The sequence below is a fragment of the Aquabacterium sp. genome (genome assembly GCF_016195855.1).
Lineage (GTDB): Bacteria > Pseudomonadota > Gammaproteobacteria > Burkholderiales > Burkholderiaceae_C > Aquabacterium.
Genome location: NZ_JACPYU010000013.1, coordinates 57,672 through 113,776 on the forward strand (window position 1 = coordinate 57,672; position 56,105 = coordinate 113,776).

General features: G+C 64.1%; 49 protein-coding genes and 3 tRNA genes (2 of these 52 cut by a window edge). 28 read left to right on the forward strand and 24 right to left on the reverse strand.

The window, feature by feature from the left end; genetic code table 11:
* Nucleotides 1–410, forward strand: the final stretch of a protein-coding gene (locus HY019_RS11440; RefSeq protein ID WP_290692142.1) for a PAS domain-containing hybrid sensor histidine kinase/response regulator. It extends 1,555 nt beyond the left edge of the window; the window shows 410 of its 1,965 coding nt (coding positions 1,556–1,965); the start codon falls outside the window, past its left edge; the stop codon is at nt 408–410.
* Nucleotides 411–427: 17 nt separating this feature from the next.
* Here the strand turns inward: HY019_RS11440 and HY019_RS11445 are convergent, their stop codons facing one another.
* Complete coding sequence (locus HY019_RS11445) at nt 428–1,987, reverse strand: methyl-accepting chemotaxis protein (protein WP_290692144.1); 1,560 nt, start codon at nt 1,985–1,987, stop codon at nt 428–430.
* Nucleotides 1,988–2,188: 201 nt separating this feature from the next.
* Here HY019_RS11445 and HY019_RS11450 point away from each other — a divergent pair, with 201 nt between their 5' ends.
* The 4 genes from HY019_RS11450 (at nt 2,189) to HY019_RS11465 (ending at nt 8,497) form a co-directional block, all read left to right on the forward strand.
* On the forward strand, nt 2,189–4,864 hold the full coding sequence (locus HY019_RS11450; RefSeq protein WP_290692146.1) for a circularly permuted type 2 ATP-grasp protein: 2,676 nt from the start codon (nt 2,189–2,191) through the stop codon (nt 4,862–4,864).
* Nucleotides 4,861–5,832: a transglutaminase family protein gene (locus tag HY019_RS11455; RefSeq protein ID WP_290692148.1), complete on the forward strand. Its 972-nt coding sequence runs from the start codon at nt 4,861–4,863 to the stop codon at nt 5,830–5,832. The genes HY019_RS11450 and HY019_RS11455 overlap by 4 nt, the downstream gene beginning before the upstream one ends.
* Before the next feature lie 139 nt (nt 5,833–5,971).
* Nucleotides 5,972–7,405: a circularly permuted type 2 ATP-grasp protein gene (locus HY019_RS11460; RefSeq protein WP_290692150.1), complete on the forward strand. Its 1,434-nt coding sequence runs from the start codon at nt 5,972–5,974 to the stop codon at nt 7,403–7,405.
* Nucleotides 7,406–7,540: 135 nt separating this feature from the next.
* Complete coding sequence (locus tag HY019_RS11465) at nt 7,541–8,497, forward strand: alpha-E domain-containing protein (RefSeq protein ID WP_290692239.1); 957 nt, start codon at nt 7,541–7,543, stop codon at nt 8,495–8,497.
* An 85-nt stretch (nt 8,498–8,582) separates the two neighbouring features.
* Here the strand turns inward: HY019_RS11465 and HY019_RS11470 are convergent, their stop codons facing one another.
* A complete protein-coding gene (locus tag HY019_RS11470; RefSeq protein WP_290692152.1) occupies nt 8,583–9,239 on the reverse strand; it encodes a hypothetical protein in 657 nt (218 codons plus the stop codon).
* Between the two features lie 184 nt (nt 9,240–9,423).
* Nucleotides 9,424–10,599 carry an SGNH/GDSL hydrolase family protein gene (locus HY019_RS11475; RefSeq protein ID WP_290692154.1) on the reverse strand — a complete coding sequence of 392 codons (1,176 nt, stop codon included), beginning with the start codon at nt 10,597–10,599 and terminating at the stop codon, nt 9,424–9,426.
* 320 nt (nt 10,600–10,919) lie between these two features.
* On the opposite strand from HY019_RS11475, the gene HY019_RS11480 reads away from it, so the two are divergent.
* Complete coding sequence (locus HY019_RS11480; protein WP_290692156.1) at nt 10,920–11,564, forward strand: FxDxF family PEP-CTERM protein; 645 nt, start codon at nt 10,920–10,922, stop codon at nt 11,562–11,564.
* Between the two features lie 76 nt (nt 11,565–11,640).
* Here the strand turns inward: HY019_RS11480 and HY019_RS11485 are convergent, their stop codons facing one another.
* From HY019_RS11485 to HY019_RS11500, 4 genes are all read right to left on the reverse strand, one after another.
* Nucleotides 11,641–12,306 carry a PEP-CTERM sorting domain-containing protein gene (locus tag HY019_RS11485; protein ID WP_290692158.1) on the reverse strand — a complete coding sequence of 222 codons (666 nt, stop codon included), beginning with the start codon at nt 12,304–12,306 and terminating at the stop codon, nt 11,641–11,643.
* Nucleotides 12,307–12,340: 34 nt separating this feature from the next.
* Nucleotides 12,341–12,613: an oxidative damage protection protein gene (locus HY019_RS11490; protein ID WP_290692160.1), complete on the reverse strand. Its 273-nt coding sequence runs from the start codon at nt 12,611–12,613 to the stop codon at nt 12,341–12,343.
* Between the two features lie 27 nt (nt 12,614–12,640).
* Nucleotides 12,641–14,023, reverse strand: coding sequence for an amino-acid N-acetyltransferase (argA, locus tag HY019_RS11495; protein WP_290692162.1), 1,383 nt, complete (start codon nt 14,021–14,023; stop codon nt 12,641–12,643).
* A gap of 147 nt (nt 14,024–14,170) precedes the next feature.
* A complete protein-coding gene (locus HY019_RS11500) occupies nt 14,171–15,655 on the reverse strand; it encodes an amidase family protein (protein WP_290692164.1) in 1,485 nt (494 codons plus the stop codon).
* A 169-nt stretch (nt 15,656–15,824) separates the two neighbouring features.
* Here HY019_RS11500 and hrpA point away from each other — a divergent pair, with 169 nt between their 5' ends.
* The gene (gene hrpA, locus HY019_RS11505; protein ID WP_290692166.1) at nt 15,825–19,778 is read left to right on the forward strand and encodes an ATP-dependent RNA helicase HrpA; all 3,954 of its coding nucleotides are present in this window, start codon (nt 15,825–15,827) and stop codon (nt 19,776–19,778) included.
* 24 nt (nt 19,779–19,802) lie between these two features.
* Here the strand turns inward: hrpA and HY019_RS11510 are convergent, their stop codons facing one another.
* Nucleotides 19,803–20,843, reverse strand: coding sequence for an AraC family transcriptional regulator (locus HY019_RS11510; RefSeq protein WP_290692168.1), 1,041 nt, complete (start codon nt 20,841–20,843; stop codon nt 19,803–19,805).
* A gap of 115 nt (nt 20,844–20,958) precedes the next feature.
* Complete coding sequence (locus HY019_RS11515; protein WP_290692170.1) at nt 20,959–21,456, reverse strand: hypothetical protein; 498 nt, start codon at nt 21,454–21,456, stop codon at nt 20,959–20,961.
* Between the two features lie 45 nt (nt 21,457–21,501).
* Here HY019_RS11515 and HY019_RS11520 point away from each other — a divergent pair, with 45 nt between their 5' ends.
* The 5 genes from HY019_RS11520 to HY019_RS11540 all read left to right on the forward strand — a co-directional run bounded on the left by HY019_RS11520 (nt 21,502) and on the right by HY019_RS11540 (nt 25,025).
* Nucleotides 21,502–22,089, forward strand: coding sequence for an acyl-CoA dehydrogenase family protein (locus HY019_RS11520; RefSeq protein ID WP_290692172.1), 588 nt, complete (start codon nt 21,502–21,504; stop codon nt 22,087–22,089).
* A complete protein-coding gene (locus tag HY019_RS11525; RefSeq protein WP_290692174.1) occupies nt 22,086–23,471 on the forward strand; it encodes an acyl-CoA dehydrogenase family protein in 1,386 nt (461 codons plus the stop codon). Before HY019_RS11520 ends, HY019_RS11525 begins: the two co-directional genes overlap by 4 nt.
* Nucleotides 23,472–23,487: 16 nt before the next feature.
* Nucleotides 23,488–24,249: an acetoacetate decarboxylase family protein gene (locus HY019_RS11530; RefSeq protein ID WP_290692176.1), complete on the forward strand. Its 762-nt coding sequence runs from the start codon at nt 23,488–23,490 to the stop codon at nt 24,247–24,249.
* Between the two features lie 55 nt (nt 24,250–24,304).
* A tRNA-Pro gene (locus HY019_RS11535) sits at nt 24,305–24,381 on the forward strand.
* A 206-nt stretch (nt 24,382–24,587) separates the two neighbouring features.
* Nucleotides 24,588–25,025, forward strand: a complete 438-nt coding sequence (locus HY019_RS11540; RefSeq protein ID WP_290692178.1) for a hypothetical protein — start codon at nt 24,588–24,590, stop codon at nt 25,023–25,025.
* A 34-nt stretch (nt 25,026–25,059) separates the two neighbouring features.
* Here the strand turns inward: HY019_RS11540 and HY019_RS11545 are convergent, their stop codons facing one another.
* From HY019_RS11545 to HY019_RS11555, 3 genes are all read right to left on the reverse strand, one after another.
* On the reverse strand, nt 25,060–25,956 hold the full coding sequence (locus tag HY019_RS11545) for an alpha/beta hydrolase (protein WP_290692180.1): 897 nt from the start codon (nt 25,954–25,956) through the stop codon (nt 25,060–25,062).
* A gap of 87 nt (nt 25,957–26,043) precedes the next feature.
* Nucleotides 26,044–26,502 (reverse strand): Cu(I)-responsive transcriptional regulator, encoded by a 459-nt coding sequence (cueR, locus tag HY019_RS11550; RefSeq protein ID WP_290692182.1) that lies wholly within the window; start codon nt 26,500–26,502, stop codon nt 26,044–26,046.
* Nucleotides 26,486–26,695, reverse strand: coding sequence for a cation transporter (locus HY019_RS11555; RefSeq protein WP_290692184.1), 210 nt, complete (start codon nt 26,693–26,695; stop codon nt 26,486–26,488). Before HY019_RS11555 ends, cueR begins: the two co-directional genes overlap by 17 nt.
* 182 nt (nt 26,696–26,877) lie before the next feature.
* Here HY019_RS11555 and HY019_RS11560 point away from each other — a divergent pair, with 182 nt between their 5' ends.
* The 3 genes from HY019_RS11560 to HY019_RS11570 all read left to right on the forward strand — a co-directional run bounded on the left by HY019_RS11560 (nt 26,878) and on the right by HY019_RS11570 (nt 30,061).
* Nucleotides 26,878–29,202, forward strand: a complete 2,325-nt coding sequence (locus HY019_RS11560) for a heavy metal translocating P-type ATPase (protein ID WP_290692186.1) — start codon at nt 26,878–26,880, stop codon at nt 29,200–29,202.
* A 13-nt stretch (nt 29,203–29,215) separates the two neighbouring features.
* Nucleotides 29,216–29,292: transfer RNA gene (locus HY019_RS11565), tRNA-Arg, on the forward strand.
* A gap of 106 nt (nt 29,293–29,398) precedes the next feature.
* A complete protein-coding gene (locus HY019_RS11570) occupies nt 29,399–30,061 on the forward strand; it encodes a hypothetical protein (RefSeq protein WP_290692188.1) in 663 nt (220 codons plus the stop codon).
* A 6-nt stretch (nt 30,062–30,067) separates the two neighbouring features.
* Here the strand turns inward: HY019_RS11570 and HY019_RS11575 are convergent, their stop codons facing one another.
* A complete protein-coding gene (locus HY019_RS11575) occupies nt 30,068–30,835 on the reverse strand; it encodes an oxepin-CoA hydrolase, alternative type (RefSeq protein ID WP_290692190.1) in 768 nt (255 codons plus the stop codon).
* 141 nt (nt 30,836–30,976) lie between these two features.
* Between HY019_RS11575 and HY019_RS11580 the strand changes: the two genes are divergently transcribed.
* On the forward strand, nt 30,977–33,031 hold the full coding sequence (locus HY019_RS11580) for a hypothetical protein (protein ID WP_290692192.1): 2,055 nt from the start codon (nt 30,977–30,979) through the stop codon (nt 33,029–33,031).
* A gap of 37 nt (nt 33,032–33,068) precedes the next feature.
* On the opposite strand, the gene HY019_RS11585 is transcribed toward HY019_RS11580, so the two are convergent.
* The 4 genes from HY019_RS11585 to lptF are packed head-to-tail and all read right to left on the reverse strand — an operon-like array spanning nt 33,069 to nt 36,764.
* Nucleotides 33,069–34,040, reverse strand: a complete 972-nt coding sequence (locus tag HY019_RS11585; RefSeq protein ID WP_290692194.1) for a CysB family HTH-type transcriptional regulator — start codon at nt 34,038–34,040, stop codon at nt 33,069–33,071.
* Between the two features lie 13 nt (nt 34,041–34,053).
* Nucleotides 34,054–34,440: a CbiX/SirB N-terminal domain-containing protein gene (locus tag HY019_RS11590; protein ID WP_290692196.1), complete on the reverse strand. Its 387-nt coding sequence runs from the start codon at nt 34,438–34,440 to the stop codon at nt 34,054–34,056.
* Between the two features lie 33 nt (nt 34,441–34,473).
* The gene (gene lptG / locus HY019_RS11595) at nt 34,474–35,640 is read right to left on the reverse strand and encodes an LPS export ABC transporter permease LptG (protein ID WP_290692198.1); all 1,167 of its coding nucleotides are present in this window, start codon (nt 35,638–35,640) and stop codon (nt 34,474–34,476) included.
* Nucleotides 35,637–36,764 carry an LPS export ABC transporter permease LptF gene (gene lptF / locus HY019_RS11600; RefSeq protein WP_290692200.1) on the reverse strand — a complete coding sequence of 376 codons (1,128 nt, stop codon included), beginning with the start codon at nt 36,762–36,764 and terminating at the stop codon, nt 35,637–35,639. The genes lptG and lptF overlap by 4 nt, the downstream gene beginning before the upstream one ends.
* Before the next feature lie 42 nt (nt 36,765–36,806).
* Here lptF and HY019_RS11605 point away from each other — a divergent pair, with 42 nt between their 5' ends.
* The 5 genes from HY019_RS11605 (at nt 36,807) to HY019_RS11625 (ending at nt 40,884) form a co-directional block, all read left to right on the forward strand.
* The gene (locus tag HY019_RS11605; RefSeq protein WP_290692202.1) at nt 36,807–38,393 is read left to right on the forward strand and encodes a leucyl aminopeptidase; all 1,587 of its coding nucleotides are present in this window, start codon (nt 36,807–36,809) and stop codon (nt 38,391–38,393) included.
* 10 nt (nt 38,394–38,403) lie between these two features.
* Nucleotides 38,404–38,838 (forward strand): DNA polymerase III subunit chi, encoded by a 435-nt coding sequence (locus tag HY019_RS11610; RefSeq protein ID WP_290692204.1) that lies wholly within the window; start codon nt 38,404–38,406, stop codon nt 38,836–38,838.
* Nucleotides 38,835–39,536 carry a hypothetical protein gene (locus HY019_RS11615; protein ID WP_290692206.1) on the forward strand — a complete coding sequence of 234 codons (702 nt, stop codon included), beginning with the start codon at nt 38,835–38,837 and terminating at the stop codon, nt 39,534–39,536. The genes HY019_RS11610 and HY019_RS11615 overlap by 4 nt, the downstream gene beginning before the upstream one ends.
* Nucleotides 39,537–39,601: 65 nt before the next feature.
* The gene (locus HY019_RS11620) at nt 39,602–40,750 is read left to right on the forward strand and encodes a branched-chain amino acid ABC transporter substrate-binding protein (protein ID WP_290692208.1); all 1,149 of its coding nucleotides are present in this window, start codon (nt 39,602–39,604) and stop codon (nt 40,748–40,750) included.
* A 44-nt stretch (nt 40,751–40,794) separates the two neighbouring features.
* Nucleotides 40,795–40,884 (forward strand) — tRNA-Ser (locus HY019_RS11625).
* Nucleotides 40,885–40,991: 107 nt separating this feature from the next.
* On the opposite strand, the gene HY019_RS11630 is transcribed toward HY019_RS11625, so the two are convergent.
* Complete coding sequence (locus HY019_RS11630) at nt 40,992–41,741, reverse strand: hypothetical protein (protein ID WP_290692209.1); 750 nt, start codon at nt 41,739–41,741, stop codon at nt 40,992–40,994.
* 205 nt (nt 41,742–41,946) lie between these two features.
* Between HY019_RS11630 and HY019_RS11635 the strand changes: the two genes are divergently transcribed.
* Nucleotides 41,947–43,389: a HAMP domain-containing sensor histidine kinase gene (locus tag HY019_RS11635; RefSeq protein ID WP_290692211.1), complete on the forward strand. Its 1,443-nt coding sequence runs from the start codon at nt 41,947–41,949 to the stop codon at nt 43,387–43,389.
* Nucleotides 43,390–43,465: 76 nt separating this feature from the next.
* On the opposite strand, the gene HY019_RS11640 is transcribed toward HY019_RS11635, so the two are convergent.
* Together HY019_RS11640 and HY019_RS11645 are read right to left on the reverse strand one after the other, a co-directional pair.
* On the reverse strand, nt 43,466–45,520 hold the full coding sequence (locus HY019_RS11640; protein ID WP_290692213.1) for a CocE/NonD family hydrolase: 2,055 nt from the start codon (nt 45,518–45,520) through the stop codon (nt 43,466–43,468).
* A gap of 125 nt (nt 45,521–45,645) precedes the next feature.
* On the reverse strand, nt 45,646–46,683 hold the full coding sequence (locus tag HY019_RS11645; protein ID WP_290692215.1) for an AraC family transcriptional regulator: 1,038 nt from the start codon (nt 46,681–46,683) through the stop codon (nt 45,646–45,648).
* A 185-nt stretch (nt 46,684–46,868) separates the two neighbouring features.
* Here HY019_RS11645 and HY019_RS11650 point away from each other — a divergent pair, with 185 nt between their 5' ends.
* Both HY019_RS11650 and HY019_RS11655 read left to right on the forward strand, forming a co-directional pair.
* On the forward strand, nt 46,869–47,528 hold the full coding sequence (locus HY019_RS11650; protein WP_290692217.1) for a response regulator transcription factor: 660 nt from the start codon (nt 46,869–46,871) through the stop codon (nt 47,526–47,528).
* Nucleotides 47,525–48,865 (forward strand): ATP-binding protein, encoded by a 1,341-nt coding sequence (locus HY019_RS11655; RefSeq protein ID WP_290692219.1) that lies wholly within the window; start codon nt 47,525–47,527, stop codon nt 48,863–48,865. The genes HY019_RS11650 and HY019_RS11655 overlap by 4 nt, the downstream gene beginning before the upstream one ends.
* Nucleotides 48,866–48,906: 41 nt before the next feature.
* Here the strand turns inward: HY019_RS11655 and HY019_RS11660 are convergent, their stop codons facing one another.
* Nucleotides 48,907–49,038 (reverse strand): hypothetical protein, encoded by a 132-nt coding sequence (locus tag HY019_RS11660; RefSeq protein WP_290692221.1) that lies wholly within the window; start codon nt 49,036–49,038, stop codon nt 48,907–48,909.
* Here HY019_RS11660 and pal point away from each other — a divergent pair.
* Nucleotides 49,037–49,513 carry a peptidoglycan-associated lipoprotein Pal gene (gene pal / locus HY019_RS11665; protein WP_290692223.1) on the forward strand — a complete coding sequence of 159 codons (477 nt, stop codon included), beginning with the start codon at nt 49,037–49,039 and terminating at the stop codon, nt 49,511–49,513. The genes HY019_RS11660 and pal overlap by 2 nt on opposite strands.
* 110 nt (nt 49,514–49,623) lie before the next feature.
* Nucleotides 49,624–50,646 (forward strand): phosphate ABC transporter substrate-binding protein PstS, encoded by a 1,023-nt coding sequence (gene pstS, locus HY019_RS11670; protein WP_290692241.1) that lies wholly within the window; start codon nt 49,624–49,626, stop codon nt 50,644–50,646.
* A 47-nt stretch (nt 50,647–50,693) separates the two neighbouring features.
* Here pstS and HY019_RS11675 read toward each other — a convergent pair whose 3' ends face one another.
* The 3 genes from HY019_RS11675 to HY019_RS11685 all read right to left on the reverse strand — a co-directional run bounded on the left by HY019_RS11675 (nt 50,694) and on the right by HY019_RS11685 (nt 53,745).
* On the reverse strand, nt 50,694–51,164 hold the full coding sequence (locus HY019_RS11675) for a hypothetical protein (protein ID WP_290692225.1): 471 nt from the start codon (nt 51,162–51,164) through the stop codon (nt 50,694–50,696).
* 333 nt (nt 51,165–51,497) lie between these two features.
* Nucleotides 51,498–51,833: a DUF2834 domain-containing protein gene (locus tag HY019_RS11680; RefSeq protein WP_290692227.1), complete on the reverse strand. Its 336-nt coding sequence runs from the start codon at nt 51,831–51,833 to the stop codon at nt 51,498–51,500.
* A gap of 70 nt (nt 51,834–51,903) precedes the next feature.
* Nucleotides 51,904–53,745 carry a TolC family outer membrane protein gene (locus HY019_RS11685; protein WP_290692229.1) on the reverse strand — a complete coding sequence of 614 codons (1,842 nt, stop codon included), beginning with the start codon at nt 53,743–53,745 and terminating at the stop codon, nt 51,904–51,906.
* A gap of 316 nt (nt 53,746–54,061) precedes the next feature.
* Here HY019_RS11685 and HY019_RS11690 point away from each other — a divergent pair, with 316 nt between their 5' ends.
* Nucleotides 54,062–54,691: a transglutaminase-like cysteine peptidase gene (locus HY019_RS11690; protein ID WP_290692231.1), complete on the forward strand. Its 630-nt coding sequence runs from the start codon at nt 54,062–54,064 to the stop codon at nt 54,689–54,691.
* Between the two features lie 21 nt (nt 54,692–54,712).
* A protein-coding gene (locus HY019_RS11695) for an EAL domain-containing protein (RefSeq protein WP_290692233.1) crosses the window boundary here: on the forward strand, nt 54,713–56,105 show its 5' portion. 521 nt of this gene lie beyond the right edge of the window; 1,393 of the gene's 1,914 nt are visible here — the first part of the coding sequence; the start codon lies at nt 54,713–54,715; its stop codon lies beyond the right edge, outside the window.

Consider the following 56,105-nt stretch of genomic DNA (forward strand, 5'->3'; position numbering starts at 1 on the left):
ATCATGGCGTGCTGGACGAAGCGCTGCCCGAGTCTCGTCAGGCCACCATCCTGTACGCCGAAGACAACGAGATCAACGTGCTGCTGGTGCGCCAGATCCTGGAGTTGCGCCCTTCCTGGAAGCTGGAAGTGGCCCACAGCGGTGCCGAAGCACTCAAGCTGGTGAGCAAGATCCAGCCCGATCTGCTGCTGCTGGACATGCACCTGGGTGACATGACCGGGTTCGAGCTGGCAGACCTGCTTGATCAGAACCCGGCCCTGCAGGGCGTGACCAAGGTGGCCCTGTCGGCCGACGCCATGCCTGATCGGGTTCATGCTGCCCGCGCCAAGGGCTTCAGTGCCTACCTGACCAAGCCGCTGGACGTGGCCGCGCTGCTGCGTTGCCTGGACGAGCACCTGGCTGCCAGGTAGGTGCGGGCGCTTGTGGCTCAGACCTTGAAAACGTCCACCACCTCCGCCAGAGTTTGCGCCTGGTGCTTGAGGCTTTCAGATGCGGCCGCCGACTCTTCAACCAGGGCGGCATTTTGCTGCGTGACTTGATCGAGTTGCGACACGGCATCGCTGACCTGCGTGATGCCCGTGGTTTGCTCGTTGGTGGCGGCGGCGATCTCTGAAATCAGATCGGTGACACGGCGCACCTGGACCACGATGTCGTCCATCTGGCGGCCGGCCTCGTTGACCAGGCCCGAGCCGTTTTCAACCTTGGTGACACTCTCGTTGATCAGGCTTTTGATCTCCCGGGCGGCTTGCGCGCTCCGTTGGGCCAGGGTGCGCACCTCACCCGCCACCACGGCAAAACCCCGGCCTTGCTCGCCTGCACGCGCGGCTTCGACCGCCGCGTTCAAGGCCAGGATATTGGTCTGGAACGCGATGCCGTCAATGACACCGATGATGTCCGAGATCTTGCGGCTGGACGTCGAGATGTCACCCATGGTGCTGATCACCTGCTCCACAACCGAGCCGCCCGTCGTGGCGGCCGAGGAGGCGCCCTGGGCAATCTGGACCGCCTGCCTCGCCGTATCGGCGTTTTGCTTCACGGTGGCGCTCAACTGCTCCATGGATGCGGCGGTCTGCTGCAGATTGGACGCTTGCTCCTCGGTGCGTTGAGACAGGTCGGCGTTGCCGCTGGCGATCTCGGTTGAGCCGGTGGCAATCGAATCGCTGCTGTGGCGGACCCGGCCCACCAGGCTGGCCAGGCTGTCATTCATGCGCTTGAGGGCGCTCAGCAACTGGCCGGTTTCATCTTGCCCATGGGCGTCGATGTGTGAACGCAGGTCGCCGGATGCCACCAGTTCGGCCACCTTGACTGCCTGGCCCAGTGGCACGGTGATGGAGCGCGTGATGTACAGCGCGGTCACCACGCCGAGCAGCACCGCGATGAAGGCGATCGAGAGCAGGGCCGTGACAGACCGGTGGTAGGTGGCCTTGCTTTGATCGGCCTGCTTCTGCCCCAAGGTCTCGTTATAGCCCCACCAGGCGTTGATGGCGGTGGTCAAGGTCTTGTAAGCGGTCCAGGACTCGCCCATGGCGATCGCGCGTTGCGCGACGAGCTGAGCCTGATCCAGGTCGGTCTGGATGCTGGGGTCGGCTGTTTTCCTGACCTGAATCACGTAGGCGCTGAACGCGGACTTGACCTGGTCGAGGTGGTGTTGGTCCTGCGTGTCGTCAACCAGCTTTTCATAAGCCGCAAGGCCTTGTTGCACCGCTGTTTCGGCCTGGGCGATGTCCTTGAACGTGACCAGACGCTCATTGAGCGCAGCCTGTTGCAGTGCACGCAACTCAAAGCGTCGCAGGGCGTTGAGGCCGTCGTTCACCTGGTAAATGACCTTCAAGGACGGCAGCAGGCGCGTGTTGTAGGTGTCGGCGTTCGCGTACAGGTTGCCAGCTTGCACGGCCGCGAAGCCGACCATGCCCGCGAGCATGAGCAAGATGATGGCGAAGCCACTGGCCAGGCGTTGGCCAATTTTCAGTCTGCTCAATACATGCATGGCAAATCCCTCTCGTTCAATTCCGGTGGACGATCTGATCGGGGCTATTTCCTGGCAGCTCATAGGGTTATCGAACAACCGGGACCCAGCTTGAGGCCATCTCTTTTGCGCTAGATCAGGGAGAGTCTCTGGCCGGTCTCTTGCTTGCATGCCTGACAATCGGTCTGGCTGATACCAGCTGTCTTGCCCTCAAGCACCCCTATGTCCTCGACCCTTCAGCTTTTTGATGACCCTGCCGAGCCGCTCTCGGTTGCGGGTGACATGCAGCGGCAGGCGCGCGCGGTGGAGCCGGGGCATTACGACGAGCTGCGCGATGACGAGGGCCAGTTGCGCCCGGCCTGGCAGGCTTTTGCCGAGCACCTGGGCGCGCCGCTGCCGGACCTGACGCGCCGCCAGAGTCTGCTGGCGCACCAGATCCAGGAAGACGGCATCACCTACAACGTCTACAACGCACAAGGGGGCCCGAGCCGCCCCTGGTCGCTGGAGGCTTTGCCGTTGATCCTGTCGGCGGCCGACTGGCAGGCGCTGGAGCGCGGTGTGGCCCAGCGCGCCAACCTGCTCAACCGCGTGCTGGCAGACGTGTACGGCGAGCAGACCGTGCTCAAGGAGGCCTTGCTGCCTTCCGCGCTGGTATTGGGGCACCCCAGCTACCTGCGCGGCCTGCAGGGCGTCAAGCCAGTGGGTGGCGTCTACCTGCACGTGGTCGCTTTTGACCTGGTGCGCGCGCCCGACGGCGCCTGGTGGGTGGTGTCGCAGCGCACCCAGGCCCCATCTGGCCTGGGCTACGTCATGCAGAACCGCCTGATCGTGTCGCGCTTGTTCCCCGAGGCCTACCGGGCCATGAACGTGCAGCACCTGGCCAGTGGCTACCGGCGCCTGCTGGACACCATGACCGAGCTGGCCAGCCTCTGCGCCGAGGGCGAAACACCGCGCCTGGCCCTGCTCACCCCCGGGCCTTACAACGAGACCTACTTCGAGCACGCTTACCTGGCGCGCTACCTGGGCCTGCCCCTGGTGGAAGGCGGCGACCTCGTGGTGCGCGACGAAGGCCTGTTCCTCAAGACCGTGCAGGGCCTGGAGCCCATCCACGGCTTGCTGCGCCGCCTGGACGATGATTTTTGCGACCCGCTGGAGCTGCGGTCTGACTCGACGCTGGGCATACCCGGCTTGATGCAGGCCGTGCGTGCCGGCAAGGTGGTGCTGGCCAATGCCCTGGGTACAGGCTTTCTGGAGTCCCCCGCGGTGCATGGCTTCCTGCCGGCACTGTCGCGCAAGCTGCTCGGGCAAGAGCTGGCACTGCCCTCGCTGCCAACCTGGTGGTGCGGCGAGTCGGCCGCCTGGCGGGACGTGCGCGACGAGCTCACCGAGCGTGTGATCCGCCCCAGCTACCCCCATGCCGGCACACCGGGCTTTGGGGGCTCCAGCACCGTGCGCCAGAGCTTCGATGCCGTCATCGGGCGCGTGCTGACCCCGGCTGCGCTCAAGGCCTGGCGAGAACGCATCGACCACGACCCGGCCGCCTACACGGTGCAACGTTTCGAGCCCTATCCCCAGGCGCCGGTCTGGTCGGGCGGGGCGCTGAGCATGCGCGGTGCGTCCTTGCGGGTGTACGCCTTGTCCGACGGGCAGGGCGGCTGGCAGGTCCTGCCCGGGGGCATGACACGCATCGCCACGCGTGATGCCGGCCCGGTCTCCATGCAACTGGGCGGCAGCAGCCTGGACACCTGGGTGCTGACCGACGAGCCCGTTGACACCTTCTCGATGCTGCCGGCCTCCATCAAGCTCGACGAGCTGATGCAGCGCCAGCGCCCCGTGGCCAGCCGCACCGGCGAGAACCTGTTCTGGATGGGCCGCTATACCGAGCGCACCGAGCAGCAGTTGCGCTTGTTGCAGACCTCGGTCAGCCTGCAGTCCGGTGACGACGAGATGCAAGAGCGCGTCTCGCTGGCCTTGTCGGATCTGGCCGAGTCCAATGGCCTGGTGCCCCCCGGTACGCCCAGCCTGATCAAGTCCCCGCGGGTGTTCGAGCGTGCGGCGCTGGACGCGTTGGTCGACGTGTCGGCCAAACAGGGGGCTTACAGCCTGGGCTTCAACCTGGGCGCCCTGGCGCGCTCTGCGCAAAGCCTGCGCGAGCGCCTGTCCCCAGAGCACGCGCGCCTCTTGCGTGCCATGGGCAGCGACTTCCAGCACCGCCTCACACAAGCGGCCTTGCAAGCGGCCTTGCCACATGAGGAACACGAGCACGACGATGAGAGCGTTGAGCAAGCCACCCGCACGCCGCAAGCGGCCAGGCTGCGCAGCCTGACGCAGGCGCAGGATGCCTTCGAGCACCTGGGCATGCAATTGGCCGCTGTGACCGGCGCCCAGACCGACCGCATGACGCGCGACCCCGGTTGGCGCCTGCTGACCGTGGGCCGGCTCATCGAGCGTCTGACCGGCTACGCCAGCATGCTCAAGGCCTTCTGGGAGAGCGAGGCCCTCACGCACCCGCAGGGCTTTGACCTTGCGCTGGACCTGTTCGACAGCACCATCACCTTCCGTGCGCGCTTCCAGCGTCGCCTGGAGGTGCCTGCCTTGCTGGCCTTGCTGGTGATGGACGAGACCAACCCGCGTGCCCTGGCCTGCGTGCTGCGCCGTTTGCGCACCGAGCTGATCAAGCTGCCCGCACGCGGCGGCTCGCACGCCGACATGCTGGCCTTGCTGCCACATGAAGGCGTGGGTGCGTCACTGGCCGAGCTGTGCGATGCAGACAAAGGCCACGAGGCCGTGCTGGCGCTGCTCAACCGCCTGATCGACGCCGGCTGGCGCTTGTCCGACGAGGTAGGGCGCCGCTATTTCGCCCACGCCGAGCCGACCGACTCCATGGTGAGCGCATGAGCGAACTGTCGAGCGAGCCCCTGCCAGACAGCGCGCGCCTGTCCGTCGAGCATGAGACCCTGTACGAGTACAGCCGCCCGGTCGACCAGGCGCAGCACATCGCCTGCCTGAGGCCTTTGAGTGACGCAGGGCAACAGCTCGAAGTGTTCGACATGTCGGTCAGCCCGACACCCTCGCAACACAGCACGCGCCGCGACAGCCATGGCAACAGCCGCGCCTATTTCGCCTTGCACGCCGCACACAAGACCTTGCGCGTCACGGCGCGCAGCCAGGTGACGGTCACGGCGCGCTACGAGGGCCTGGAACCCGATCAGGGGCCCACTTGCGGCGAGGTGAGGGCGCTGCTGGCCTACCGTGCCAAAGCCCCGTTTCAGCCGGCCAGCGAGTTCGTGTACGCCTCACCTTACGTGCCTTGCCTGACCGCCCTGCGCGAATACGCCGAGATCTCGCTCAAGGACGATCGCCCGCTGGCCGAAGCCGCCATCGAGTTGATGAACCGCATCCACGAGGACTTCGACTACGCGCCCGCGTCCACCGACATCTCCACACCCATCCTGGACGTGTTTCTGCAACGCAAGGGCGTTTGCCAGGATTTCGCGCACCTGATGCTCGGTTGCCTGCGTGCCTGCGGCCTGGCGGCGCGTTACGTCAGTGGCTACCTGCTGACGCGCCCGCCACCGGGGCAGCAGCCTCTGGTCGGTGCAGACGCCTCGCACGCCTGGTGCAGCGTCTGGATCCCCGGTCTGGGGCTGGAGCGGGCCCAGGACTGGCTCGATCTGGACCCCACCAACGACTGTGTGCCCGGTATTCACCACGTCAGGGTGGCCCATGGGCGCGACTTTGGCGACGTCACCCCCTTGCGCGGTGTGATACGGGGCGGGGGGCGCCACACCTTGTTGGTGCGCGTCACCACCCGCTTGCTGGACGAGCCTGTCCGACAAAACCCTGCCCGCACCACTGCGGCCTAGCGGCGCCCCAGGATGGGGTGCATCATGAGGTGGGTGCCCGAAAGCTGTGCCAACTCAATGGCCCTCATGCCGACCCTGGCACACTCTGTGCATGACTGAGTTGACCGCAGCTTTATTCACCCCTACAAGGGGCCAGACGATGCGATTCTTCGACGAGATGCATGTGAGCAGCGCCCAGGTGCGCGACCACTACAGGACCTACGACCGCTGGTTGGGGCGACAGCCTCGCGAGCTGATGGCCTCGCGGCGCGAAGAAGCAGAAATGATCTTCCGCCGGGTGGGGATCACCTTTGCCGTTTATGGCGACAAGGACGAAGACGGCGCAGGCACCGAGCGCCTGATCCCCTTCGACCTGATCCCCCGCATCATCCCCGCCAGCGAATGGCGCGAGATGGAAAAGGGCCTCAAGCAACGCGTGACCGCGCTCAACCGCTTCATCGAGGACGTCTACCACGGGCAGGAAATCCTCAAGGCCGGCATCATCCCCGCCGAGCCCGTGCTCAACAACGCCCAGTTCCGCAAGGAGATGGTGGACCTCAAGGTGCCTGGCGGCATCTACTCCATCATTGCCGGCATCGACATCGTGCGGGCCTGCAACCCCGATGGCTCGGGCACCTATTACGTGCTCGAAGACAACCTGCGTGTGCCCAGCGGCGTGAGCTACATGCTGGAGAACCGCAAGATGATGATGCGGCTCTTCCCGGACCTGTTCGCCGAGCACCGTGTGGCACCGGTGGCGCACTACCCGGACTTGCTGCTGGACACCTTGCGCGCCATGGCGCCCGCATCGGTCAACGAGCCGACCGCCGTGGTGCTCACCCCCGGTGCGGCCAACTCGGCCTATTTCGAGCATGCCTTCCTGGCCCAGCAAATGGGGATCGAGCTGGTTGAAGGCCAGGACATGTTCGTCAAGGACGACTTCGTCTACATGCGCACCACCCGTGGCCCGCAGCGCGTGGACGTGATTTACCGCCGCCTGGACGACGACTTCATGGACCCGGAGGTCTTCCGCAAGGACTCGACCCTGGGGGTGCCCGGCCTGCTGCGTGCCTACCGCGCCGGCAACGTCACCCTGGCCAATGCCTTTGGCACCGGCATTGCCGATGACAAGTCCATCTACCCCTATGTGCCCAAGATGATCGAGTTCTACCTGGGCGAAAAGCCCATCCTGCAGAACGTGCCCACGCATGTCTGCCGAGAAAAGGACGACCTCAAGTACACGCTGGACAACCTGGCCGATCTGGTGGTCAAGGAAGTGCACGGGGCAGGGGGCTACGGCATGCTGGTGGGGCCTGCGTCCACCAAGGCCGAGATCGAGGATTTCCGCAAGGCGCTGCTGGCCAACCCCAGCAACTACATTGCCCAGCCCACGCTGTCGCTGTCGACCTGCCCGACCTTTGTGGAGTCCGGCATTGCGCCGCGCCACATCGACCTGCGGCCCTTTGTGCTGTCAGGCAAGACGGTGCAGATGGTGCCCGGCGGCCTGACCCGCGTGGCACTCAAGGAAGGCTCTCTGGTGGTCAACAGCTCACAAGGCGGTGGCACCAAGGACACCTGGGTGCTGGAGACCTGATCACCCCATACGGCGACGAAGGAGGACACCACCATGCTCAATGAACGCATCGAAAGCCATCTGCCCTCCCACGTGATCGAGACTGAAACAGGGGCCTTGCGTGTCAGCAACGCCTCGCATCTGGAGACCAAGCCCATGCTGTCGCGTACCGCTGACCACCTCTTCTGGATGGCACGCTACATGGAGCGCGCCGAAAACACCGCTCGCCTGCTCGATGTCAATTACCAGACCTCCTTGCTGCCGCAATCGAGCGAGTCAGCGCAGGCGGGCTGGCGCGGCTTGCTGGGCATCAGCGAGTTGATGCCGGAGTACACGGCCAAGTACGAAGACATCAACGCGCGCGATGTGATGGCCTTCATGGTGACCGACGCATCCAACCCGTCGAGCATCCTCAACTGCCTGCGGGCCGCGCGTGAAAACGCCCGGGCCGTGCGCGGGGCCCTGACCACCGAGGTGTGGGAGACCATGAACCAGACCTGGCTGGAGTACAACCGCCTGGTCAAGTCCGGCGCCCTGGCCAAGGACCCGGGTGAACTGTTCGAATGGGTGAAGTTTCGCTCGCACCTGTCGCGCGGCGTGACCCTGGGCACCATGCTGCAGGACGAGTCTTTCCACTTCCAGCGTATCGGCACCTTCCTGGAGCGTGCCGACAACACCGCCCGTTTGCTGGACGTGAAGTTCCACGCCCGCAACACCGAGTTCTTCGGCTCTGGCCTGGGCAACGAGGGCAAGGAGGTGGACTTCTACCATTGGTCAGCCGTGCTGCGCAGCGTGTCGGCGTTCGAGGTCTACCGCAAGGTCTACCGCAACGTGATCCGCCCGGAGAAGGTGGCCGAGCTGCTGATCCTGCGCGCCGAGATGCCGCGCTCGCTCGTGTTCTGCATGGACGAGGTGGTGAGCAACCTGCGCGCCGTGGCCAATGACCACAGCCACGAGACCTTGCGTCGCGCCGGCCGCCTGCGTGCAGATCTTCAATTCAGCCGCATCGACGAGATCGTGGCCACCGGCCTGCATGCCTACCTCACGCAGTTCCTGGACCGCGTGGGCGACCTGGGTTATGGCATCAGCCGTGACTTCCTGATGCCTGCTTGAGTTCACGCTGGCCTGACGACAGGCGTAAAAAAGCCGACCAGAAGGTCGGCTTTTGTTTTCAGCGCGGTGCGCGATCGGTGATCGATCAGGCAGCGCGGCGGCGGGCCATGATGGCGCCGAAGGACAGGCCCAGGGCCAGGTAGGCCAGGGTGCCAGCTTCAGGCACTGGCGCGGTGGTGCCGCCCACCACAAAGCGGGTCTGGCCGGCCGCGATGGCGGCGTTCAGGTTGGTCAGGAACGCGCCGTTGAGCGCGAAGGTCTGGTTCGTGTAGCCGGTCGAGACCAGGTCGCCACCGTACGTGGCACCCGTGCCCAGGTCGGCGTAGATGCCGGCGTCACTTTCGCTGTTGAGCAGCGTGTCGACGTTGCCCGTGTAGTCCACCAGGGTGTACTGCAGCGGTGCCGTGACGTCGAAGCTGTTGAGCGTCAAGGAGGCGCTGGTCACCGGGGTGGTCACACCGGAGATGTCGAAGACGAAGAAGTTGTTGTAGTAGTGGCCGCCGCAGTTATTGCAAAAGCCTGCGATGTAGTTCTGGTTGGACGGGATGTGCATGGCGTCGTCGCGGTACCAGCCGCTGTTGGTGGCCTGCACGATCTGGCTACCGTTCAGGGACAGCACGTTGCTGGACGACGTGTCGCTCGAACCGAAGATGTAGGCATCGCCTTCCATGGCGTGTGCAGATGCACCGAAGAGCAGGGCCGAAGCGAGCACCAGCGTGGAGGCGCGGAAATTCATGGTCATCAAAATTCTCCCTTGAGTGATTTGAACATCATGAAGACGTTGCCATTGAACGGCACGCTGCCAGCTCATGCTGCGTCTTCGCAAGCAGAAACGATTCTAGGACCTGCCCACTCGCAAAAGCCGGCACCACGATCGCCCGAATGGGGGGTTACCCTCAATCAAGGTGTGTGGTGCCGGGCGGCGCTCAACGCGAGGGCAAGGGGGCCCCTGTGACCACTGCCTTGGCGAAGTCGGTGCCGATGACGAGCGAGCCCGCTGCGGTCGGGTGGTTGCCATCCCAGAATAGGTGCTTGTCAGGGGTGTCGCAAACGGGGCCGGGGATGCCCATGAACTTGGGGTCGTAGCAGGCCTGCATCACATTGAAGCCTTCGGCGGCAGCCTGGGTCACGCGCGTCTGGGAGTAGGTGAAGGTCTCGAAGGTGCGCACGGTGGCCAGAGGGTAGCTCTTGGCAAAGCCTTTGAGCATGGTGGTCAGGGCCGCGGCCATTTCCGCGCTGCGCGCCTTGGCGTTTTCGTTGTAGTTGGTCAAGGCCGCGTTGTGGATGCGGGCCGAGGGCGTGATGCTCAGGTCAGGCATCTGCGGCACGAAGAAGTGGCGTGCACCCCGCTGGTACAGGCGCGTCATGCCCAGGCGGATGTCGTTGATGATGGTGGCCGTCGTGCCGGTGTTGAACACATTGCCGTCGGCATAGTAGTCATCCGGGCCGGTCCACAGCACATACAGGCCGTTGGCATCCAGCCGGGCGGTGGGGCTGGGTTGGTTGTCCAGCAAATCCTGAATCTGCTGGAGCATGCCCTTTTGCATGCCGTACACCGGCACCAGGTTGTTGTAGCCGGAGCGGGCGCCAGCAAAGGCGTAGTTGACCAGTGGCAGGTTCAGGGCATTGGCCATGGCCTCCAGCACCACCGGCCCGTTCGAAAAGCGGCCCTGGTAGTTCGGCGTCGTGGGCAGCGGGATCTTGGCACCGTTGGCGCGCATCGCGGCGTACATATTGCCCGTGTCGCTCATGCTGTCGCCGAACGAAAAAATCTGGGTGTAGCTGTTGCCATAGACCTGGGCCGGTGGCGTGGGCGCGCTGGGCACCGGGCGCAGGCGGGGCGTCTTCTTCAGGGCCAGTTGGCGCAGGTCTTCGGAGTAAGGTGCCATATAGGGCACCACCATGTTGACCAGGCCGTTCCACAGCGAGGGGGTGACGGCAATGGTGTACATGGTGACCGGCGACACCACCACACCGGACAGCTGGCCTGTCGTGGCCAGAAACAGCGTCGGCAATTCAAGTTGAGCTTGAGCCGATGTGGAGAGCAGCGCGGCTGCGATCGACAGGCCCAGGCGCCTGCGCATACGGGTGGTGTGCTTCATGTTTCGGGTGACCCTGTTTAGTACGAAAGATGTGCGCACAATGCCATCCGTTAAAGCGCCATGCTTGCCCAAAAGCGCCAGTTAAGGGTAGGTCCCACCACGCATTCATGCGTGACGCAACTTCACCCCACGTCAGGCGCCTACCCCGATCGGATCATGTCGGGCGCGTGGGTGTCAGCGGTGCTTCTTATTGGCCGCCTGTTCAGCGCACAAGGCTGGTACAGGCCGATGGCATGCCTGACACGAGCGCTTCCTATCCTGATGGCAGGTTGAAGGACCGGTTTTGAGGTCCGCCGAAGTTTTTCAGGGAGCTTCTCGTGATGCCCATTCGATTCGCCATGGTGGCCTTGACTGCGCTTGGCCTGCTGTCCACCACATCGGCCTGGGCCGATCCGGCCAACCACGTGGTGGCCAACTATGGGGATGTGACGCTGCCGTTCACACGCAGCATCGGCAACACCTTCTCGGGCTCACTGGCCACGGGCTTTGTGTCGCAGGACGGCCAGCCTGTGGTTTATGCGTCGTTGGGTGGCTTGTCGTACTTCTATGACGACTATGTGTTCAACCTGCCCGTGTCACCTCAGGCCAGCTTCAACGCCGCCGCCGTGTCGATCGACTTGGGCAGCTTCCTGAGCCTGCAGAACTTTTCGGCCCGGCTGTACAAGCTGGACGCGGGCCTGGCCTCTTTGACGACCGGCCTGCCCAGCAGCGGCAAGCCCATCCAGGCGTGGACGTCGACGGCACTGCTGGCGCCAGGCCTGACGGGCACCACCGTGCTGTTCCAGAACGTGGATCTGCAAGCGGGTGCCAGCTATGCGCTGGAGTTGCGCGGCACGATCAACGGCAGCTTTGGCGGCAGCTACGGTGGCAACTTGAACATCACGCCAGTGCCGGAGCCCAGTGGCATCGCCTTGCTGGCGGCCAGCCTGGGCGTGATGACGCTGGGTAAGCGCCGTCGAGCTTGAGCAAGGTGGCGTCCCCCTGGTGCGCATCACAGGGAGGACGGCCGCCACGTGCCGTGCTGCAGCCGTGCTGCCCGTATCAGGTGCGGCGGCGTTTTTGCAGCACAACGCCCATGCCGGTCAGGCCAATCAGGCTGAGCAGCAAGGACTGAGGCTCAGGTACGGCGGAGGTGGTGCCTCCCATGGCGAACTCGGTCTGACCGTTTCGAATGGCGGTATTGAGATCGACCAGGGCAGCACCGGTAAGCGTGAAAGACATCAACGAGTTGTCGTTGCTCGGGCCAATGACGCCCTGTCCATACACCGCGCCATCGCCCAGATCGTTGTAGATCGCGGCGGCGGTGGCACCCGTGTTATCCGACTTCAGGCTGGAGATGTCGCCAGCGTAGTCGTGCAGCGTGAAGGTCAGTGTCTCGTCGGCGATGTAGGTATAAACCGAGAACGAAGCGGACGTGACCGGCGCCGTCAGGGTGCTGATATCAAAAACAAAGTAATCATTGGTCGAGGAGCCCGCTGCCACGCAGTTGGCGCACACGCCCGCGATGTAGTTCTTGTTGCTGGCGGTGTGGGTGAAGTCATCACGGTACCAGCCACTGTCGATGTTGGTGAGGTTGATGGTGCCGTTGACGGTCAACACATTGCGCGTGTCGAAATTACTTGCACCCAACACGAAAGCGTTGGCACTGGTAACCGAGCCGAGCGATGACAGGGCGAAGAAACCAGCCAGCCATTTGCGATTGAACATTGCATCCTCCTTGATTGATATGTTTGGGCTTTGACTATGGTGCAGGCGGCACGTAGCCTTGCACCTGCTCGGCACCGGCGCCAAAGAAGAATTGCTCCATCTGGCGGGCCAGGTACTGGCGCGCACGGGCGTCGGCCAGGTTCAGGCGGTTTTCATTGACCAGCATGGTCTGATGCTTGAGCCACATCTGCCAGGCTTCCTTGCTGATCTCGTTGTAGATGCGCTTGCCCAACTCGCCCGGGTAGGGCGCAAAGTCCAGGCCTTCGCCTTCCTTGTTGAGGTGCTTGCATTGAATGGTGCGTGCCATGGTTGTCTGTCCGAGAGAAAAAATCGATTACTTGAGTTGCTTGACCAGCACCTGAGAGCGCCGGTCCCACTTGTAGCTGCGTTTGCGGGCTTCGGGCAGCCAGGCCGGGTCGACTGGCGCAAAGCCACGCTTGATGAACCAGTGCATGGTACGCGTGGTCAATACAAACAGTGTGGACAGGCCCATTGCCCGAGCACGCTGCTCGATTCGCTTGAGGATGCGTTCGCCGTCGCCCTGACCCTGCACGCTCGGTGAAATCGTGAGCGCGGCCATTTCACCGGTGCCGGCTTCAGGGAAAGGGTAGAGCGCGGCGCAACCGAAGATCACGCCGTCGTGCTCGATCACGGTGTACTGGGCCACATCGCGTTCGATCTCGGTGCGGCTGCGTTTGACCAGGGTGCCATCCTGCTCGAAAGGCTCGATCAGTTGCAGGATGCCGCCCACATCGTCTGGCGAGGCCTCGCGCAGGCTTTCGAGCTTTTCGTCCACGATCATGGTGCCCACGCCATCGTGCGTGAACACCTCCATCAGCAGGGCGCCGTCCACCAGGAAGGGGATGATGTGCACGCGCTCGACGCCCCCTTCGCTGGCCTTGACGGCGTGCTGAAGGTAGAAGGCCGTGTCGGTGGGTTGCAAGGGGTTGGGCAGGGAGGCCAGCAGGCGCTTGGCCTCGGCCAGGGCCAGTTCCTGGTCGATCTCGACTTCGGGGTCGTGTTGTTTGGCTTCCAGCTCCTTGGCTTTGGCTGGTTCCTGCACGATGTTTTGCAGGATGCCGCGCACCTCGGTCACGAAGATGAGTTTGTCAGCCTGCAGGGCGATGGCGGCGCTGGTGGCCACGTCTTCCATGCTCAGGTTGAAGGCTTCACCGGTATGTGAAAAACCGAAGGGTGAGAGCATCACGAGGGCGCCGGTGTCGATGGCGCGGCGCACGGCCATGGCGTCGATTTTGCGGACCAGGCCGGTGTGCATGAAGTCCACGCCGTCCACGATGCCCACGGGGCGGGCCGTCACAAAGTTGCCCGAGATCACGCTGACAGAGGCACCGGCCATGGGCGTGTTGGGCAGCCCCAGCGAGAAGGCCGCTTCAATTTCGTAGCGCAGTTGGCCGGCGGCCTCCTGGGCGCAGTCCAGCGCCACCGGGTCGGTGATGCGCATGCCGTGGCTGAATTTGGAATCCTGCCCCTTGGCGCGCAGTTGCTCTTCCAGTTGCGGGCGAAAACCGTGGGCCAGCACGATCTTGATGCCCATGGCCTGCATCAGGGCCAGGTCCTGCACGAAGCTTTCGAGCTTGCCGGCTGCAATCAACTCCCCGGACAGGCCCACGACAAAGGTCTTGCCGCGGTGCGCGTGGATGTGGGGTGCCACGGAGCGAAACCAGGGCACGAAGGTGTGGGGGAAGACCAGGTCCATTGAGCGGGTGCAGGAGGGGCGAGCGGGGCGCCAGCGAGGCGGCCGATCAGAAAGGTGTGGCGAAATGCGTCAAGCCGTAATGTTACGGGCAATGTGCGCTTTCCACACGTTGTTGAACGAGCCTCGCGTGCGCCAGTGCGCCGCCTCTCACAGTTTCGGGCGCTTGTCGAACCAGGGCCGGGCCTGTTCCAGCTGGGCGGCCAGTTGCAGCAGCAGCACCTCCGAGTTCACGCCCCCGACAAATTGCACACCCAGGGGCAGGCCTTCAGGTGTCCAGTACAGCGGCACGGACATCGCCGGGCGGCCGGTGAGGTTGGCCAGCGGGGTGTAGGGCGTCCAGGCCAGGTTCTTGAGGATGATGTCGCGGAAGAAGCGGGTCTTGCGGATCACCCCGAACAGCCCCAGGCCCGACATGACCTTGTTGACCAGGTGCAGGGCTGGTGGGGTGGTCAGCGCGCCGATGGGGATGGGCGGGGCACTCAGCGTGGGCGACAGCCAGAAATCAAACTGCGTGTGGAAACGGGCCAGGTCCATGGTGTGCAGGTGCCAGCGCTCCAGGCAGGCCAGCAGCTCCGGCGCCGACACGGTGCGCCCGACGGCGGCCAGCGCCTGGGTGTCAGGCTCGAAGTCAGTGGGCTTGAGGCCTTCGACCCGGCCAAGCTCGTCGATCAACATGGCCTGGGCGCAAGACCAGGTCATCAGGAAGTCGGCAGACAGCTGTTCGCCGTCAAAAGGCAGCTTGACCTCTTCGACATGGTGGCCCAGCGCGCTCAGCAATTTGACGGCGTCTTGCGTGGCGGCGACCGCCTGCGCGTCCACCGGGGTGCCTGTGGGCGAGATGGTGGAGTAGCCGATGCGCAGCGTCTTGGGTGGGCGGGTGATGGCCTGCAGATAAGGCTGCTCGGGCGGTGGCATCCAGTAGGGCGCGTGGGGTTCGGGGCCTTGAAGCAGGTCCATCATCGCGGCGGTATCGCGCACGCTGCGCGACAGCACGCCTTGCACGGCGGCGCCAAACAGGCCCTCGGCGGCCAGCGGGCCCATGGAGATGCGGCCCCGCCCGGCCTTCAAGCCGAACAGGCCGCTGCAGGCGGCAGGGATACGGATGGAGCCACCGCCATCGTTGGCGCCAGCCACCGGCACGATGCCGGCTGCCACGGCCGAGGCCGATCCGCCCGATGAGCCACCGGGCGTGCGGGAGGTGTCCCAGGGGTTGCGGGTCGGGCCGCAGGCCAGGGGTTCGGTCACGTTGCGGGCGCCGAACTCGGGCGAGTTGGTGGCGCCGAAGATCACCAGGCCGGCCTCGTTCCAGCGCCTGACAACGTCGCTGGTGAGCGGAGCCGGGTTGCGCGCATGCTGGCGATTGCCCCAGCCGCAGGGCACGCCTTCCCACTCCTGGAAGAGGTCCTTGATCAGGAAGGGCACGCCGGCAAAGGGCTGTTCAGCCTGGAAGCCGTGTTTGAGCCGTTGCTGCGCGCGCTCGTCGTAGCGACGGATGATGGCGTTGAGCTTGCCGTTGACCTCGTCTGCCCGGCTGCTGGCCGCTGCCAGCAATTCCGCGGGCGAGACCTCGCCGCGGCGAACAAGGTCAGCCAGGCCCAGGCCGTCGTACTGGATGTAGTCGTGAAATTGCATGGCGGGCATCATGGCCGACTTTGCCCGGGCCGTGCATCCGTTTTTGCCTTGAAATGTGTCGCGTTGTTTTTGACATCGCGCGCCAATTGATGACCTTGGAAGCCCGTGCCGGGTGCTGCTGGCGCACGCTGGATAATGTGCGCCTTGCCTGTGTGCCCCAAAGCCTTCTGTGTCTGCCCGTCCCACCCTCATCGAGTTTCCCGAATCCCTGCCCGTCAGCGGCAAGCGCCACGAGATCGAGGCTGCCCTGCGCGAGCACCAGGTCATCATCGTCTGCGGTGAAACGGGCTCGGGCAAGACCACGCAGCTGCCCAAGATCGCCCTGACCATGGGCCGGGGCGGCTGGGGGCAGGAGCGGGACCCGAATGCCCCGCGCCACCTGCGGCCCAAGCTGATCGGGCACACCCAGCCTCGGCGGATTGCCGCATCAAGTGTGGCCAAGCGCATTGCGGAAGAGCTCAACACGCCGCTGGGCGAGGTGGTGGGCTACAAGGTCCGTTTCCAGGACCGTCTGCAGCCGGGTGCCTCCGTCAAGCTGATGACCGACGGTATCCTGCTGGCCGAGACCCAGGGGGACCCAGACCTCAGGGCCTACGACACCATCATCATTGACGAGGCGCATGAACGCAGCCTCAACATCGACTTCCTGCTGGGCTACCTGCGCCAGTTACTGCCGCGCCGCCCGGACCTGAAGATCATCGTGACCTCGGCCACGATCGATGCCGAGCGCTTTGCCAAGCACTTTGAATCGGCCAAGGGGCCCGCGCCGGTCATCATGGTCTCTGGCCGGCTGTTTCCGGTGGAGCAGCGCTACCGCCCCTTTGAGGAAAGCCGCGAGTACGGCCTGAACGAGGCCATCACGGACGCCGCCGATGAACTCTGGCGCGAGGGCAGCGGCGACATCCTCGTCTTCCTGCCCGGCGAGCGCGAGATCCGCGAGGCGTCCGATCACCTGCGCAAGCACTTTGCCCACCACCGCGTCACGGCCACCATCCTGCCGCTGTTCGCGCGCCTGAGCCAGCAGGAGCAGGACGAAGTCTTCAAGACCGGCGGCGGGCGGCGCATCGTGCTGGCCACCAACGTGGCCGAAACCTCGCTGACGGTGCCGGGCATCCGCTATGTGATCGATTCGGGCATGGCGCGGGTCAAGCGTTACAGCTTCCGCAACAAGGTCGAGCAGTTGCAGATCGAGCCGATCAGCCAGGCCGCCGCCAATCAGCGCGCCGGGCGATGCGGCCGGGTGGCCAATGGCATCTGCATCCGCCTGTACGACGAGAAGGACTTCACCGCCCGCCCGCGCTTCACCGACCCCGAAATCCTGCGCTCTTCGCTGGCCGGGGTGATCCTGCGGATGAAGTCCCTGCACCTGGGGCTGGTGGACGATTTCCCCTTCATTGAGCCCCCGCTGCGCAAGGCCATTGCCGACGGCTACCAGTTGCTCAACGAGCTGGGCGCGGTCGATGACAACAACGAGATCACGAAGCTGGGCATGGACCTGGCCCGCCTGCCGCTGGACCCGCGCGTGGGCCGCATGATCCTGGAGGCCAAGGACCGGCAAGCCCTGGCCGAGGTGCTGGTGATCGCTGCGAGCCTGAGCGTGCAGGACGTGCGCGACCGGCCCATCGATCAGCAACAGCAGGCCGATACCAAGCACAAGCAGTTCGACGACGAGAAGTCGGAGTTCATGGGCACGCTCAAGCTGTGGAAGTGGCTGGATGACTCGCGTGGCGGGCACGCACACCACGAGCCCGGTCAGCCAGAGAAACACAAGCTGAGCCACCGCAAGTACGAGCAGCTGCTGCGTGACAACTACATCAACCCGCGCCGCGTGCGCGAATGGCGGGATGTCTACACGCAACTGCACACCGTGGTGGCCGAGCACAGCTGGCGCCTCAACGGCAGCCCGGCCACGTATGAGCAGGTGCACCTGTCGCTGCTGGCTGGTCTGCTGGGCAACATTGGCTGCAAGAGCGACGACGAAGACTGGTACCTGGGTGCACGCGGCATCAAGTTCTACAAGCACCCTGGTGCCAACCTGAGCAAGAAGCCGGGGCGCTGGATCCTGGCGGCCGAACTGGTCGAGACCACGCGCTTGTTTGGCCGCGGCATCGCCAACATCGACCAGCAGTGGCTGGTGTTCATGGGCGGGCACCTGCTCAAGAAACAGTTGCTTGAACCCCATTGGGAAAAGAAGGCGGCCGAGGTGGTGGCGATCGAGCGGGCCACGCTGTATGGCCTGGTCGTCTACAACAACAAGCGTGTCAACTTTGGCCTGATCGATGCGCCCAAGGCCCGCGAGATCTTCATCCGCGAAGGCCTGGTCAACGACGAGTGGGAAACGCGCCTGCCATTCCTGGCGGCCAACCGCAAGCTGATCAACCAGGTCGAGCAACTGGAGCACAAATCCCGCCGGCAGGATGTGCTGGTGGACGACGAGCTGATCTTTGCGTTCTACGACGCGCAGATCCCGCCCGAGGTGATGAGCGGCCACAGCTTCGAGCGCTGGTACAAGCTGGCCAGCCGCGAGAACCCCAAGCTGCTGTACCTCAGCCGCGACGAGTTGATGCGCCACGAGGCCGCCGGCATCACCAGCAGCGCCTTCCCCAAGGTGCTGCGCATGGGCGGCGTGGACTGCAGCACCAGCTACCTGCACGAACCCGGCGACGCCCGCGATGGCGTGACCGTGACGGTGCCCATCTTTGCGCTCAACCAGGTCAGCGAAGAAGCTGGCGAATGGCTGGTGCCGGGCATGCTCAAAGACAAGGTGCTGGCCCTGATCAAGAGCCTGCACCAGAAGCCGCGGGCGCGCCTGGTGCCGCTGCCGGACTACGCTGAGTCCTTCGTCGAGTCTGTGGACTTTGGCAAGGGCGGCTTGATGGATGTGCTGTTCAAGGCTGTGCGCGACAAGACCCAGCTGGATGTCAAGCGTGCGGACTTCAAGCTCGACATGCTCTCACCCCATCTGTTCATGAACTACCGCGTGGTGGATGAACACGGCCGCCAGTTGGGCATGGGGCGCAACCTGCCTGCCATCAAGGCCGAGCTGGGTGCGTTGGCTCGCGGGGCCTTCCAGGCGCTGGCGGCGCTCAAGGCGCACGCCGTGGTGCAGGGTGGTGAGGCGGCGGGCGCGCACTCGCCCGAGCCCGCGCAGCAGGCGGGTGGTGCGCAAGCGCCAGGCCACAAGCCAGGTGTGCAGCGTGTGCAGGCTGCGGGCCAAAGAGATGGCAAAGGGGGCGCCAACGTGCCGGCATCCAGCAGCAAGCCCGCACCAGCCGCACAAGCCCTGACCGACTGGACGTTTGGCGAGCTGCCTGAGTTGATGGAAATCCAGCGTGGTGGCCACACCCTGATCGGCTTCCCGGCCTTGATCGACAAGGGGCAGCACGTCGAGATCGAGGTGTTTGACGAGCCCGATGTGGCCGCAGCCAGGCACCGCGCCGGCCTGCGCCGCCTGATCGCCTTGCAGATCAAGGAGCCGCTCAAGTACCTTGAAAAGAACATCCCCGATCTGCAGAAAATGGCCATGACCTACATGAGCCTGGGCACGGCCGACGAGCTGCGCGACCAGATCATCGAGGTGGCGCTGGACCGCGCTTACCTCAACGACCCCTTGCCGACCGACGCTGCCAGCTTCAAGGCCCGAGTGGAAGAGGGGCGCACGCGCCTGAACCTGATCGCGCAGGAAGTGGCACGGCTGGCGGGCAGTGTGCTGACCGAGTACGCCGCCGCCACGCGCAAGCTCAAGGACGCGCGCCCACCCAAGGACGTGGCCGATGACATCACGGCGCAGTTGCAGCGCCTCATGCCCAAGCGCTTTGTGGCGCTGACACCGTATGCGCAGATGCAGCACTTCCCGCGCTACCTCAAGGGCATCACCCTGCGACTGGACAAGCTCAAAGGCGACCCGGCGCGCGATGCGCAACGCCTTACCGAGTTGCGCCCGCTGGACCAGCGCTTGACGCGCCGCCTGAGCGAGCTCAAAGGCACGCATGACGCACGCCTGGACGAGTTCCGCTGGTTGCTGGAAGAGCTGCGCATCAGCCTGTTTGCGCAGGAGTTGCGCACGCCACAGCCTGTGAGTGTCAAGCGCCTGGAGAAGGTCTGGTCGCAGATGACGTCCTGACGACGCCATCTTCTGCGAAGTGGATCAGGCCTGATCGACTTGCAGGTCTTCAGGCTGGCGGCTTTGCAAGCGGAACGCCGAGGGTGTCTGCCCCGTCCAGCGCTTGAAGGCATGGGCAAAGGCGGCGGTCTCGCTGTAGCCCAGTTTCTCGGCGATCAGCTCGATGGGTAACTGGGTGTGGCGCAGATGGTGGATGGCGCGCTGCTGCTGGACCTGCGTGACCAGATCCTGAAACGTGCAGGACTCGCCTTGCAGACGTCGCCGTAGCGTGCGCTCAGCGCAATGCAGGCGGTCGGCCACGGTGCCCAGATCCGGCATGGGGTGCGTGCTCAGCAACAGGTTCTCGACCTGCCTGGACCAGGGGTTCTGCTGGCGCTTGAGCAACTGGGCCTCGCACTGCTCCTGCATGATCTTGAGCGTGATCGGGTTGGCCAGCCGCAGTGGCTTCAGCAGTGATCGCCTGGGGGCAATCACGCGCGTTTCGGTTGCGCCAAAGTGCAAAGGCCAGCCAAAGAAGGCTTTCACGGCTTCCAGCTCGGCGGGCGCCGCCATGGCGATTTCCATGTCGTCCACCAGCTCGGCCCAATCCTCGGCACCGGCTTCCTTGCTCAGGTTGCGGATGAAGGCCAGATCCCGCATGAGATAGAAATCCCGGCAGTCTCCCAGGTCCATGCAGTCCACATAACGGGCGCAGACCTGTTTGCCATCTTCTTCCATCAGGACGCGAAACGGTGTGAAGGTCAGATCCACGTAGCGGGCCAGGAAGCGGCAGGCCTCCAGCATGGTTGGGTGGCTCACCAGTGCCGCCCCCAGCGTGCCAAAGCTGTTGTAGTGATAGAAGGTGCTGGCCCGCAGGCCCGGCACGCTCTCTCGGGTCAGGCGCAGGTAGTTGCGAACCACGATCAGCTCAAGGCTGAAAGGGACGTCCCGGTTGGCATCGCGCAGCAGGGCTTCGGTCAGCCCCGTGCCTGCCAGCAGCTGTTCGGCAGGCAGCCCCTCATCCTGCGCACATTGGAGCAGGGGGTACACCGACATGGTGGAAACGCGAAGCGAGCGAAGGTCCATGACATCCAGATTTGCGCAGAACTACCCCATACAGCGAATTGGCCAGATCGATCAGTAGCTTGACCGATCACAGCATCCACACCCGATCACCCGCCACCTAGCATCACCTCGTTCATCACAACAAGGAGATGTCGTGCAATTGAGCGATGAAGACATCGTCATGATCGACGACAGTTTGCAGCACATATGCAGGGATCTGGCAGAGGATGTGTTCGCACGGCCGGAGCAGACATGTGAGCCATCCCGGTTCCTGGCGGCGCTGGATCTGTTCGTGGATCAGGGGTTTGTCAATACAACAGACGATGACGGATGCGGGCTGTGGGAAGGATGCGAACAAGCACCGCAACTGGCCTTGACCTTGCGCAACCTCACCACAATTGCCAAGGTGAGCGCATCGCTGGCGCTGAGCTTGCACCGATCGGCCCTGGCGCTTCATCTGCTGAGACAGCTGGGTGAAAGCAACATCGGCGAGCCTCATCCCTGTATCAGCCTGCATGGCCGCCATGGCATTGGCCGTGGCGAGCTGGCCAACTGGTGGTGCGGGCAGCCAGTGGATGAACCCTTGCTGCAAGATGTATTTGATCCAGATCGGGTTTGTAGCGGCGTGATGCATGGGCAGGTGCGTGTGCTGCTGGCCCCCGTGTTCACTGCAGGGGCGATGGCGTGGCAGCTCATCCGGGGCGAGGTGCGTGGCAGCACCTCCGGGCATGGCCTGGACGAGTTGCACGACGGGGCTTTTGAGTCGGGCCAGGCGCGCACCGTCCAGGTGCCCGCGCACCGGGCCAAGGCGCTGGCCCGCGACATCTGGCACCGCGAGTGGTTGGGCCTGTTGGCCATCCAGCGAGGCTGCGTCCAGCAGATGATGGAGATGGCGCAGCAGTTCAGCGCCCTGCGTTTTCAGGGCGGGCGCGTCATTGCCGGGCACCCGGCTGTGCAGATCATGCTGGCTGACATGCAAGCGGCCCTGACCGATGTGCGCATCGTGCTGGCAGGCCAGGCCTTGAACGAATCAGGTTTTGTCGATCTGCTTCGTGCGCGCAACCGATTGCATGAAGGCCTGGCCTTGGCCGCCAATGTGGCCATGCAGACCTTTGGTGGCCTGGGCTATATGCGCGACAACGGCATCGAAAAGCGCTGGCGTGATGTCAATCACCTGCGCCAGCAAAGCGGCGGCGCGTTGGACATGCAGCTGATGTCGGCCAATTGGGCCTTCACCAGGACCACGGCAACCGGAGCACACGCATGACCACACTCGATCACATCGAAGGGCATGTACCACTGCTTCACGGGCTGAACCCCTTGCAGCGGATCAAGGAGCTCAACGCCCTGGGCCGGGCCCTCACACACTATGGCCCTGCCGACCTGTGGGAGATGGACACGGCCAGCCTGCCCACCGCGCTGGGGCATTTGCGCCGGCGCGTGAGGCAGTTCGCGCAGGCCCACATGGCGCCCAACGTGCGTCTGCTGGATGAGGCCGAACATGCCCGGCCTGGCACCTTGCATCCCGTGGCGCGGCAACTCTTGATCAAGGCGGGGCGTGCCGGCTTCATGTCCAATGCCGTGCCTGCACCGCTTGGTGCTGCCTCACTGTGGGACATGCGTTTTTCACCCGCGTACCGCATGGCCATCCAGGTGGAGGAAATGTCTGCCGTGTGTGCCGGCCAGATGCTGCTGCTGAGCGCCCATCATCTGGGCCTGGCGCCCGTGCTGCTCAGTGGCGACCTGAATGCAATGTGGCGCTTCATCCGCCCCATGCATCACGACTTCATGCAAGGGCGGCCCCATCTGTTTGCCTACGCCATCACCGAGCCGACGGCGGGCAGCGATGCAGAGGATGGCCATGGCGCGCACACCAACCGCCCTCGCGTGGTGGCCAAGGCCGTGCCCGGCGGCTACCGCATCAACGGCCAGAAGTGCTACATCAGCGGCGGTGATGTCGCCCGCAAGGTGGCGGTGTTCGCGGCGCTGGAAGGCGAGGGCTTCGAGTCCTGGACCTGCTTCATGCTGGATGCCGGCAACCCCGGCATGAGCGCCCGCCGTACCGAGTTGAAGATGGGCATGCGCGCCAGCAGTGCGGCAGAGCTGACCTTCGAGGATGCCTTTGTGCCCGAGGCCGATGTGATTGGCGGCCTGCGCAAGGGGTGGGCCCTCAACCGCGCCACGCTGAATGCCTCGCGCTACCCGGTGGCGGCCATGGCTGTCGGTATCGCCCGTCGTGCCTGTGAACTGGCCTTGAACCATGCGCTGGACACCCGCCTGGGCGGCCGCCCCTTGATCTCGTATCAGGAGGTTCAGCTGCAACTGGCCCAGATGGTGGCCGAGACCCGCACGATCCGTTCGCTGCTGTGGCAACAAGCCCGTGGCAGTCAGCAGGCCAGGCAATCGGGTGCCTGCATCAGCAAGTTCATGGCAACCGATCGGGCCCAGGCGATCTGCGAGATGGGCATGGCCTTGATGGCCGAGCACGGCACCCGTACCGCCACCGGCCTGGAAAAGCTGCTGCGCGACATCCGCCTGACCCGCATCTTCGAAGGCACCAACCAGATCAACCGACTGGGCCTGATCGAAGACATGCAAACCCAGCTGCTGGCCCGCATGGCTGGCGAGCCGATCCACATCAGTGTGTAAGTAAGGACAAGACATCATGCGAAGCTATTTCGACGTGGACAGGCAGACCTACCCGACCCGAGTGGGGCCGGTGGCGTTGCCCATCCTGTACTACAACGCTGCTGCGGTGTTTGCCTCTTTCCTGGTTGACATCGACAAGGCCCAGGCCGTGTTGCCGCCGGAGCTGAAGGCGGTGCCCCTGCGCCCTGGCAAAGGGCTGGTGACCGTGGCCTTCTTCGAATATGTGGACACCTCGGTGGGGCCCTATAACGAAATGGGCGTGGCCGTGGCAGCGCACCCCGTCAAGACAAAGTTCAGGGATACAGCGGCCTGGCATTGGGGCCAGTCGGCCTTGCCTGGCATGTACGTGGCGGACTTGCCTGTGACCACCGCGGCAGCCCATGCGGCTGGCCATGACTGCTGGGGCTACCCGAAGATCATCGTGCCCATCGACTTTCAGTTGCGCGACAGGGATCTGGAATGCACCGTGCGCAGTGAAGATGGCAAAGACCTGCTGTGCCGTTTGTCCGGGCGCGTGGGGTGGGGCGTGAAGATGTCCGCGCCCAATCTGATGACCTACACGCTGTTCAAGGGGCAACTGCTGCGCACTGTGATCAATACCAGAGGGCGCATGCGGCATGGCCTGGGCGGTGATGTGAGCTTGCACTGCGACGGCGGCGGTAACCATCCCCTGAGCGCGCGCTTGCGCGATTTGGGCCTGCATGGCGCCACACCCTTGATGGTTCAGACCATCCAGGGCATGCACGCCATCCTGCCCTCAGGCATGCCGGTGAGATGATTTTCAAACAACAGCTGTACCCGGGCCAATTTTCAGCATAGAATGCCAGCTTCGTCGGGGCGTAGCGCAGCCTGGTAGCGCATCTGCTTTGGGAGCAGAGGGTCGTGAGTTCGAATCCCACCGCCCCGACCATTGAATCCAACGGGTCAGCATCATCAGGTGCTGGCCCGTTTTGCTTTGCGGGCCCGCTCATCCAGAGGCTGTTCACCCCCGAAAGCGCCTTCTAGAATCTCCCTGGTGCGGCATATTGCGCACTCGTTTCACGATGCGACAGGCTGCCAGGGAGGCCTGCTTTGAAGATCACCAACACCATTCATTCAGAACGCAAGCAGCGGGGCATGTCCTTGCTGGAGATGGTGTGCACCATCTCCATCATGGGCGGCTTGTCGGCCACGGCCTTGCCGCATTTTGCGGACCTGCCGGGTGACGCACGCAAGTCGGTCGTCATGGGTATGCAAGGTGCCATGACGTCTGCCAGCACGCTGATGCACATGAAGTGCGCGACCCAGTCAGGTTGCAAGCTTCATGAAGGCGGCTCGTCGGTGGCCATCAGCGACACGACGGTGGCCATGTCGCGTGGCTACCCGCAAGGCGGCGACCCGGCAGGCATCCAGAACGCCTTGCAGTTCTCCGGCTTCAACCCCGTTCATGTCGGCGACAAAACGGTCTTCCAGAAAGAGGGCGCACCGGATGCCGCCGCCTGCTCGGTGACCTATGCATCGCCACAAGTCGATGGCGGCCTGCCGCTCATCACGGCTGAGCTATCTGGCTGTTGACCGGGCGCCTGTTGCGCGCCAGCCCCAGGCTTGATCAGGCCGCGCCTGATCTGACCCCTGCCGTGCCGCCCGATAACTGCTGACGCAAGAAGGGCACCACGGCCTGCGCCACGCCCTGCGGGTCATCGGCGAACGGGAAGTGGCCACTTTGCGGCAAGAGCACCACCTGTGCTTTGGCGAAGGTCTCTTTTTGCTGCTCTGCGTAACGCGCAGGCAGATACGGGTCGGCCGCACCCCACACCACGAGCGTGGGCGGGTTGAGTGGCGCGAGCATCTTGCCCAGGGCCTGGCTGCGGTTGTCCAGGTCGCCGGTGGCGCGGTAGAGCTTGAGGATGGCGCGCTTGGTGCCCCAGTTCAGGTCGTCGTACATGCGGTTGACGAATTCGAGTGGCAGGCCCTTGGGGCAACCCACTGAAATCGCCCATTTGAAGCCGCTGCGGGTGGTGATCAATTGTTGCAACTCGCCCAGCAGGGGGGTGCGCCAAATGCGTGCCATGTAGTGCCAGCGGTAGCCCTTGAGGATGCCTGTGTTGATCAGGGTGAGGCTGGCCAGCCCCAGGGGGTTCATGGCCGCCCACATCAGGCCCCAGGGGCCACCAAAGTCATGCAGCACCAGGTGCGCACGCAGCACGCCCAGTTGCTTGAGCGCTTCGGTCAAAAAGGCCGTGCCGCCTTCAACGGAGTAGGGGTAGTCGGCAGGCTTGTCGGCCTGGCCAAAGCCGGGCATGTCGAGGGCGATGACGCGGCCGTGCGGCGCCACTGCCTGCATCAACGCGCGCCAGTCTTCACTGGAGCCGGGGTTGCCATGCACGAAGACCACGGCCTCCGTGGCTTTGAGATCCTGCCCGCCTTGCAGCACCCGGGTGCGGATGCCGCAGGCACTCAGGCTGGACGACTGAAGTGGCCACTGATCATGGGGTGCGCTGGACATGGGCGGGCTCCTCGTGTTGTGGATGGGGCAAGCCCCAAATCATGCACGCAAAGCCCCCCGTTCGTCATGTGCCATGTGACCAACGCCTCAGTGTTGTGACGAATGGCAGCTGGATGCCGCTGGCGGTAATTGCGCGCCGGCCAGGTCGTCCAGGATCGGGCAGCAGGCGCGCTCGTCGCCATGGCATTGCTCGGCCAGGTCGTTCAAGGTGCGCTTCATGGCTTCCAGGGCCTCGATGCGTGCCTCCAGCGCGGCCACGTGTTGCACCGCCAGTTTCTTGACGGCGGCGCTGGAGCGGCGGCGGTTGCGCCACAAATCCAGCAGTTGCCCGATGTCGGCCATGCTGAAGCCCAGATCCCGCGCGCGCCGGATGAAGTGCAGGGTGTTGACGGCGTCATCGTCGTAGCGCCGGTAGCCCGACTCGGTACGCGGTGGCGCCGGCAGCAGGCCCAGCCCTTCATAGTGCCGGATCATCTTGGCCGACACACCCGTCAGCCTGGAGGCCTCGCCGATGTTGACGGGCGTGGCGTCAGGCCTGGACTTCATAGCCTTCCTCGGTGATGGCCTGGGCCGTGGCGTCGCGGTCGAGCGTGGTCTGCACGGTGACCATGCCTTGTGGCAGGTCCACCGACACAGTGGCGGCAGCATCCAGCGCCTGGATGGCCTTGGTCACCGCTTTCACACAGTGCTGGCAGCTCATGCCCTTGACCTGAAGCTGGTGGCTGTGGGTGTCGCTCATGGGGATCCTTTCTAGGTGATGGCATTGTCAACGCAACTCAGTCTGAACCTTGCCATGATGGCAAGGTCAAGCGAGCTGGCATGACCGTGGTCAAAACAGGGTGAGATGTTCAATAGGCTTGACCTTGACATGATGTCAGGGTTGAAAGTGCCATCATCATGGACCTATCCAAAGGCCGCGTCATGTCCTCAGTCTCTCCTTCCTTGTCCCTGGTTGAGCCCGTGCAACTGGCCGTGCGGGGCATGACCTGCGCCGCCTGTGTCGGCCGTGTCGAGCGGGCCTTGCGCAAGGTGCCCGGCGTGCAGGAGGCGCAGGTCAACTTCGCCACGGAGATCGCCAGCGTGACCTGGCGCCCTGAGGCCAGTGCCCCGAACCCGGCCGGGCTGGTGAGCGCAGTGGAGGACGCGGGCTACCACGCCCTGATCCAGCAGCCCGATGCGCCCGTGGTGGAGGAAGTCGTGCCCTGGTGGGATGTCTGGGGGGCCGTGATCCTGGGCGGCGTGGCCAGCTTGCCGCTGGTGCTGCCCATGCTGTGGGGCGCCCACCATTTCTGGCCCGCCTGGGTGCAGTTCGCGCTGGCCACGCCGGTGCAGTTTGGCCTGGGCGCGCGCTTTTACAAGGCAGGCTGGGCCGCGCTCAAGGATGGCAGCGGCAACATGGATCAGCTTGTGGCCCTGGGCACCAGCGCGGCCTGGGGCCTGTCTTGCTGGCTCTGGTGGACGCACGCCCAGTCCGCACATGCAGCACATGGCGGGCCCGATCTGTATTTCGAATCCTCGGCCGTGGTGATCACCCTGGTCCTGCTGGGCAAGGCGCTGGAAGCACGCGCCAAGCGCCAGACCACGGCCGCCATCCGGGCCTTGCAGGCGCTCAGGCCTGACACGGTTTCCCGCCTGGGGCCGCAAGGCGAGGTCACGGTGCCGCTGTCTCAGGTGCTGGTCGGGGACACGCTCATCGTGCGCCCGGGCGAGCGCATTCCCACCGATGGCACGGTCACAGAAGGTGCCAGCCATGTCGACGAGGCCATGCTCACGGGCGAGCCCTTGCCGGTGGCCAAGAACCAGGGCGATCGCCTGACGGGTGGGGCCATCAACGCGGAGGGGCGGCTGGTCATGCTGGTCACGGCCGTGGGTGGGCAGACCATGCTGGCGCACATCATCCGCCGCGTGGTGGACGCCCAGGCCACCAAGGCCCCCATCCAGCGCGTGGTGGACCGGGTCTCGGCGGTGTTTGTGCCCACGGTGTTGGTCGTGGCGCTGCTGACGGGGCTGGGGTGGTGGTGGCATGGCGCCGGTGGCGAGTTGGCCTTGATCCGGGCCGTGGCCGTGCTGGTCATCGCCTGCCCATGCGCCTTGGGGCTGGCCACACCGGCGGCCATCATGGCCGGCACCGGGGCGGCGGCGCGCCAGGGTATCTTGATCAAGGACCCGCAGGCCCTGGAGGTGGCCCACCGCGTGCAGGTCGTGGCCTTTGACAAGACCGGTACCTTGACCCAGGGTCACCCCAGGCTGATCGACTGGCAGGTGGCGCAGATGACCTCCATGCCCTCGATACCCGACTGGGACAAGCCGCAGGCCTTGCGTGTGGCCGCGGCCTTGCAAGCCGGTAGCGAACACCCGCTGGCCCGTGCGGTGCTGGAGGCGGCCAAGGGGCAGGCACCGCTTGCGGCGCAGGCCGTCCAGGCCATGCCTGGCAGAGGGGTGGTGGGGCGCTTGAGCGAGGCGGGTGGCGACGCAGCTGGCCTCCTTGCGCTGTCGGGGAACTGGGGGCTGGGCAGCGCCCGCTGGGTCGACGAGCAGGCCAGCCCTGTCACCCCAGCTTTGAAGGCGCAGGCCGATGCCTGGGCCGCCTGTGGTTCAACCGTGTCCTGGTTGATGCGCCAGACGCAGGTCGCTGATGGTGAGCCCGCCTGGCAGGTCATGGCCGCCATGGCCTTTGGCGACGAACTCAAGCCCGGTGCCGCCCAGACGGTGGCCCGCCTGCATGCCTTGAAGGTGCGCACCGTGATGATCTCGGGTGACAACCGGGGGGCGGCGCAGGCCATGGCCAGCCGCTTGGGCATCCAGCAGGTGGTGGCCGAGGTCTTGCCGGGTGACAAGGCCGACCACATCCAGCGCCTGCAGCAAGGCGAGGGCGGCCAGCGCCTGACCGTGGCCATGGTCGGTGACGGCCTCAACGATGCGCCCGCGCTGGCAGCGGCCGATGTCGGCATGGCCATGGCCAACCCCGAAGGCGGCACCGATGTGGCCCTGCAGGCGGCAGGCATCACCCTCATGCGCGGCGACCCCATGCTGGTGCCCGCCGCCCTGGAGATATCCCGGCGCACCTCCGCCAAGATCTGGCAGAACCTGGCGTGGGCTTTTGGCTACAACGTGGTCGGCATCCCGCTGGCCGCGTTTGGCGGGCTCAACCCCATGCTGGCCGGCGCCGCCATGGCGCTCAGCAGCGTGAGCGTGGTCACCAATGCCCTGTGGCTGTCTCGCTGGAAGCCTGCGCGCATCGCTTAAACTGCCAGCTTGGCTGCCCGTAGCTCAACTGGATAGAGCAACTGCCTTCTAAGCAGTAGGTCGGGGGTTCGAGTCCCTCCGGGCAGGCCAGATTGATTCAGGGATTTCGCCATGTGTATTTCAGCAACCTGAACAGAGGCGCTCAGGTAGACTGGCTCATGGATAGACCCTCTGTTCCCTCGGGAACCACCCTCGCATGTTTGCCTCCATCAAGCGACTGATAGGTTCAGCTGGCGCCGCGCGCGACGAGGGGCAAGCCTTGGGTGCCTGGGCCAAATCGCAAGGTTTTGCGTTCAAGCGCGTCAAGGACAAGACAGGCGGCGGCTATGTGGTCGAGACCGACAAGGGCTGGCGCGTGGAGTGGGGCTCGTCGCAGCGCCCCTACATCACCGGGCACGAGTTGCGGTTCCGTTGTGACACCGGCTTGCCTGGCGATGTGCAGATGATCTTGCTCAGCAAGGTGGTGGCCCAGACACTCGAGTCCGATGTGTTCAGCCGCTACACCAACGCGATGCAGACGCAGATCGACAACACCTTGCCCGATGAAATGCGCTGGCTGGCCATGCACCCGCGTGTGAGCCTCAACACTTCGGCCGTGCTGGCCAAACGCTTTGCCTTGTTCTGCAACGCCGAGGCCGTCATGCAGTCCTGGCTGGACGCCCCGACGATTCAGGAGCTGGAAAGCGCCGCAGCCAACTGGTGGACCGATGGCCTGTTGCTGGTCATGACAGTCAACCGGGGCATGCTCACCTTGCGCATGCCCGGCCAGAACGTGGAGCCCGGCCAGTTGCAGATGGTGGGCAAGCTGTTTGCCCAGATGGCCGCACGCATGCGCCAGGTGGCCTTCGAGCTGACCTGATCTGGCTCAGCGGCCTTTACCCTGCAGGAAGCGCTCGATGGCCTGGCCGGCTTCGGGTCGGCTCAGGTTCACCAGGAATTGTTGTTTTTCAGCGTCCAGTTGTGCGCGCAAAGGGCGGTCCGCGTCGTTGACCAGCTCTTTCACGCTCGTCAATACCTGAGGGGCGACCTGTGCCAACTGCTCGGCCAGCTGGAGCGCGTGGTCCAGTGCCATGCCAGCAGGTGCCAGGCGGCTCACCAGGCCCAGGGCCTGCCATTGCTGCGCGGATTGCTGCTCACCCAGCCACAAACACTCCAGCGCCTTACCGCGGCCCAAGGCCCTGCTCAGGTGCCAGCTGGCGCCGCCGTCGGGTGACAGCGCGACCTTGTTGTAGGCCATCACGAAGCGGGCGCCCTCGGACGCCACGATCAGGTCACAGGCCAGGGCCAGCGATACACCACCGCCGGCGGCCACGCCCTCCACAGCGGCGATCACCGGTTTGGGGAAGCTGCGCAGCGCCTCGATCCATTGGTGGAACGCATCCAGATTGGCGCCTTGCACCTGCATGTCGTGCTGGCGGTTGTGGGCCAGCCTTTGCAGGTCGCCACCTGCGCAAAAGTGGTCGCCAGCGCCCGTGAGCACCACGGCGCGCACGTCCGGGCTGGACTCGGCCATGTTCAGGGTTTCGATGCCCGCGGCGTAGACCTGCGGCGACAGGGCGTTGCGGGTGGCTGGGCCCGACAGCGTCATCACCAGTGTCTGGCCCTGTCGTTCAGTCTGCAGTTCGGTTGTCATGCTTTATTTCGATGAAATCGGACGTGTTGTTGTCAGCAAGTCTCAAAGTGAGGAGTTGGCCTCGTTCTCACGGGCTTCCCACCAGATGGGAGCGAAAGCCTTCATGCTAGAGTCAAAACCTGGGCCTCATGATGCACCGACATGAATAACTTTAAGCGGGTATCGGCCGCGGTTCTAGCTGGTATGACGCTGCTGTGTGCGGCCGGGGCTTCCTACGGCTTGGGCTTCGGTCACGCTAGCAGCCGTGCCGTTTTGGGCGACACCCTGAAGGTGAGCGTTCCTCTTCGCCTTGAACCCGGCGAAGAAATTCCCAATGAATGCGTTGCCGCCGATGTGTATTTCGGTGATGACAAAGTCTCGCCCAAGGTCATCTTCACGGAGGTGCTTGCAGGTGAGGGGCGTGACCGCGTGCTGTATGTCGGCAGCACCATCGCCATCAGCGAGCCCGTGGTCACCATCTACCTGGCGGCCGGATGCAAGTCCCGCATCACGCGCAAGATCGTGACCTTCCCTGATCCGCCTGGCGCCTCGGTTCCGTTGGTCACAGAGGCCTCGCCGGTCAACGTGGCCGAAACCATCCAGGCTGCTACCTTGCCCGCAACCGGCACTGTCAGCCCGCCTGGCGCCTTGCCAGGGCGCAAGTCCCCCTCGCGCATGGCGTCACCCCAGGCGTCGACACTGGGCGACTCGCCTGTGCAGGCAAACAAAGCGGCCAGGTCGGCCAAGGCTGTCAAAGCCAGAAGCGCCGTGATGCCCAGCATGACGGTGGCTGATGTGGCCGCGCCAGCGAGCGACAAGCCTGTGTCGGCCGGCGCTGCGCCATCGCGCAAGGCGGGTACCAAAGGCCGCGCTTCGCCAGCCAGTGAAGATGGCGGCCGCCTGCTGCTGGATCCGGCCGATACGGATGCCATGGTCATCCCCAATCTGCGCATGACGCCTTCGCTGGGCTCGCCCACCTCAGCCGAGGACGCGTCCCCCGAAGTGGCGGCTCGTCGGCAAACTGCCGCGGCCATCTGGCTCGCGCTCAATGCCTCGCCCGAGCAAATGGCCCGCGACCGTGATCGCCTGCAGCAGCTTGAGCAGCGCCTGGCGCAACTCAAGCAGGAGGGTGATCAGGCCCAGCAGAACATGGCCGCACTGAAGACACGCCTGCAAAAGGCCGAGTCCGGAACGGGCAGGTCCTCCTATGTTCTGTGGCTGTTGCTGCTGGCGGCGCTGGGCCTGTCGGCCTATCTCTATCAACGTTTGCGCCAGGAGCGCAAGCGCAGCGAGTCTTGGTGGCACTCGCAGGCCCAGTCCAACCTGAGTGAGCAGGATCTGGACCGCGAGCCGGAGCTTTCGCGCACGTCTGCCGAGTTCGTCCATGTGCCCTCCGGGTCATCGTCCACGGAAGGCCAGACCGAGGCGGGTGTGTTCACCCCCATGGCAACCGAGCCCAGCAGGCCGCTGACCTCGGCGACGATCCACAAGTTTGTGCCGGATGCCGTGCCGCCGGCCATCCAGATGCCGCCGGTCGGTGCTGCTCACAGCGAGCCGCTCAGAGAGGTGTCGGTCGAAGAGTTGATCGACCTGGAGCAGCAAGCCGAGTTCTTCGTGGTGCTGGGGCAGGACGATGCCGCCATTGACCTGCTGGAAGGCCATGTGCACCACACGACCGGTGCCAGCCCCTTGCCCTTCCTGAAGCTGCTGGAAATCTACCGCCGCGTCGGCAAGCGCACCGACTACGAGCGCGTGCAGGCCGAATTCAACCAGCGCTTCAATGCTTACGCACCCGCGTGGGATGCTGATCTGCAGCAAGGGCACATGCTCGAGGATTACCCCGGTGTGATCGAGCGCCTGCAGGCCTTGTGGGCCGAGCCCGTCCGTGCCATGGCGGTGCTGGAGAAATCCCTGACCCGGCCTGAGAGCGGCGATGACACCTTCGAGTTGCCGGCCTACCGTGAACTGTTGTTCCTCTACGCCGTGGCCCGTGACCTGTCCGAGCGCGACATTGTGGATCGCCACAGCGTGGACCTGCTGTTGCCCGTGGTGGACCTGTCGGCCAACGAGCCCGCCGCCTCGGTCCACGCGGCGCCGGTGATCGAGCCTCTGATGGCCACGCGGCCCATCAAGGCCCAACCAGAAGCCAGCCCCAGCATGAACCTGGATCTGCACCTGGACGATCTGCACGTGACACCGCCCGATCAGCGGTCGTGATCAGGGGCAGCCGTCAAAGGCCGCATCACAGACCACTTCACAAACCGTAGTCGACCTCGCTCTGGCCATGGGCCGGCGATTGCATGGCCTGCATGATCAGCGCCTTGGTCAGGCGATCCGAGATCAACTCGGCAAAGGCCAGCACAAACTGGCGCAGGTAAGCGCCACGCTTGAAAGCCAGCCTCGCCATATTGGGCCCGAACAGGTGACCAACGGGGCGCCAGACCAGTTCACTGCCGGGCGTGCTCATCGTCGGGTCGTCCTTGACGGCCATCTCGGCCACCAGGCCAATCCCCAGGCCCAGCCGTGTATAGGTCTTGATCACATCGGCATCAATGGCTTCGAGCACCACATTCGGTGTCAGGCCACGTTGTGCGAAAGCCTGGTCGATGCGCTTGCGGCCGGTGAAAGACGGGTGATACGAGATCAGTGGCTCGGCGGCCAACTGCTCCAGTGTCAGGCGCGGCACCTGCGTCAGCGGGTGCGTGGCCGGCATCACCACCACGTGCTGCCATTCGTAGCAAGGCAGGGTGACCAGCTCTGGGAAGTCGCTCAGCGACTCGGTGGCCAGGCCGATGTCGGCGGTTTCGTCCAGCACCATCTGGGCAACCTGCTCGGGCGTGCCCTGGTGCAGGCTGACCGACACCTTCGGGTACTTCTTGCGCAGCGCCGCCACCGGCTCGGGCAAGACATAGCGGGCCTGCGTGTGCGTGGTCGCGATCGACAGGGTGCCCGCATCCTGCATGGCGTACTCGTCGCCAATGCGGCGCAGGTTGCCCAGCTCGCGCAGGATGATGTCGATGGATTGCAGCACCTGCTGGCCAGGCTCGGTCACGCGCTTGAGGCGCTTGCCGTGCCGCACGAAGATGTCCACGCCCAGTTCTTCCTCCAGCTCCATGATGGCTTTGGAGATGCCAGGCTGCGAGGTGTGCAGCGCTTTGGCGGTCTCAGTCAGGTTGAGGTTGCGTCGGGCAGCCTCGTAGACAAAGCGGAACTGGTGCAGGTTCATGGCCGCGCTTCCCTCAGTCTTCGGGCTGGGCCAGCTGCCAGGCCGCGTCCACCAGCCCCTGGATCAGCACGTCCGTCTCACCGACCGCCTGGCTCAGCGTCCAGCGGATATCGGGGTGCTGGCGGGCCATGTCATCCAGCAGTTGCGGCAGGTCCTTGCGCACATGGCCGCCAGCCCCCAGGAACAAGGGCACCACGGTGATGCGCGTGCAGCCCTTGCGAACCAGGTCGGCGGCGGCTTTGGCAATGCTGGGCGACATGAACTCCAGGTAGGCGAGCTCGACCTCGTCGCCACTGGCCGCGGCGCGGGCGCGCAGCCGGTCGGCCACGATTTCAAACGGGCGGGCCCAGGCGGGGTCGCGCGCGCCATGGGCAAAAAGCAGGATGCCGGATCGGTCCATGAGTCAACCTCAAAACGTGAGCGTACGGGTGTTTCAGCGGTAGCGCACCAGCCAGACAAAGGCGCTCAGTGACAGCAACAGGTAGGCGATGCTGGGTGCGGCCGCTGCCAGCCAGGGTTGCCATTGGTGCAGCAGGCCCAGGTGGCTGGAAATATGGTTGATCAGCACGAAGCTGATGCCCAGCATGATGCCGCCAAAAATCTTCAGGCTCATGCCGCCGCTGCGTGCGTGAAGATAGGCGAAGGGCAGGGCCAGCGCCACCATCACCATGCAGACCAGCGGGTAGAAGGTCTTCTTCCAGAACTCGATTTCATAGCGCTGGGCAGCCTGGGCGTTGGTGGCCAGATGCTGGGTGTAGCGCCACAGCGCCAATGTGGACATCGTTTCCGGCGGCAGCACCGAAGCCGACACCACCAGCGGCGTCAGGCTGCTCTGCCAGTCCATCTGAGCCGGATGCGTCTCGGCAATGATCTTGCTGCCGTCCAGCACGGCTTGCTCGCCCACCATTTCATGCGACAGCCAGCGGGTGTCGGTCACCTGCTTGAGGTGCCAGACCGAGCCCGTGGCCGTGGTGGCATCGCCCAGCGCTTCAACCTCGGCACGCTCTGCTGCCACGCGGCGGATCAGGCGCCCTTGGGTGTCGAACTCGAAAATGCGCACCAGCCCGAACTCACCCTGGCTGTTGGCCGAGCCGACGTTCACGGTGATGTTGTGAAAGCCTTTGCCCGTCACCTCCCGGCGTTCGCGCAGCCAGGTGCCACCGTGGCCCAGGTTGAGGCCTTGTCGGCTGCTGAACTTGGCGCGGTGCAAAGCCAGTTGCTGCTCGGACCAGGGCACATACCAGTTGCCCACCACCACCATCAGCAAGGCGGCCAGGATGCCCAGCACGCCCAGCAGGCTGAGCGCCCGGCCGGGGCCCAGGCCACCCGTGCGCAAGATGGTGAACTCCGAGGTCTGTGCCATGCGGGCCAGCGCCAGGATGCCGCCGATCAGCAAAGCGATCGGGAACAGGTCATAGAAGTGGGCGCCTTGCAGGAAGATGCAGGTCCAGATGGCGTTCATGACCGAGTAGCCACGGTGCCCCAGGTCCTGCAGCTCTTCCACAAAGTCGATGAAGAAGAACAGGGCAGAGAAGGCCAGCGTCACGAAACCCACATGGGTGACCATCGTCGTGAAAATCAAGCGACGAACGGTGTTCATGCCGCACCTCCCGCGCGTTTGAGTCGACCAGAAGGGCCCGCACGGCGCGCCACCGTCTGCCCCGGCATCAAGGCGCCATCACGCCACCAGAGCACGGCCAGCGCGCCCAGTGTCAGCCCGCCATGGACCAGCAGCAGGCCGGGGATCCAGCCCAGCTTGCCCTGGCTCACCCAGTTCTGGCTCAGGCTCAGCAGGTTGAAATACACCACGAACACCAGCAAGGCGTAAACCAGATTCCAGTTGCTGTTGCGGCGCGCGTTGCCGGCGGCCAGGCTCAGGCCTGCCAGCACCATGTTCAATGTGGCCCAGACCAGGCCGAAGCGCCAGTTCAGCTCACCATGGGCTTCCTTGCTGTGGACGCCCAGCAGCGTGTGTGTGGGCAAGGACCGTACTTCAGGCGCCAGCTTTTGCGGGTCCACCACTTCGCCCACGAGGATACGGGCCGTCTCAAAGCGTGAGAGGGTCTTTTCAGAGGTGGCCAGATCCGTCTGGGTGCGCTCGCCCTGGCTCAGCACCAGGTAACGCAGGTCCTGGTCGATGCGCAACTGGCCCTCGCGCGCGGTGATGACCGACTCCTGCCCCTTGTCGGTCAGCACCATGAAGACGTTCTTGCCGGTTTGCTGGCCATCGCTGTGGCTGTCGATGAAGAACACGCGCTTGCCGTCCGCAGAGGTCTGAAACTGGCCGGGCGACACGCGGGCCATGTCCGAGCGTTTCTCGAACCGGTACTTGAGCACCTGGGTCTGGCTCTGGGCCCAGGGCCGCGCCACCAGTGTCGAGAAGGCCACCACGGCCAGCACGGGCCAGGCCATGCGCAGCAGCGGGGGCACGAAATTGAACTGCCGGGCGCCGCTGGCCTGCCAGACCACCATCTCGCTGTCGCGCCAGAGCCGGCTGAGCACGGTGACCACCGCCACGAACAAAGCCAGGGCAATGAGGATGGGCAACTGGCCGATGACGGTGTAGCTCAGCACCAGGCTGACGTCAGCCGGCGCGAAGCTGCCCTTGGTCGCCTGGCCGAGGATGCGGATGAGCACCATGGTCAGGACCACGGTCAGCAACACCACCAGGGTGCCGATAAAGCTGCGCCAGAGTTCGCGGCGCACGGAGGAATCGAATAACATTGGTCAGATCAAATCAATCCGTCCATTATGGACTTGCACTGCATGGACTACCGCTCCACCGTGGCCGAAGGGCCCGCCCTGTCTCAGGTCAACGCTGACGCGCTGCTGCTGGTTCTGACCAGCGATCAAGCCAATACGGGCGACGCGGTGCTTGACAAACTCGTCAAGGAGGCCGTGGCGGCTGAAGATTTCGCCTTCAAGGCCGGGCGCGTGCTGTATGTGCACCGCCCCGCTGGCGTGAAGTCGGCCCGCCTGCTGCTGTTGGGCGCGGCTGACAACAAGCCCAAGTCCTACAAGGCGGCTGTGGCGAAAGGCCTGGCCCAGGTGAAGGATCTGGGCGCTGCGCATGTGGCGGTGGCCGCCGCCAAAGGCTTCAAGCTGACCGCTGAGCATGCCAAGGCCCTGGTGCTGGGCACGGCTGACGCCACGTATGTGTACCGCCACACCAAGCCCAGCGCGCCCAAGGCCGGCGCCCTCAAGAAGGTGACTGTGGTGTCTTCGCAGGCCGAGGCCGCCGCCGTCAAGGCCGGCCTGGCTCAAGGCCAGGCTGTGGCCGAGGGCGTGGCACTGGGCCGTGAGCTGGGCAACCTGCCGGCCAACTACTGCACGCCCACCCACCTGGCCAACGAGGCCAAGCGCTTGGCACGCACCTTCAAGCACATCAAGGCCGAGGTGCTGGAGCGCCGAGCCCTGGAAAAGCTGGGCATGGGCTCCTTCCTGTCCGTGACCAACGGCTCGGCGCAGCCGCCCAAGTTCATCATCCTGCGTTATGAAGGCGCCCCCGCCTCGCAAGCACCGGTGGTGCTGGTGGGCAAGGGCATCACCTTCGATACGGGCGGCATCTCGCTCAAGCCCGGTGCCGGCATGGATGAAATGAAGTTCGACATGGGGGGCGCCGCCAGCGTGCTGGGCACCTTCCGCGCCGTGGCCGACCTGCAGCCCAAGCTCAACCTGATCGGCCTGATCCCCACTTGCGAGAACATGCCCAGCGGAACGGCCACCAAGCCGGGCGACGTGGTCACCAGCATGTCGGGCCAGACCATCGAGGTGCTCAACACCGACGCCGAAGGGCGCCTGATCCTGTGTGATGCCTTGACCTATGCCGAGCGCTTCAAGCCCGCAGCCGTGGTGGACATCGCCACCTTGACGGGCGCCTGCGTGGTGGCCCTGGGCAACGTCCACAGCGGCCTGTTCTCGGCCGATGACCAGCTGGCCAATGCCCTGCTGGCCGCCGGCCAGACCGCCCAGGACACGGCCTGGCGCATGCCGATGGACGAAGAGTATGGCGAGTCGCTCAAGAGCAACTTTGCCGATCTGGGCAATGTGGGTGGCCGCGAAGGCGGCGCCATCACGGCGGCCGTGTTCCTGAGCAAGTTCACCAAGGCCTACCGCTGGGCTCACCTGGACATCGCCGGTTCTGCCTGGAAGTCGGGTGGCGCCAAGGGTGGCACCGGTCGCCCTGTGGGCCTGTTGACCCAGTTCATCCTGGATCAGGCCGCCGCAGGCAAGGACGCCATTGCGCCCTTGCCCAAGAAGGCCGAGGGCAAGGCGGTCGCGGGCAAGGCTGTGCGCCGCCGCGCTGCGGCCCCGCGCAAGACTGCTGCCAAAACGGCGGCAGCCAAGGCATGACAAGGTAGCCATGGGCAAGGTGGAGTTTCATCACGGCGTGGGCGACAAGCTGTCGTATGCCTGCCGCCTGTTGCGCAAGGCTTACAAGGCCGGCGCGAAGGTCGTCGTGACCGGCGACGCGGCCACGCTGCGCACGCTGGACAAGCAGTTGTGGGTGTTTGACGACCAGGAGTTCCTGCCGCATGTCATGGCCTCGCAGGGGCAACCTGTGTCACCGCGCCAGCATGACACCCCGATCTGGTTGTCAGAGGACCCTGACACGGCGCCGGGCGACCGCGGCATCCTGATCAACCTGGGGCAGGAGATGCCTGCCGGCATGGCCCGCTTCGAGCGCCTGTTTGACATCGTCAGCAGCGCGCCGGACGACCGCCAGTTGGGTCGCCAGCGCTGGAAGGCCTATGCCGCCATGGGCTGGCAGGTGCAGCCACACGAGGTCAAAGAATGAGCCAAGGCGCCCAACCCAATCCGGCCCAGGTGCCCACCTTGACCGAGGTGATCGAGCTGCTGTCGCCCACCCCCGTGAGAGACGATGGCTTGAACACCGCGGCCCGGCCGGCCGCGCCCGCGCAAGGCACCCCTGCGGCCACACCCATCGTCACCCGTGGCTTGCCCGCCAGTCAGCAAGGGCGCAGCACCTGGGCGCCGATGACGACGGTGGTCGTCTCCTCGCTGGAGCCCGTGTCCAGCCAGGCGGTGGTGGCCCTGGCCGACTTGCCGGTGCTGGAGGCGGTCGTGCCTGAGCCTGCGGTCGAGCCCGTGGCCGCAGCGGCCAGGCCGCCTGTGCTGCCCGCTGCAGTGCCGCTTGTACGGCAGCCCACCCAGCAGCCTGTTCAATCGGGGCTGATCCCGACGGTGACGGACGAGGTCAAGCCCGTGGAGCCCATCGTGGCCGCGCCCCTGGTGCCCGCTTTGCCTGTCTTGCCCGAGATTTCCGAGGCGCAACTGGCCCATCGGGTGATGGGCGATGTCCAGCGCCAGATCGACGGCATGCTGGACTTCCGCCTGCGCGAGGCGATGGGCCCAATCCTGGCCCGGCATACCGAGGCCTTGGTCAAAGACCTGCGCGAAGAGCTCAACCGCACCATGCGCGATGTGGTCACCCGTTCGGTGGCCCAGGAAATGGCCAAGCTGCGTCAGCGCTGAGGTCTTGTTCGCTTTCCCCGTTTTTACCCATCATTTACCAATCATTCAGTTTTGAGGTGGACCCGATGTCTGGATCTGTTCTGTCTGTTCAAGTGCGCCTGACCCTGGCTGCTGCGGCTGCCGTTGCGTTGCTGGCGCCTGCCGCCCAGGCTCAAACCGTCGTGAAGATTGGCCACGTCGGCCCGGTGTCTGGCCCGCAAGCCCATTACGGCCGAGACAACGAAAACGGCGCCCGCATGGCCGTGGATGAACTCAACGCCCAGGGCGTGCAGATCGGCGGCAAGAAGATCAAGTTCGAGCTGGTGGCCGAAGACGATGCGGCCGATCCCAAGCAAGGCACCGCCGCGGCCCAGAAGCTGTGCGATGCCAAGGTCAATGGCGTGGTGGGGCACCTGAACTCGGGCACCACGATCCCGGCGTCCAAGGTCTACAACCAGTGCGGCCTGCCCATGATCTCGCCCTCGGCCACCAACCCCGAGCTGACCACGCTGGGCTACAAGAACGTGTTCCGCCTGCTGGCCAATGACAACCACCTGGGCGCAGGCCTGGCCAACTACGCGGTCGACACGCTCAAGCTCAAGAAGGTCGCCATCATCGACGACCGCACGGCTTACGGCAAAGGCGTGGCCGAGGTGTTTGCCAGGGTCGCCAAGGAGCGGGGCCTGGAGGTGGTGAGCCAGCAGTACACCAACGACAAGGCGGTGGATTTCAGCGCCATCCTCACGTCCATCAAGTCCAAGAAACCGGACGGCATCTTCTTTGGCGGCATGGACCCCCAGGCCGGCCCCATGCTGCGCCAGATGCAGCAGCTGGGCCTGAACAAGGCCTACCTGTTCGGTGGCGATGGCATCTGCACCGACAAGCTCATGGACTTGTCCAGTGGCGCCAAGACCCTGGCCAATGTGGTGTGTGCCGTGGGTGGTGCATCGCTGGACAAGCTGCCCTCCGGCAAAGCCTGGCGCGCACGTTATGACGCCAAGTTCCCCAGCCAGTTCCAGGTCTATTCGCCCTACACCTACGACGCGACCATGGTGCTGGTGGATGCCATGAAGCGCGCCAACTCCGTTGACCCCAAGGTCTACGGCCCCAAGATCGTGGAAGCGGCTTATCAAGGCGTGACGGCCAAGGTGGCTTTTGAGCCCAATGGCGAACTCAAGAACCCCGCCATGACGCTCTACAGCTACAAGGACGGCAAGAAAGTGCCGCTGAACTGATTTCTTCAGAACGCACCGAAATCCTTGCTACAATAGCGGGCTTCGGAGAGGTGGATGAGCGGTTTAAGTCGCACGCCTGGAAAGCGTGTGTAGGTTAATCCCTACCGCGGGTTCGAATCCCGCCCTCTCCGCCAGGAACTTGAGAGCCCCAAAATCCCTGTCATGTCAATGACTTGCGATGATGGGGCTTTCCTCATTTCCCCCACGCTTTTTCACCCTGTTGCCTGCTGGATATGCGCGGTCAGCTTGCCGAATACTTTTGCAGTGCTTGTTGGGTTGTCCAGCTGCTGCTGGTCTGGGCCTGCGATATCTTGGTAGCTGCGTCGAGCAGGGCGCTTTGCTGTTGCTTCAGGGCGAGCGCCTTCTCGCCTGACCTGACGGACGCCACGTTCAGCCGGCCCTTGTCTGCAAGCTCCGATTCGGCTCGTTTGGCCATGGCCTTGCCAAGCTGAGACAAGGTGGAGATCGCGGCATCCGGGTTGGCCGCCAAGCTCTTTTGCAGGACGGACGAGTCCAGTGTCAGCGTGCCGTCTTGTTGTCTGGTGAAGCCCAGCTTGCTGAGTTGTGATCGTGACGCGTCTGATGTGGACAGCGTTCTTTTCGACTCCGTCAATGCCCTGGATGCATCGGTCTGGCTCTTGCCATTTGCCGCAGTTGCCGAGTTGGCCTGTTTGATGGCGGCGTTGAATGCGGAGACGAAGCGCTCGGCCATCTTGACGGTGTCTGCCGCGGTGGTTTTGCTCGAGCCGTTGGCGAGGGCATTGGCTGCGGTCGCCAGGCTTGAGATGGCCGCTTTGTACTGACCCAGTTGCGATATCGAGGTGGATTCAGATTGAGCCTGCGCGACGATGCGCTCGTGCGCCTTCGCCAATGCAGGAGATATCTTTGTCAATGCCGAGGATGCCTGGCTTTGTGCCGTACTGGTCGATGAGGATGAGCTGCTTTTCTGCGCACTGGAGGCGGTGACTGTGTTCAATGGCAGGGTGCTCATGTCTTGACTCGATTGATTTCACTGTCCCAGCACACTGCCAGCAAGCAGCCCCAGCCTATGCAAAGAAAAGGACGACGAAACGGGCAAGTCAGCCTGCTTGACTTGTCATTGATCATGGTTCGTCAAGCGGTGCGTCAATCGGCACGCGTTACATTTGGGGCCGGCCCTGTGCCGCTGCTCCTGAGACCCACGCACACAACCCGACATGCTTCATCCGCAGACTGCATTTTTCCTGGCAGGCTTGCTGTACATCGCCTTGCCCTTGACGGCGTGGTCGATCCTGCGGCGTCGCCATAACGGGCGTGCCGTGACCCTGTGGTGTCTGGGGGGCGGGGTGTTTGGCATTGGTACCGCACTCATCGGCATGCGCGGGACCGCGCCGGCCTGGTTGAGTTTCGCCGTGGCCAACTTGATGGTCTTCGGGAGTTATGCCTTGCGATCCGCTTCGCTTCGGCGGGAGCTGGGGCAGAGCGATGGGCTGAGGGTGTCCGGTGCCGCATGGCTATCGGTCAGCGTGCTCTACCTGATGCTGCTGACGATATCGCCGCTGGACGCGCCGCGTGTGGTGCTCAGTTCTGCAGCCAATATGGGCGGCGCACTGTCCCTGTCCTGGCTGGCATGGAAGCTGTTCCGCATCAAGGGCTATCGCAGTGCCGCCATGCTGTCGGTCGCCTATGGTCTGTTTGCCATGTCCATGCTGATGCGTGGCGTAGTCAACGTCGTCAACTGGCAGAAGGTCGTGGTCTTCTCATCAGGGCCGGAGTTCGTGTTCGCCTTCATCGCGGCGCTGATTGCGGCGTTGTACGGCAACCTGGGCTACATCGGCATCGCGCTGGAGTCGGCGCGTGAGGTCGAGCTCGCCCGCGCCACGGAGTTGAGCCGCGAGCAGGAGAAGCGCGAGCAGATCGAGCTGCATTCACGCGAGCTGTCGGTGCTGCTGGATGAGCGCACGCAGTTGCTGGCGCACCGCGAAGAGATGCTGGGCGTGATGGCACATGAGGTTAGGCAGCCTTTGAACAATGCTTCAGCTGCCTTGCAAAGCGCGGCAGCGGTGCTGGCGCGTGTCCATGATGGCCAGGAGGCCATGCTGCGCCTGAACCGTGCCAACGCGGTGCTCATGCAGGTGTCGGCGTCGATCGACAACGTGCTGGCCGACGCGGTGTTGCTGGACGGGGGCGAAGCCATGGTTCGTCAGGAGACGGACATCGACACGTTGCTGGCCCTGGTGCTGGCCGATATCTCTCCCGAGGTTCGGCACAGGGTGCACGTCGAGCGCCCGGCTGCGGCCAGAACCGCGGACATGAATGCCAGCCTGATGCGCCTGGCGCTGCGCAACCTCATCGTCAATGCCCTGGTCTATTCGCCAGCCGATGCGGACGTGATCGTGCGTGTCAGCGACAGCGACAACCCTCTGGGGCTGAACATCGATGTGTGTGACCGCGGCCCGGGCTTCGAGCCCACGGTGCTGGACAAGTTGTTCACCCGTGGCACGCGGGGCACAAGGGCGGCTCAGCCGGGTGGGCATGGCTTGGGGCTGCACATCGTGCAGCGCGTCATGCACATGCACGGCGGTTCAGCCCAGTTGGTGCAGAACCTGCCCGGCGAGGCCGTGGTCATGCGCCTGGTGCTGCCTCAGACCGAGGCTTGACGCGGCCAAGGTGCTAGATGCAAAAAGCCCGCAAGACACGAGGTCTTGCGGGCTGTCAGGCGATCAGCCGGGCTGATCAGTTCAGGGCGCTGGTGGGCACCACAGGCAGGACCACGCTGGATGGGTAGTTCGGCTCGTTGAGGATGGTGCTCACGTTGCCATTGGCTGCTGCCTGCTGCGGTGTGGGCCACACACCTTGTGCCTGGTTGCTGGCGCTGATGGCGATGCGCAGCTTGTGCCCCTTGCGCACCAGGGCGGCAGCAGGGAACACTTCCACAGGCACCAGCATGGGCTGGCCGGGCACCACAGCCTGCCTGGACGCCGCCGTGAACGGGTGCCAGGGCTGCATCATGATGCCCTTGACGTAGCGCGAGCGGGTGGTGTCGACGGCACGGTAGCTGGCCGACATCAGACCGTTGGTGATCGGCGTGGCCTTGCCGAAGATGTCGACGTCGTCCACGCGAACCGACAGGGCCGCCTCGGTCTTGGTCGCCTTCATCCAGATGTCAGCCTGAATGGGGCCGTTGAGGTAGAGGTCGCTCGTGAGCATGGGCGTCTCGTACACCAGCGCGTTCTGGGCATTCTCGACATACGCATCGTTCGAGTAACAGGCCTTGGGGAACAGGCCGGAGATGCCCAGCGACCATTGCACATAGCTGATCGAGCAGTCGCTGCCATCGTTGATGGTCACTTTGGCTGTCACGGTGCTGCCGCTGCTGCTGACGCCGTAGGTCACGACGGGTGCATCGGGCTCGCTGATGGTGTGCGAGGGTTCAGCCACGGTGGGCTTTTGCGCGTTCAGGCTCATGTTGCCGCGCAGGTACATGCGCTGAGGCGCCATTTGAGGGTGGGGCCAGTCGGTGGCACGGGCGTAGCGGTCGGTGCTCAACAACCCGTAGCCTTGAACGTATTGGGTGACGTTGGGCAGGCTGGTTGCCCCGGTGTTCATGCCCTTGAGGTACTGGTCGAACCACTGCAACAGCAGGGATGCGGCGCCTGGTGCACCCTTGGAGGTCGAGTTGTTGGCGCCACTCAAGGCAGCCTGGACAGCGCCCACGTGCGAGCCTGGCAGGATCACCAGCTTGGTGTTGACGTTGTTCTTCAACTGCTCGTAGAGCAGCGGTTCGTCGCGCTGGAAGATGTCGTTGGAGCCGCCAATGAGGAAGGTGGGTACCTTGATCCTGGAGGCCGTCTCGATGGGGGAGCGCACCGACCAGAACGAGCCGTCGTCGGTGGCATAACCTGTCACGCCGGCCAGGGAGTTGTTGACGGTGGGCAGGTACCAGTCGTTGATCGCTGCGATGTGCTCCTGGTTGGCCGCTTCAATCTGGTCGGCGTACTCGGGGTGCAGCGATTTGGCCAGGTCATTGGCGACACTCAAAGATTGCGTCAGGGGCAACCAGATGCTGATGAACTTGGCGTTGAGCAAGCCGCCCGTGCCGACGGTGCCGCGATAGGCATCACCCATCGGCACTTCGGCGAACACGGCCTTCACGGCGGGGTTTTGCTGGCCCGCTGTCAACAAGCTGGTGATGCCCAGGTACGAGGTGCCGGCCAGGCCAAGCTGGCCGTTGAACCATGGCTGCCTGGTGACCCAATCCACGGCTTCAGCGTAGCCGGCCTGCTCGTCTTCGCCGATCAAGGCTTCTTTGCCGTCAGACATGCCCGAGCCGAGGATGTCCACCGCCACGGAGATGTAGCCGCGTTTGATGTTGAACTCGTCCTTGCCGCCCACCAGCAGGGTGTTGCCCTTGGTGGCAAAGGTGCCCAGCAGCAGGCCGGTGTCAATGCGATAGGCCGTTTGAGTCAGGACAGCGGGGAAGTTGCCCGCAACCGGGTTGCCATCGGCATCGGCCGGTACCGACACGAACACCGCCAGCTTCTTGCCATTCTTCATGGTGATGAACTGCAGCGGCAAGGTGGTGATCTTGGGGTATTGCTCTGCCCGCGAATACTCAGACCAGGTGCTGCTGGCGTTCGTGGTGATCGCCGTGTTGGTGCTGCTGTTGCTGCCGCGCGTGCCCAGGGTGGTGGTTTGCGCCGAGGCCAGGCTGGCGATGCCAATCGACAGCAGGGCGGCAACCAGGCTGCGCACTGCGAAGCGGGTGCCGTTGTCCGATGAAAGTTTCACGTTGACTCCTTTTGTTGTGCTGATTGACCATGCTAGAAACAGAAGGAGGCGCGACCAATAGCCGGATTGACCAACTTATTGGCTGTGGCGGATCAGGCTTACCCGGATCAGGCTTACCCTGATGCTCACCAGGTCGACGGCTCGCTGCCGTTGACCGGGCCCCCCGCTTGGCCTTCCCGCCAGGCCGATGGCGTCAGGCCGGACCAGCGCCTGAAGGCGCGATGGAAGCTGTGAACGGAAGAGAAGCCAAGGGCATCGGCAATTTGCTTGAGAGGCAGCTTGCCCTCAGCCAGCAGGCGCTCGGCCATGAGGCGTTGGCACTCCTGTGCCAGCTCAGCGTGGGATGTGCCCAGCAGGCCCAGCTGCCGCCGAAAGCTGCGCTCGTTCATGCCCATTTGCGCAGCCGTCTCGGACACCGTTGGCAACCGGGGGAAAGCGTTCAGCAACCATTGGCGCACCGTATCGGCCATGTCGGAGCCAGCCTGGCGAGCAGCGAGCACGGACTCGGCGCGCGTTCGGGCAGCCATGTACGCGACAGGGTCGTGGGTGGGCATCCTGAGGTCAAGCAGGGCGGGGTTGAAACTGATCGAGCAGGCCTTGCGCTCGAAAAGGATGCGAGGGCCAAAAGTCGACAGATAACGCTGCTCATGCCCAGTAGGGATCGAATAAGGGAATTCGACCTGGTAGATGTCCGAGCTGGCCGCTCCCGTGAACCTGAGCATCTGCACGGCGCTGGTGGCGACCTGCTCGGTACGGAAACGCCCGCTCAAGCCGTTCTCGATCACCGGGTTGACCACGAGGCGAGCCGTCTGGCCTGACTCCACCAGGTCAATCTCGGCACGCTCGACCGCCAGCAGGGCAAAGCGCTTGATGTCGTCGAGCAGCTGGCGCAGGCTGGGCGTGGACAAGGCCAGGGGCGTGATGGCACCGTATTTCATCAGCGCGATGCTCTTGCCGGCCACCAGCCCAAAAAATGGGTCTCCGGTTTCTTCGACGGCCGCGGCCATCAGCCGATCAAACAGGTGCAGGGGAAGCCAATCACCATCTTCTTGCAGATCGTCAGCGGACTCGATGCCGCACTGCCTCAAGACGCCGCTGGAGTCGAAGCCTTCGACGTCCAGGGTGTAGGCCAGGATCTTCAGGTTGATGGGCGAGATGCGCATAAAAGAACAAGGCTGGTGCGGCGTGAACAGCCAAAATCGGGGGAGTCTGCAGGCTCGCTAGTCTGGCGGCTTTCCATGAGCCAAATCACGTCGAACGATCGGTGATTTCCCTAGCGTGGCGCATCGGGCTTTAAGCTTCACCTAAGTCCCGCGCGGCATAGTGGTGACTTTCAAGGACGGCGAGAATGAGGCTGCTGCTGGTAGAGGACGATCACATGATCGGTGAGTCCGTGTCGGACATTCTTCGCTCGGAGCACTATGCTGTCGACTGGGTAAAGGACGGCTTGTTGGCTGACTCTGTATTGCGTACGGAGGCCTATGACCTGGTCTTGCTGGATCTGGGCTTGCCCGGCAAGGATGGCATTGAGGTGTTGCGGGCCCTGCGCCTGAGCAGGAACCGCACGCCGGTGCTGATTGCCACCGCGCGAGATGCCGTCGAGCAACGCATCGCGGGGCTGGATGCAGGCGCGGACGACTATGTGCTCAAGCCGTACGACCTGGGTGAACTGCTGGCTCGCGTCAGGGCATTGTTGCGACGTGCCGCAGGCCGAGCCGAACCGCACTACGAACATCTGGGCGTGACAATCAGCCCGGCCACCAGAGAGGTCTCGGTGGCGGGCCAGCCCGTGGTGCTGTCTTCCCGCGAATGGGCCGTACTGGAGTTGCTGTTGGCCCGGCCAGGTGCGGTGCTGTCACGCAGCCAGCTGGAGGAAAAGATTTTCGGTTGGGAGGATGGTGTGGTGAGCAACGCGGTTGAGGTTTACATCCACGGTTTGCGCAAAAAGCTGGGTGCCGGTTTGATCCTGAATGTGCGCGGCGTCGGCTACATGGTGCCCAAGGGATGACGGGCCAGGCCACGCATTCGCTGCGCAAGCGCCTGCTGGTATTCCTGCTGGGTGCGATCACGTTGGCGGCTCTGATCCAGGCCGTCACGGTCTACCAGACAGCGCTGTCTCAAGCCGATGTCATCTTTGATCGGCACATGCAGAAAATGGCCCTGTCGCTTCGATCGGGCGTGCCGCTGGTCAATGCGCAGGCCAACGAGGACTTCAGCCAGGACCGTGAAAACGAAGATTTTGTCGTCCAGATGTGGACGTCCAAAGGCGTGCCTGTCTTCCAGTCGGCCGCGCATCGAACCCTGCGCAAGCCGGCGCAACCGGGCTTTTCCGATGTGAGGACGCTGGACAACCGTATTTTCCGCGTCTTCTCCATCAGCACCTCGACGCAGGTCATCCAGGTGGCGCAGGACATGGCAGCGCGCCAGGACATGGCCCGTGCCCTGGCCTTGCGTACCGTGGGCCCCAGCCTGCTGGCCGCACCCATTCTGATGCTGGTGGTGGGGTGGGTTGTCTCCCGGTCATTGGCGCCGGTGGCCAAAGTACGCTCCCAGATGGCATCACGCAAGGCAGACGACTTGTCTCCCTTGAGCGAGGCTGGCTTGCCTGAAGAGATCCAACCCTTGATCCAGGAACTCAACCTGCTCTTTGATCGGGTGCACCACGCCTTCGAGGCGCAAAAGAGCTTTGTGGCCGACGCTGCCCACGAGTTGCGCTCGCCATTGGCGGCGCTCAAGATCCAGGTGCAGGGCCTGCAGCGTGCGGTGGATGACAAGGCGAGGGATACGGCGATCAAGCGCCTGGCTGCGGGCATTGACCGGGCCACGCACATGGTGGACCAGTTGCTGGTGCTGGCGCGGCAGGAGGCCAGCGTCGTGGCGGGGGTGCAGTTCGAGCCCATGGACGTGGCGCAGGTCGGCTTGCTGGCGCTCACCGATACCTTGTTGGCTGCGCAAACGCGCCAGATCGACCTCGGTGTGCATCAGGCCCATCTGTCCATGGTCAACGGGCATGCGGAGGCCCTGCGTGTTCTGATCCGCAACCTGCTGGACAACGCCGTGAAGTACACGCCACCGGGGGGCACCGTGGACCTGGATGTGAAGCCCACGTCAGTGGGCATCGTCGTATCGGTCGAAGACTCGGGCGGCGGCATACCTGCGGCTGATCGGGATCGCGTTCTGGATCGTTTTTACCGTGTCAGCGGAACCGGGCCAGAGGGCAGTGGGCTGGGCCTGGCCATTGTGAAATCGATTGCCGATCTGCATGGCGCCACGATCCTCATCGATGCCTCACCGCGCCTGGGTGGCTTGCGGGTGCAGGTGATTTTCCCCGCTTTGGTGGCCTAGGGGCTGCTTCTTAAGGCTCGTCTAAGTGTTGTTGTCGACAATCAGGTATCTGCCCGTTTGAATGACGGGCGCCCTGACTTGTGTTTCATGACAAAGGACACCATGCGCTTTTCCTTCATTGCCCTGGCATCAATCGCAACGCTGCTGGCTGCTTGCAGCAGCAGGCCACCCATGACTGCTCAGGCCCCGGCGACGTCGGCCGTTGCGCCCCAGAAGGCCGCATCTAGCAATGCTCAAGGCGGCTCGGTCAACCAGGCTCAACTGGATGCCGAGAAGCTGGCAGCGCAGTTGCGCCAGCAAAAGGCTGATCTCAATGCCAGCCAGGTGCTGTTCGATTTCGATGACTACAGGGTCAAACCCGATTACACGGACATGCTGCAAAAGCAGGCGCAGTTCCTGAAGGCGCAAGGCCTGGACAAGCTGGTCCTGCAAGGCAACTCCGATGAGCGCGGTGGTGCCGAGTACAACCTGGCCCTGGGCCAGAAGCGCGCCGATGCTGTGCGCAAGGCCCTGCTGCTGCTGGGCGCCCCTGAAGACCGCATTGAGACGATCAGCTTCGGCAAGGAAAAGCCCAAGGCCAGTTGCCATGAGGAGTCCTGCTGGGCCGAAAACCGCCGCGTCGACTTCGTTCACAACGACAAGCGCTGAGGCGGCAAGCACAAGGCCGAGAAGGCCTTGTTTGACATACCGCTGTCATGTTCAAGCTGCAAAGTTGTGAGACCTTTGTCTGACTTTTTTGAACCATGACCAACGCACTCATGATCCGTACTTTCTCTGCCTTTGCCCTGTGTGCAGCTGCCCCGGTGGTGTTCGCTCAGAACATCACGGGCGCAGGCGCTTCCTTCCCCGCACCGGTCTACAGCAAGTGGGCCGCCGACTACCAGCGATCCACGCAGCAGCAGGTGAACTACCAGTCGGTGGGTTCCGGTGCAGGCATCAAACAGATCAAGGGCAAGACCGTCGACTTTGGTGCCTCGGACATGCCCCTGACCGACGAGGATCTGGACAAGGACGGCTTGCTCCAGTTCCCGACCGTGATTGGTGGCGTGGTGCCTGTCGTGAACATCAAGGGTGTCAAGCCCGGCCAGATTCACTTGACAGGCCCCTTGCTGGCCGACATCTACCTGGGCAAGATCACCCGCTGGAATGACGCGTCGCTCAAGGCCTTGAACCGCGACGTGCCGTTGCCCGATGCACCCATCGCCGTGGTGCGCCGCGCCGACGGGTCCGGTACGACCTTCATCTTCACCAATTACCTGTCCAAGGTCAGCCCTGACTGGAAGAGCAAGGTAGGCGAAAGCACGGCGGTCAATTGGCCGCTGGGCACAGGTGGCAAGGGCAATGAAGGCGTATCGGCCTTTGTGCAGCGCCTGGACAACTCGATCGGCTATGTGGAATACGCTTACGCCAAGCAGAACAAGATGGCCTACGTGTTGATGGCCAACCGCGAGGGCCGCTTTGTGGAGCCGATGGACAAGAACTTCAAGGCGGCCGCTGCGGGCGCCGAGTGGTCAAAGTCCTTCTACCAGGTGCTGACCAATCAGCCGGGTACCGATGCCTGGCCCATTTCGGGCGCCACCTTCATCCTGATGCACAAGGTTCAGGACAAGCCTTTGCAAGCCAAGGCGGCCCTGAAGTTCTTTGATTGGGCCTACGCACACGGCGACAAGATGGCCGCCGACCTGGACTATGTGCCGATGCCTGATTCGGTCAAAGCCATCATCCACAAGAAGTGGGAAGGCATCAAGAGCGCCGATGGCAAGGCTGTGCTGAGCATGTGATGCGACGGGGTGACGATGGCGGCATGCCTCGTCACCCTGGCGGCGCATCAGGGACGGGCTGGCGCGTGATAGCGACGGTGGTGTTGCCGGCCGCCGCTGCGCGGGCTGGATGCCGGGCAGGTGATGGCAGAGGCAGCAGAGGCCGCGCAAGGTGGCATGGCGGCCGCCCCCATCCCTTGTCTCATCATGCCGGGCCCTGACCCGGGGCCCCCCGGCATGGCAGGCGGCATGTCTGGCAAGGTCATGCCTTTGGCCTGGGCGCGCTTTTTCATCTCTTCGTGGTGCTCCGCCCGAATGCGGTTGCGTTCTTCATCGCTTTGAGCTGCCCACATCCGTGCACGAAAGGCCGTACGCTCGGCATCCGTCATCAATTGGCTGCCATAGATGGGCATCTCGTTGGCAGCGGGCGCCGTTGTGGCAGCTTTGGGTGTGGCCGCCCGGGCGCCGTGCAGTGCCATTGGCAGCAGGGTGCAAAGGCTGGCTGTCAACAGCCCGATCAACAGTTGCTTGCGGTCCATGTGTTTTCTCCTGGCCGGGCCATCAAATTGTTGGTGCAGGGCTGGCCCATTACCTCGCGAAAAGCATTGTCTACCTGGCAGATGCTCGCTGTATTGCGCTGCAGCAGTCCAGATTCTGATTTTGCAGAATGGGAACGGGGCGTCGCTTTTCACGACTTTGCATTGTTCTGGTGTGCAGCAAATTGCACACTTTGCTCGTTAGGGTTAACATGCGCATGCCTTGATTCTTCAAGGCCCGGCTTTCCTCCCTGAGCCGGTGGTGCACCGTGATGACAGCGATGCACTTTGCGGCCTGCTGGTCCTTCGAGACTGGCAGGCTTTCTTTTTTCCTGATCAGCCTTTGTCAGTCTGCCGCGAGGCGCGCAGGCGCATCAAGAGGTAGACGGCCAAACCCGTGGCCACACCCGGTGCCAGGCCCAGCAGCAGTGCGATCCACCCATGGCGCATGCCCTGGGTGCGGGCTTCGTACCAGACCCATACGGCCAGCACGCACCAGGACATGATGGCATCGGTGGCATAGCCGGCGGCGTAGGGGTTCACGAAGCCGGCCAGTGCGGCGCCGATCACGTCCGGCTTGGCCAGCAAGGGCGGGATCACGGTCACGCTGAAGGCCAGGGCAAAGCCCAAAGCCAGCAGGATCAACAAGGTCTTGTAGACGGCGGTGTGCATGGGGGCCCCTTCATGACAAAGCGCCCCGAAGGGCGCTTGAGAGAACGTGGATCAGCAAGCCAGCTGGTGATCAGCGGTTGCTTTCCTTGACGATCACCCACTGGCCGTCGATCTGCTTCCAGGTCAGGACCTTGAGGGTCTTGTCCTTGAAGTTGGCCGAGGTGTAAGTCTGGGTGAAGCTGGTCACCACCGCGTCGCCCTTGGGCACGGCCTTGATGTCGCCCACCTTGACGTCGATCTCGCCGGGCTTGCCCACCAGGCGGCGGCGCTCGTTGATCCACTTGGCCGAGGTCGACTTGGCCGGCGCGAAGTCCTTGGCGTAGAAGGTGAAGTAGCGGGCTACGTCCTTGGCCATCCAGGTGGCGGCCCAGTCGCGCAGGCGCTGGGCCACGGTCTCGGCGGCGGCCTCGTCGGCCATGGGGGCTTCGGGTTTGGCGGCCACGGCTGCAGGCGCAGCAACCGGTGTCACCACGGCTGGGCCGGCCAGCTTGCGTGCGCGGGCATCGAGCTCATCGCGGCTGGCCGAGGCTGCGTCCACCGTGGTCACCGGGCAACGTTGGGCCGCATCGCTGGCGGATTGCCAGTCGCGCACCAGATCCTGTGTGCCGGCTTCGTCACGTGACAGGCCCAGCGTGGAGGTCAGGGTGTTGCGCGAAGCCTGAACGCGGGCGTAAGCCAGTTGCAGGTCGGACTCGGCATTGGCGTAAGAGCGCTTGGCGGTGTAGAGCTCGTTCTCGGCGTTCAGCAAGTCCAGCAGGCTGCGCTGGCCGATGTCGAACTGCTGGCGGTAGGCGTCACGGGCCTTCTCGATGGCCAGGACGTTGCGGTCCAGGGCGGCGAGTTGGTCCTTGAGCTTCTTGATGTCGTTGTGCGCGATGGCTGCGGTCTGGCGCACGTCGCGGCAGGCCTTGTCACGCTGGTCGGCGGCCTGGGTGATCAGGTCGCTGTACTGGCGCACGCGGGCCTGGTCAGAGCCACCGTTGTAGAGGTTCCAGTTCAGCACGATCTCGGCAGAGGTGTCGCGCTTTTGGTCCTGCACGCCATCAAAGTTCTTGCCCACACCGGAGCGCACGCGCGCTTCAACCTTGGGTTGATAGGTGCCTTCCTTGCCGGAAGCCTGGGCCTGGGCGGCACGCAGGTTTTCAACGGCGGCGCTGATGCTGGCGTGGCGGGCCAGGGCCTGGTTCACGGCATCGCCGTTGGCACCCTGGATGCCGCGATCAAGGCCTGTGGCGGCGGGTTGCTTGCTGGCAGGCGCTTCACCCACCACACGCAGGTAGCGGGCACTGACGTCATGCAGGTTGGCCACTTCGGTGGTCAGGTTGGAGTCGGCCAGGGCCAGGCGGGCATTGGCCTGTTCGCTGTCCACGCCGCGGCCCACACCGGCCTTGAACTTCGATTGCAGTTGGTCGAAGGCGTATTTGTGCTGCACATAGTTGTCTTCGGCCAGCGCCACCAGCTTGCGGTAGCGTTGCACGTCGATGTAGGCGCGTGCGGCTTCCAGTGCCGTGTCTTCCGTGGCCGAGACGAATTCAAAGTAGCGGGTCAGGCGGGCGTGGCCCAGGCGCTCGACTTCCTTGCGCGTGGCCTGGCCGTCCCACAGCAACTGGTTGGCGCTCAGCGCGATGCCGTTGCGGCTGAGGCTTTGCGATTCGGGTGTGCGGCTGGTGATGCGGTCACGGTCGCGGCCCACGCTGGCGCTCAGGTCCACGCGGGGGTAGTAGCCACCACGGGCGACATCGGTTTCATTGGCAGCGGCACGCAGGGCGTTGAGCCGTGCGGTGACTTCCGGATTGGTGGCAATGGCCTTTTGGGCCGCATCGGCGAGGGAGCCCGCCGGGGCATTCTGGGCGTGTGCACATGCCACGGTCATGCAGGCCAGAGCCAGGATGGTCAGACGGGATTTCATCATCAAGTGGGTCACCTTGCACCTCGGTCACGATTCATGAGGATCCAGCTGACTTTCCACCGGAAACCCCGGTATCAACTGGACACATTTGGTGTTTATCGGCGCATTTTGGCATTAAATGAGTGGGCGTTTCACGTGGTGCATCCTGGCGACGTGCATGTACGTGCATGTAGGTGGTGCGCCGCACCGTTAACGGTCAAGTTTTACCCTTTCTGGTCGATTTGACACTGTGGTTCGCTTGCGTCCGAAAACTCCACCGTTAACCCCGTCCTGGTCTGCCAGGTGGCTTGCCTTCGGGCGGCTGTGCTTGCGCGCGCCCATGGCCGCACTGGTCCTGACGCTGGCTTGCGGCTGGGTGGCCACCCAGGCCTTCGAGTCGCCCAAGGTGGTGCTGGCAGCCCAGAAAATGGGCCCTGCGGCACTGGCCCGGGCGCAGGCCCTGCTGCAGGAAATTGCCGAGGCCGCCAGCCAGGACGATGAAACTCGCCTCAAAGCCATCAATACCTATTTCAATCGCCAGATCCTGTATCGCGATGATCGGGAAACGTGGGGTGTGGTGGATTATTGGGCGTCGCCTCTGGAAACTCTGGCCAAAGGGCAGGGCGACTGTGAGGATTACGCCATTGGCAAGTATTTTTCCCTGATTGCCGCAGGCATTCCCAGTGTGAAGATGCGCATGGTGTATGTCCGTGCGCAGGTGGGCTCTGGAATCCAGGCTCACATGGTGCTGGCGTATTACCCGGAGCCAAATGCGGAGCCGTTGATTCTGGATAACCTCGTCACCGAAATTCGTCCTGCCTCCAGGCGTCCGGATCTGGTGCCTGTTTTCAGTTTCAACGCCGAAGGTTTGTGGCAAGGTGTGAGTGGGTCCAATGCTGGAGACCCGTCAGCCCGCCTGTCACGTTGGCGAGATGTGTTTGCGAAGGCCAAGGCTGAGGGCTGGTGGTGAGGCTGCAAAGGTAAGAACCGTATGTCCTTGATTCGTCAGATCTGGTTGTTGTTGCTGGTGACGCTGTTGATGGCGTTCTTCGGCAGCTTTGCCGTCTGGATGTTGTCGGCGCGCGGCTACCTGGAGACCCAGTTGCGGCTCAAGAACGCGGATAACGCGCAGTCGCTGGCGTTGAACCTGTCGCAGCAAAAGGGTGACATGCCCTCGATGGACCTGACCGTATCGGCCATGTTCGATACGGGCTTTTATCAGCGCATCACCTTGAAGGATGCGGGTGGCCGTGTGGTGGTCAACCATGAGGCTGACGCCAAGGTGCTGCGCGAGGCCGCACCGGCCTGGTTCGTGAACCTGGTGCCGGTCGAGTCGGTACAAGGTGTGGCACAGGTGTCGGACGGCTGGCGCGCGCTGGGTTCGGTCGAGGTGGTCAGCCATGCGGGTTTTGCGCATGCGCAGCTCTGGCAGGGCAGTGCCAAGACGGCGGGCTGGTTGTTCGTGCTGGGTGCGCTGTCCTGTGTGATTGCCGCCTTTGGTGTGCGCCGCATCCGCGAGCCACTGGACGCCACGGTGGCCCAGGCACAGGCCCTGATGGAGCGCCGCTTCGTGACGGTGCAAGAGCCCAAGGTGCCTGAGCTGGCGCGCCTGAGTCAGGCCATGAACGCCGTGGTCGTGCGCTTGAAGTCGGTGTTCGAGGAGCAGTCCGGCCAGGTCGAGCAACTGCGTCAGCAGGCCCATTGCGATCCGCTGACGGGCTTGTCGCACCGCCGGCATTTCATGGCGCAACTGGGCGCGGCGATCAGCAGCGAAGAGGGCTCTGGTGCGGGTGTGCTGTATCTGATCCGCCTGGTGGATTTGTCGGGCATCAACCGGCTGCTGGGGCACCGTACGACGGATACCTTGCTGCAACATCTGGCGCGCGCACTCAAGGAAGTGTCGGCGGGCATTGATGGGGCGGCGCAAGGGCGGCTCAATGGGGGCGACTTTGCGGTCTGCCTGACCAGCGCCGATGCCTCCTTGCCGGAGCCCGAGTATTACGTGGATGCCTTGCGCCGCGCCTTTGCCGAGCAGGCCGTGTCGGCCTCGGTGGTGGTGGGGGCCGTGCACTGGAAGCGGGGCATGCCCTTGCAGCAGGTGCTGGCCTCGGCGGATTCGGCGCTGGCCAAGGCAGAAAGCCGTGGCGCGTTTGCCGTGGAACTGGCCGAGCAACCCGATGCCATGTTGACGGTGCTGGGACAGGATGAATGGCGTCGCCGCCTGACGGCCGCCTTGACGGAGCGCCGCATCAAGTTGATGCGTTACCCCGTGGTGGACAAGCAACTGATGCTGGTGCATTACGAGTGCCCCTTGCGCATGCAACTGGACCCTTCCGGCGAATTCGAGGCCGCGGCCAATTGGTTGCCGATGGCCTTGCGCTCCG

Bases quoted from the DNA above. Each gene is read 5' to 3' on its own strand.
- HY019_RS11635 (WP_290692211.1), top strand. From the start codon at position 41,947: ATGCTTCATCCGCAGACTGCATTTTTCCTGGCAGGCTTGCTGTACATC.
- HY019_RS11450 (WP_290692146.1), top strand. From the start codon at position 2,189: ATGTCCTCGACCCTTCAGCTTTTTGATGACCCTGCCGAGCCGCTCTCG.
- HY019_RS11645 (WP_290692215.1), bottom strand. From the start codon at position 46,683: ATGCGCATCTCGCCCATCAACCTGAAGATCCTGGCCTACACCCTGGAC.
- HY019_RS11620 (WP_290692208.1), top strand. From the start codon at position 39,602: ATGTCTGGATCTGTTCTGTCTGTTCAAGTGCGCCTGACCCTGGCTGCT.
- HY019_RS11615 (WP_290692206.1), top strand. From the start codon at position 38,835: ATGAGCCAAGGCGCCCAACCCAATCCGGCCCAGGTGCCCACCTTGACC.
- HY019_RS11580 (WP_290692192.1), top strand. From the start codon at position 30,977: ATGAATAACTTTAAGCGGGTATCGGCCGCGGTTCTAGCTGGTATGACG.
- HY019_RS11560 (WP_290692186.1), top strand. From the start codon at position 26,878: ATGTCCTCAGTCTCTCCTTCCTTGTCCCTGGTTGAGCCCGTGCAACTG.
- HY019_RS11545 (WP_290692180.1), bottom strand. From the start codon at position 25,956: ATGTCCAGCGCACCCCATGATCAGTGGCCACTTCAGTCGTCCAGCCTG.
- HY019_RS11485 (WP_290692158.1), bottom strand. From the start codon at position 12,306: ATGTTCAATCGCAAATGGCTGGCTGGTTTCTTCGCCCTGTCATCGCTC.
- HY019_RS11455 (WP_290692148.1), top strand. From the start codon at position 4,861: ATGAGCGAACTGTCGAGCGAGCCCCTGCCAGACAGCGCGCGCCTGTCC.
- HY019_RS11540 (WP_290692178.1), top strand. From the start codon at position 24,588: ATGTCCTTGCTGGAGATGGTGTGCACCATCTCCATCATGGGCGGCTTG.
- HY019_RS11685 (WP_290692229.1), bottom strand. From the start codon at position 53,745: ATGATGAAATCCCGTCTGACCATCCTGGCTCTGGCCTGCATGACCGTG.
- HY019_RS11480 (WP_290692156.1), top strand. From the start codon at position 10,920: ATGCCCATTCGATTCGCCATGGTGGCCTTGACTGCGCTTGGCCTGCTG.
- HY019_RS11660 (WP_290692221.1), bottom strand. From the start codon at position 49,038: ATGGGTGGCCTGCTGCTGCAAGCAGCCAGCAGCGTTGCGATTGATGCC.
- lptG (WP_290692198.1), bottom strand. From the start codon at position 35,640: ATGAACACCGTTCGTCGCTTGATTTTCACGACGATGGTCACCCATGTG.
- HY019_RS11630 (WP_290692209.1), bottom strand. From the start codon at position 41,741: ATGAGCACCCTGCCATTGAACACAGTCACCGCCTCCAGTGCGCAGAAA.
- pal (WP_290692223.1), top strand. From the start codon at position 49,037: ATGACTGCTCAGGCCCCGGCGACGTCGGCCGTTGCGCCCCAGAAGGCC.
- HY019_RS11655 (WP_290692219.1), top strand. From the start codon at position 47,525: ATGACGGGCCAGGCCACGCATTCGCTGCGCAAGCGCCTGCTGGTATTC.
- HY019_RS11530 (WP_290692176.1), top strand. From the start codon at position 23,488: ATGCGAAGCTATTTCGACGTGGACAGGCAGACCTACCCGACCCGAGTG.
- HY019_RS11520 (WP_290692172.1), top strand. From the start codon at position 21,502: ATGGCGTGGCAGCTCATCCGGGGCGAGGTGCGTGGCAGCACCTCCGGG.
- HY019_RS11490 (WP_290692160.1), bottom strand. From the start codon at position 12,613: ATGGCACGCACCATTCAATGCAAGCACCTCAACAAGGAAGGCGAAGGC.
- HY019_RS11510 (WP_290692168.1), bottom strand. From the start codon at position 20,843: ATGGACCTTCGCTCGCTTCGCGTTTCCACCATGTCGGTGTACCCCCTG.
- HY019_RS11650 (WP_290692217.1), top strand. From the start codon at position 46,869: ATGAGGCTGCTGCTGGTAGAGGACGATCACATGATCGGTGAGTCCGTG.
- HY019_RS11610 (WP_290692204.1), top strand. From the start codon at position 38,404: ATGGGCAAGGTGGAGTTTCATCACGGCGTGGGCGACAAGCTGTCGTAT.
- HY019_RS11675 (WP_290692225.1), bottom strand. From the start codon at position 51,164: ATGGACCGCAAGCAACTGTTGATCGGGCTGTTGACAGCCAGCCTTTGC.
- HY019_RS11680 (WP_290692227.1), bottom strand. From the start codon at position 51,833: ATGCACACCGCCGTCTACAAGACCTTGTTGATCCTGCTGGCTTTGGGC.
- HY019_RS11525 (WP_290692174.1), top strand. From the start codon at position 22,086: ATGACCACACTCGATCACATCGAAGGGCATGTACCACTGCTTCACGGG.
- HY019_RS11515 (WP_290692170.1), bottom strand. From the start codon at position 21,456: ATGCATCACGCCGCTACAAACCCGATCTGGATCAAATACATCTTGCAG.
- cueR (WP_290692182.1), bottom strand. From the start codon at position 26,502: ATGAAGTCCAGGCCTGACGCCACGCCCGTCAACATCGGCGAGGCCTCC.
- HY019_RS11690 (WP_290692231.1), top strand. From the start codon at position 54,062: ATGGCCGCACTGGTCCTGACGCTGGCTTGCGGCTGGGTGGCCACCCAG.
- HY019_RS11570 (WP_290692188.1), top strand. From the start codon at position 29,399: ATGTTTGCCTCCATCAAGCGACTGATAGGTTCAGCTGGCGCCGCGCGC.
- HY019_RS11445 (WP_290692144.1), bottom strand. From the start codon at position 1,987: ATGCATGTATTGAGCAGACTGAAAATTGGCCAACGCCTGGCCAGTGGC.
- HY019_RS11475 (WP_290692154.1), bottom strand. From the start codon at position 10,599: ATGAAGCACACCACCCGTATGCGCAGGCGCCTGGGCCTGTCGATCGCA.
- HY019_RS11470 (WP_290692152.1), bottom strand. From the start codon at position 9,239: ATGACCATGAATTTCCGCGCCTCCACGCTGGTGCTCGCTTCGGCCCTG.
- HY019_RS11555 (WP_290692184.1), bottom strand. From the start codon at position 26,695: ATGAGCGACACCCACAGCCACCAGCTTCAGGTCAAGGGCATGAGCTGC.
- argA (WP_290692162.1), bottom strand. From the start codon at position 14,023: ATGGACCTGGTCTTCCCCCACACCTTCGTGCCCTGGTTTCGCTCCGTG.
- HY019_RS11605 (WP_290692202.1), top strand. From the start codon at position 36,807: ATGGACTACCGCTCCACCGTGGCCGAAGGGCCCGCCCTGTCTCAGGTC.
- HY019_RS11500 (WP_290692164.1), bottom strand. From the start codon at position 15,655: ATGCAATTTCACGACTACATCCAGTACGACGGCCTGGGCCTGGCTGAC.
- HY019_RS11460 (WP_290692150.1), top strand. From the start codon at position 5,972: ATGCGATTCTTCGACGAGATGCATGTGAGCAGCGCCCAGGTGCGCGAC.
- HY019_RS11590 (WP_290692196.1), bottom strand. From the start codon at position 34,440: ATGGACCGATCCGGCATCCTGCTTTTTGCCCATGGCGCGCGCGACCCC.
- HY019_RS11585 (WP_290692194.1), bottom strand. From the start codon at position 34,040: ATGAACCTGCACCAGTTCCGCTTTGTCTACGAGGCTGCCCGACGCAAC.
- pstS (WP_290692241.1), top strand. From the start codon at position 49,624: ATGATCCGTACTTTCTCTGCCTTTGCCCTGTGTGCAGCTGCCCCGGTG.
- HY019_RS11465 (WP_290692239.1), top strand. From the start codon at position 7,541: ATGCTGTCGCGTACCGCTGACCACCTCTTCTGGATGGCACGCTACATG.
- lptF (WP_290692200.1), bottom strand. From the start codon at position 36,764: ATGTTATTCGATTCCTCCGTGCGCCGCGAACTCTGGCGCAGCTTTATC.
- HY019_RS11575 (WP_290692190.1), bottom strand. From the start codon at position 30,835: ATGACAACCGAACTGCAGACTGAACGACAGGGCCAGACACTGGTGATG.